Genomic DNA, 57671 nt, shown 5'->3' on the forward strand with positions numbered 1-57671 from the left:
GTTGTCACCGATGACGCGGGTGGCGCCTGCCGTGGGGGGCTGTGCTCCTTTCCCTGGCAAAGGAGCTGCGCCCGTTGGCAGCCCCTCCGTCGGTAGTGCTGGCTCAGGAGCGTCTGCAACTTGCGGTTCCGGAGGGGCCTGCGGTTCGATGGCACCGACATCGACAGGTGCGGACGTGTCGTCCGGATCAGGATCGTTTGGATCAACCGTAAGGGGCGGAGCGGGCTGTTCCAGCGGCGGAGGCGGCGCAACGACTTCCGGTTCCTCTGGTTCAGGTTGGATGCCGGGCGGCACCAGCGGATCTGGTGCAGGAGCTGCCGCCGGTGGCGTTTCGCCTGTAGCAACGATGTTGGAACGCAAATACCAGTTCTGCTCCGTTCCAGAACTGGTGCCGCCCCGAAACAGAAAATACTCGTAAGCGCCGGCTGCCACTCGATTGTTCAAAACAAATGCGCCGCTTTGCGTTGAGCCGCCGTCAAGCGCCTGCACAACCAAGATGCCGTTCTGAGTTGTTTCCGCGCCAGTGCCGCCTGCATTGAAGACGCTGAGACCGGTGAGCCCCGAAGCTGTGCCGCCACTGATGACGAGCTTATCGGATGGTGATGCGTCATTACCCAAAGTCGTGTCGAGCAGCAGACGACCTTCGTTGCCGACATAGTTGCCTCCAACGTTAAACGTATCGCTGGTGCTGTTGCCGTTGGTGAGATCGATGCGGCCGGCATTCACGACATCAACAAGTCCTCCGGCTGCAAAGGCGCGCACTGCACCATTGGCGGATCCCGAAAAGATCGTGCTGGCGGCATCGATGCTCAACGAGCCTGAGCCACTGCCGCTGTCGCCCAACACCATCGTTTGATTGAAGACCAGCTCTGTGTCGTCGGCGAGATCAACGTTTTCCCAGCGGTCAAAGCGCGCAACGCCATTTGCCTTCACGTTGTTCAGCGTCAACGTATCAGCACCGAGGCCGCCTGAGATCTGCGTCGTTGCTCCGACATTGGCATTTGTAAGATTGGCGAGCTCGGCAACATCATCATCCGGCCCAAGATCGATGGCGCCGTAGATGATCCCGCCATTGTCCCATGTGAAGCGATCCGAACCGAAGCTCAGAAGAATGTTGCCTCCCACCGAGCCGCCTGTGATCGCGATCGTATCCGTTCCACCGCTGACGCTGATGTTGCCACCGATGAAACCGTCGGAAAGAAGGATCGTGTCATTGCCGAAGCCAGCAACAAGGTTTCGGTCGATGGTGCCCCCAGACATATCGAACAGGTTGTTGTCGAGCTTTAGATTAACGCGTCCGACCCGTCCGCCTGTCATGATCGCGACGTCACCGTCATCGAACGCATCGATGATGCGGCCACCCGACATGAAGAAGGTGTCGCGATTGTCACCTTGGTTAAGGGATTGGACCAGACCTCCCGTCATTCGAAAGTCGTCGATGCCGTTCCCCTGATTGATGTTGCCAAGCACGCTGCCAGCCGTGATCTGGAAAGCATCCACGCCGTCACCTTGGACGACATTTCCTGTGATCGAGCCAGACTCCATAGTGATGCGGTCAGCGCCACCACCGAAGGTCACATCACCGTCGAGAACGCCCGTCCCATCATTCGGAAAGATCAGCGTGTTGTTCCCGGAAACATCCGTCAAACCGCCAGGAGCGGTGCCGCTGCTGCAGATGAAAATGTCATCTCCAAGCGTCGGTGAGAAAGCGCACTCGGCATAAGCAGGAAGAACATGGAATGCAGAAAGGCCGCTCAGAGCAGCACTACAATATAGAAGTCGTCTTGTGCGGAGTGATCCTGAAGCCCGACATCTGCTCATGATCATCCGCGGATCTACCCGTTAACAGAAGTCCTCACCTTCACCATCGAAACATATAGCGATCGTTTGTCTAGTCTCGGCAGCTCAACACTACTGACAAGTAGAGCGACAAGGCCCACAGCTCGGTGACCAATTCAAAGGCAGGCTCAAAACTTCCGGTTGAAAGCTGCAACCCCCATTCGTCCTTCGGTACGAACGAGCCCTCAGGTCAGAGTGCTCGATAACAGACCAGCAGCAACTAAAAAGCACAACGAGCATTACAGGCCGGATCGTCTGCGTGACGATGATGATGATGCTTGCATCGACCCGTTGAGGATCCAGCTTTTGAGCGCAATTGGCAGGGCAGAGATAGTCGAGGCAGCCGTTCCGCAATCGCGCTCGGTGAAGGCGCTGGGAGCGGTGAACTTCTTTCTTGCAGATGTTCGCGATGGGCTTGGACCCTTTCTGGGCATCTTCCTGATTGGTCAGGGATGGAGCACGGCGACAATCGGGATTGTCATGACGATCGGCGGCATCTCAGGCATGCTTGCGACAACCCCGCTCGGCGCGTTGGCTGACGCCACCAGGGCGAAGCGCTTCATGGTCGCTTTGTGTGCTTCTTTGGTAATCGTGGCCTCGCTTGCCATTCTCTTCATACCGAGTGTCGCCTTTGTTACTGCCTCTCAGATTGCCACCGGCATCGCGGGGGCGGCGATTGGACCAGCTTTGGCAGGTTTGACCCTCGGGCTGGTTGGTCAGAACGGGCTTACTCCTCAGCTTGGACGCAATGAAGCTTGGAACCATGGCGGCAATGTCTTCGCGGCAGCCGGTGCGGGCTTCTTTGGCTATGAGTTTGGCCTGACTGCCGTCTTCATTCTGATGACAATCATGGCGGCAGGCTCGATAGCCGCAGTTTTGCTGATCAAACCAGGGGATATCGATCATCGTGTCGCACGCGGTCTCGAAAACAAGAACAATCATGGCAATGAAGTGCCGTCCGGCTTCAGTGTCCTTTGGAAATCAACACCGCTGCTAATCCTTGCTGCGACTTTGATGCTGTTTCACTTTGGAAACGGCGCGATGCTTCCGCTGCTGGGGCAGCAAGTTGCAACTCAAGCAGAAAGAGGTAGCGCTGATCGGCGGCCAGATGCGTCAGTCACTCAAGCTTCTGGAGCAGCGGATGACGCAGCCACTACACTGCCGCCAGGCCAAGCGACACCAGGCGCACCTGCAGCCCAGCCGGTTCGCCAGCATCTCTCGCTCGAAACGCTACTTAACGATCCAGTGTCCTACACCGCAGCAACCGTGATCATCGCCCAGTTGACCATGATTCCGATTGCGTTGCTGGCCGCGAGCTTTGCAGGTCGACGCGGCTACTTTCTTCTGCTCGTCGCAGCGCTTGTTGCACTACCGATCCGTGGCCTCATTGCCGGACTGTGGCCAAGCCCTTTCGCGCTCATACCGGTGCAAATGCTTGATGGTGTTGGCGCAGGCCTTCTAGGCGTTGCTGTCCCCGGCCTTGTTGCAAGGATGCTGAAAGGAACAGGTCACATCAACGCCGGACTGGGTGCGGTAATGACCGTGCAAGGCGTGGGTGCCTCTCTCAGTCCGGCGATCGCTGGAGTGATCGTGGCCAGCTATGGGTTCACGACAGCTTATCTCGCGCTGGCCTGCTTTGCAGTGCTTGGTCTCATTCTCTGGCTGGCTTGCGCTTCAACAGTGGCAGCAGCTTGCAAGGGAAACTAAACGCGCCGTTTATCAACGGCTCGGATAGAAGTCTCTTCGCGCTGGTCGCCCTCCAATAAGTTTTCGAACCACTTACGTATGAAACCACGCAAGTATCAGTGCCTAAGAGCATAATTCCTGCTCGAAACCGCCGCGGTCAAGCTTGAACAGGGTGCTGCCACGCTTACCAAAACTACCTTTCACATACGCTTGCTTTGGCTTCCAGGTTGCTCTTAATCTTCGACCAGAATGGAGGCGGGCAGTCGCGTCAGGACCATCAGCTTACCAATGAGTTCTTCAAAGCGCCGCTTTGCCGAAACTGCATGGCGTCGCTGACAGGTCCTTATTGCAGTGCCTGCGGACAAAAGCAGGCAGAGCGGTTCGGCTCATCGCATCTGGGCAAGGAAGCCTGGGAGAAGATCCGCTGGTTCGAAGGCGACATGCTCAAGGCCGCGTTCAAGGTCGCGCTTCGGCCTGGAACCGTGGCACGCGAATATGTGCTGGGCAAACGCCAAAGCCATACGCACCCCTTGAAGCTGCTGCTGGCCGCGATCGTGCTGCTGCTGGTCGTCATTGCGCAGACCGACTATCTCAGTTCGAGCGACCAGACGCTGAGCAAGGCCATCGAACTCGTCCGAACTTATTCCAAGTGGTCGTTCTCGCTCGGCATCGTGGCGATCCTGGTTGCTTCGAACCTGACCTTCTGGCGCCGAGGCGGCTTCAACTTCGTCGAACACCTGGTTCTGGCGACCTACACGCATTTCGTGATCATTGCCGCCAATATCATCAACCTGTCGCCTTTGTTGATCCGCAGCACTCCTGAGCTGGTGCAAAAGCATCGCCTTTACACCGGCATCTATATGGATTGGGTGGAGGCGGGCATTGTTTTCCTTTCTTTCGGCCAATTCTTCGCCATTGATTGGCGGCGGCAGTGGTGGTGGCCCGCAATCGGGGCTGCCGTCTTCTATCTGACAAAGGAAGGGCTTCTCTATCTTTATGCGCGTGCCGTGATCCGCATCGTTCTTGCGCAACTGACCTGAAACCCATCGGCCCTGGCAGTTCTGAGGAAGGAAGACTCCCATGAAAACTGTGCTCGCCGGCGCGGCTCTTGCCGCAGCCACCGCGTTTGTTTCCGTTGCCCATGCCGCAGGCGGTCCGATCCTTTGGCCGACAAAGCAGGACAAGGCCGTTTGCGACCCAATCTTTGCCAGTTTGGAGAAAAAAGAGCGCGGCCTGATGGTTGCGCAGGCCGACACCGCAGAGAAAAAAACACCGGCGCAAAGCCCGGCGCAGGACCAGAAGCCTGATGAGGCCGCGCTTGCGACTGAGCTCAGCGCCATGCTGCAGGCCTGTTCCTACGATGGGAAGGCAATCCAGGTCGATCCGCGCAGTCTAACGGAAGGTGGGGAACTGGCTGGTGCCGAGGCAGTGCAGACGATCATGCGCTTTACCGGCCTGCCGCAGAACTTCCGCATCATGGAAAGCGATGTGCCGAATGCAGCGGCAATGATCGTGCTTGGCCCCGACGGCGTTCCGCAGCGTGTGATTGCCTACAACAAGCGCTTCATGGAACAGGTCCGCGACGCGACGCAGAACAACGACTGGTCGCCGCTTTCCATCATGGCGCATGAAATCGGACATCATCTGTCCGGCCATACGCTTATTCCAGGCGGAAGCCAGCCGCCCATCGAGCTAGAAGCGGACAAGTTCTCCGGCTTCGTGCTCTACAAGATGGGGGCGGCCTTGACCGATGCGCAAAAGGCCATTGAAACGCTCATCCCCGAAGAGGACGGACCAACCCATCCGGGCCGTGCCAAGCGCTTGAGCGCCGTTGAAGAAGGCTGGCAAGATTCCTGCGAGCAGCAGGAAGGCGATTGCAAGGCCGGAGCGGCGGTCGCAAATGCCGACACGCAGTCGGGCCAAGCAGAAGCCGAAATGGCGCAGGCTGAACCGGCACCTGCGCAATCAGCACCAACATCACCGCCGCAACAGCCGCAGACTGCCATGAACGGCAGTGCGACGGCTCCCATGCCGAAGATCCCGGGCGCCGGCGACATCATCATGCCGGATGAAAGCAGGCGCATCCAGCAGGCCGACGCCAAGCGCACGGTGCAGATCGACCATCTGCCCAAGCTTGATGCAGGCGCGACGCCGGGCAAGTTCGACCGCTTCATCTATGACGAAGTCGGCATCTTCAGCCCGACGATCCGCGACAGACTTTCGAAGCTCGCTTATGACTTCGCGGCCGCGGCAAATGTGGAGGTCGTGACGATCGTCGCGAAAGATCTGCAAGGCCGCACGGCCGATCAATATGCGCTGGAAGCCATGCGGCAGCTGCGCGTCGGCAAGCTGCAGGTCGGCAATGGCGCAGTGCTGGTTGTGGCGCCGGAAGCCAGGCAGACCGGTGTTGCGTTAGGCGGCGGCTTGTTGCTGCTCTACGATGACGTCGAACCGATCCGCAGTTATCTCCAGGCCTATCTCGATCTCGTTGCCGGCGGGGCGAAGCCGCAGGTGGCGAGCTATACGCTGGCGGAAGCCAACTACCGCATCATGCGCGACACCAAGGACCTGGAATGGGCGATCCGCTACCACAGCCTCGGCGAGATCCAGGCAGCAAGTGAGCGGATGATCCGCGAAAACAGTGCGCCAAATGCGCCCTACAAGCCCGAAAATACAACGTCGCTTAAGCTGTTGCGCCTGGAAGGAACGCTGGTGTCCAAGACACCCGCAATGGACGACCCTGAGCTTGGCATCAATGAGCCGAAGACGCGCCATGTGGGACCAGCCATGCATGTGCGCACGCCCGACGGCCGCAACGCCGTTCTTTACGTCAACAAAAACGTGCCCGCCCTGATGCCGGTCGCGCTGGAGGAAAACAAGCGCTACAGCTTTGTCGCGCGCGACAGCATCCTCAAAAGTGACGTGCCGCAGCTTGATCTGGTCAGCTATGACCTTTTAGAAAATTGAGCTTTAGCGGCCACCAGCGATCTTGGCAGGCTAGAGGATCGACGGCCTTCACGCTTCAACAACGAGCGCAAGCGCGCCTCCTGACGCAAGCACCAATCCTGAACCGGAAGATGCCTAGGCACCGACAGCAGGATTAATTTCAACCTGGTCGATGAGCATCACCGATCCCAATTGCGCCGTCACAAGCAGAACAGTCGGCCGGTCCAAGTGCCCTTCAACAGTGCCCAGCGTTACGATATCTCGCAGATCGCAAGATAAAAGCGTGATCGCCGGTTCGCGCTCGATCATCGAGCGAACGATCGCCTGCAAAGGCATCACATCGCGCTCGCCACTCTCGAAAAGCTCCTTGGCTGCCAGCATCCCTTTGTAGACCGTAGGTGCGACCTTTCTCTCTTCTGGGGTCAGGCGGGCGTTACGGGAGGAGGCTGCCAAGCCATCTGGTTCGCGAACAGTCGGCACGCCGATGATGGCAGTCCTCATCGACAAGTCGAATGCCAAACGTCTGATTACAGTCAGTTGCTGGAAGTCCTTTTCACCAAAGTAGGCTCGATCAGGCTCCGCTAGGTTAAGCAGCTTGGTGACCACTGTCGCAACGCCACGGAAGTGACCTGGACGCTGCTCGCCAATGAGGATGGTCGAAAGCCCGGGGACCTCAACGACAGTTTGCAGTGGCTCAGGATAAATGTCCGACACGGCTGGGTGGAACACGGCATCGACGCCGTGCTCGCGGCAAAGCTGAAGGTCACGCTCAAGAACACGAGGATAAGCATCGAAATCTTCGTTCGGTCCGAACTGCGTCGGATTGACGAAGACGCTGACTATCGTCACGTCGTTGTCGGCTCGGCATCGCTCAACCAACGCCATGTGGCCGTGATGCAGAGCCCCCATGGTCGGCACGAAGCCGATGGACCTACCAGCTTGCCGATTGATTGAGACGAACCTCCGCAGGTCCGAGGGCGTCGAGATTGTCTGCACGATGAAGCAACCTTCTAATCTTCAGTCGCTTTTGTCAGCATCCCAAATCTTTGTCAGCCCTCATAGTTGAACGCCTGATTGCCGCTGCGGACGAATATCCTCTCACAGCGGAAACGTGCGACAAGAAGCGCCATGACCCGAATAATCCAGACATCTCGCTTGATACTGCACACACCGAGTGTGGATGACCTTTCCTCCTATCTAGCCTATCGCAACGATCCTATGTCGCTTCAGGCGCTCGGCATGAGCGTGGTCAACGAGGCACAAGGTTTGGCTTTCCTGCACAAGCAGTCCGAACTCGAGACTGGAGCTTCGGGCTGGCACATGTTTGGAATCGAACGTCTTGAGCAGGCTGGCCTGATCGGCGAAGTCGGGGTGTTCCTGCCGCAGGATAATCCAAAGCTGGGCGACCTCGGGTGGTGGCTGCATCCCGATCATCGCCGAATGGGATATGCCGCAGAAGCGGAGCAAGGCCTAGCAAAACGGTGCTTTTCCGAACTAGAGCTTGAACGCGTCACTGCCGCCTGCCTAGCCGACAATGTAGCATCCCGGTCGGTTATGGAGCGGATCGGCATGGGTCTTGAGCAGCATACAAAGGCTACCCGACAGGTTGGCGATCAGTGGTGCGATGAGGTGAAGTACGCTCTTTCGCGGGATGAGGGGACGGAAGCTTGACTGTCGTCCTATGCTTCGAAGTGGGCGCTACACACGTCTGCTGGGACATCTTAAGTGCTTAAAAGCCGCCGGTTCGCTTTCCACCAAAAGTCGCCTTAGATGTCCCGACGCAACTCCCGTGGGAAACAATTTCCTAAGGCTTGGTTTGGCCGAAAGCAGACGGTCCGCTTTTAGGTTAAAGAAGCGCGAAAGCAGCGATTCTGCTTTCGACCCCAAGCCAGCCGTTTGGTGATGGAACGGCGGCTACCAAAACCAGCCGTTGACGCTCAAGTTAAATACTACTCGTTTCAGGCGCCGTGGGAAGCTTACGCTACGGAGCAGCCTTCAAGCCTCCGCTCCTTCAGATAGGACCACTCGACCAAAGCCTGAAACGACGGAGTGAGCGCTCGCCCGAGTTCGCTCAGAGAGTACTCCACCTTCGGCGGCACCTGCGGATAGAGCGTTCGGATCACGATCCCATCCTTCTCCAACTCTTTGAGCTGTTGGATCAGCATCTTCTGGGTCACGCCCGGAATGCGTCGTTCCAGTTCAGAAAAGCGAAGCGGTTCGTCTGATGCGAGGAGCTGGACGATGATCACGATCTTCCACTTGCCTTCCAGAACGCGAAGCGTTCCAGCGGCGGTTGCCGCCCAAGCGTGCTGCTCTTTCGGATCCCGGCAGGGTCGCGGATCGTCCATGTGCTTACCTTTCGGTGTGTATCCCACTTTTTGGTGAGTTCTTGCATCCAACCTATCCGGACCCTTATTCCAAGCGCAACGCAATTGCCGAGGTTTGGAATGAACGCCCTATTCAAGCTGACCGAGCCGACTGGACGTAACGACACGCTTGCGTTTGAAGACGCTGTCCGCATGCGGCGCTCTTTCCGCGGCTTCCTGGACACGCCCGTGCCGGACGACGTCTTGCGGGAGGTGCTGCACGACGCACAGTGCGCCCCCTCGAACTGCAACACCCAGCCTTGGGATGTTCATATCGTCTCTGGCGCGAAACTCACCGGGCTGTCGGAGCGCATCCACGCCGAGAACGAAGCCGGGGAGTTCACGCCGGACTTCACGTTCGAGATGGCCGACTTCCATGGCGTCTACGGCGAACGCAAGGATGCGCAGGGCAAGGCTTACTACGAGGCAATGAACGTCATGCGGGCGGACAAGGAAGGCCGCGCCCGTGCTGCCGCATTGAACTACTCGTTCTTCGGCGCGCCGCACGTCGCGCTGCTCTTCATGCCTTCGTTCGGCGACAACGTCCGCACCGCAGGCGATCTCGGCATGTACGGCCAGACCTTCCTGCTGTCGCTGGCCGCGCGTAGCCTCGGCGGCATCCCGCAGACGGCACTCGGGTTCTTCGCGGGGACGATCCGGGAGTATCTCGGCATCCCGGACGAGATGAAGATGCTGTTCGGTATCTCCTTCGGCTACCCCGACGAGGTCGCCCCGGGAAACAGAATGCGGATGGACCGGGCGCCCCTGTCCGAGAGCGTTTCTTTCCATCGCTGAAGTTCCGCCGCGCAACGCGGCACAAGGGTTCCTACGGACCCGCTACCCACCAAATGCCGCCAGCGCCTGCATCGCGCGTGCTCGCCGCCGTACCCGACACAATTGCTACGAAGGAACATGACACCATGAGGATCGGCATTCTCGGAACAGGAAACATCGGCAAGACGCTTGTGCGTCGGCTCTCGGCCGCAGGCCATGATGTGAAGGTCGCCAACTCGCGCGGTCCCGACACGATCGACCGCGACCTCCTGACGAACGGCGCCCGGGCGGTGACGGCGCAGGAGGCGATCGTTGATGTCGAAGCCGTCATTCTATCTATACCCCTGGATCGCCTGCCCGACGCAGCCGCTATGGTGTCCACGATCCCGGAGGGGACGGTGGTGATCGACACGTCGAACTACTACCCCTCGCGGGACGGCCAGATAGAGGTTCTCGACCAGGGTGAGGTGGAGAGCCTCTGGGTCGCCAAGCTGCTTGGGCGTCCGATCGCCAAAGCCTGGAATGCGGTCGGCTCGCCCTCGTTTGCCGACAAGAACAAGCCCGTCGGCGATCCGGACCGGATCGCAATCCCGATCGCGGCCGATCGCGACGAAGATCGGCGCGTGACCATGGCGCTCGTGAACGACACCGGCTTTGATGCGGTTGACGCAGGCAGCCTGTCCGAGTCGTGGCGCCAGCGGCCCGGCAGTCCAGTCTACTGCACGGACTTAACCCGAAACGAGGTACAAGAAGCACTTGCAGCGGCAGAGAAAGATCGCCTGCCCAAGCGCCGGGACCTAATCGTTTCGGTCATCACCGAGAGGTTCGGCAAGACCTACCCGGACGGCGATACGCTGGTCCGCTTGAACCGTGCCCTCTTCATGTAGCCCCACGGAAACACGAGCGCGGCGATTCCTGCCGCACTCCTTCCAATCCCCTCCCGAGACGAGCCGATAGCCGCTTCCGGCGCGTCGGTGTTGGAAATGCAACCCGTGCGAAACAACCCGAGAGGACAGACATAATGCGGATCGGCATCGTCGGGCAGGCAACATAGGCGCGACGCTAGCTAAGCGGCTCAGCGCTGCCGGGCACGAGGTGAAGATCGGGAACTCCCGCGGTCCACACACCATAGATGCCGACATCATTTCGAACGGCGCGCGGGCCGTTACCGCAGCGGAAGCCGTTTCGAAGGTCGACGTCGTGATCCTCTCGATGCCGTTCGTTGCCATCACGGCTGTGGCGCCGCTGTTCTCGCACGTGCCAGCCGATACCGTCGTTATCGATACAGCCAACTACTTTCCACGGCGCGACGGCCCGATCCCGGAACTCGATGCAGGCTAAACCGAAAGCGAATGGGTCGCCGAGCGGCTCGGCCGCCCGATTGCCAAGGAGTGGAACGCCATCACCTCCGCCTCCTTCAAGAACAAGGGGGCGCCTGCCGGGACCGCGGACCGGATCGCCATCCCGGTCGCCGCAGATACGGACCGGGATGGCGAGGTGGCGATGGCACTCGTTGAGGATACCGGGCTCGATGCCGTTCTCTCGGGACCGCTGAGCGAGTCCTGGCGACAGCAGCCGGGCGCGCCTTGCTACTGTACCGACCTGACCCGCGAGGAGATGCCCGCCGCGCTAGCGTCGGCAGAACGAACGCGCCTGTCCAAGCGCCGGGAGATCGTGATGGACGCGATCCTGGAACGCTTCGGCGAACGCAAAGCTGGCCCGGACTCGGACTACGAGGTGCGCCTTACGCGCGCAGTATTCATGTGACGGAGCGGCTATCGCACGGGGTTCTCATGTTGGTGCCCAACGGGCTTCGTAGAACCCGATGGTACCGCGCACCGAACTTCACAGACTTTCCCAAGCCCAAAGGACCAGCCCTCATGAAGATTGGACTTCTTGGAACAGGCAACATCGGCAGGACGCTGGCGCGCAAGCTTCCGGCCGCCGGTCACGACTTGAAGATAGCGAATTCGCGCGGACCCGATACCATCGACGCTGACATGCTGGGACAGGGTGCGCGTGCGGTAACCGCCGAGGAAGCACTTGCGGACGTCGATGTCGCGATCCTCTCGATCCCATTCAACGCGCTGCCCAAGATCAAGCATCTGATCGACACTCTTCCCGAGGACGTGGTGGTGATCGACACGTCGAACTACTATCCCGGGCGTGACGGGAAGATCGCCGAGATTGACGCGGGGCAGATCGAAAGCGAGTGGGTCGGCGAGCAGATCGGTCGTTCGGTCGTGAAGGCTTGGAACGCGATCGGCTGCGACAGCTTCGCCACGAAGGCCAAGCCGAAGGGAGCGCCCAGACGGATCGCAATCCCCGTGGCCGGCGACCGAAAGGACCACCGGGAGGTCGCGATCGCCCTCGTCGAGGATACGGGTTTCGACGGCTACGATGCCGGAACGCTTGCGGGCTCCTGGCGACAACAACCCGCGGCTCCCGCCTACACGACGGATCTCACCTCGGGGGAAATGGGGCCGGCACTGGCGGCGGCCGAACGGGACCGGTTGCCCATGCGCCGCGACCTGACCTTCGCGCTAGTAATGGAGCGCCTCGGCGAAGGCGTCCCACCGGACGCGGAATGGGGCCTGAAGCTCAGTCGAGCCATCAACATGTGAACGCGCAGGCCCCGTATATGCGACGGGATCCTGTCGTCCCTCGAAGGCAAGCAGGAAAGCTTAGCGAACCATGTCAGACAAGTCAGCGAACTTAAGCTCTGGTCAGACCGCAGGCGCGTTGCGGGGCCGGACCGCAATGGTCGTCGGCGGGTCCCGCGGCATCGGCGCGGCGATTGTCAGGCGCCTCTCTGCCGCCGGCGCGACTGTCGCCTTCACCTATCACGGCAGTGCTGAAGCAGCGGATGCGCTCGCGGCTTCGAGCGAAGGCGTGAGCGCCGTCAAATGCGACAGCGCGGACGCGGCAGCACTCGCTGAGACGGTCGAGCATGTCGCCGACCGCTTCGGAAGCATTGACATCCTCGTCTACAACGCGGGTGTCGGGCTGTCTGGGTCCGTCGACCAGATGAATTTGGCCGATTTCGACCGCACGTTCGCCATCAACGTTCGCGGTGCGTTCGTAGCGACGAAGGCTGCCAGCCCGCGGATGGGTGAAGGTGGTCGCATCATCTTCATCGGCAGCAACGTCACCCAGCGTGCGGCCTTTAGCGGCGCAGCGGCTTACGTCATGAGCAAGAGCGCGATCGCTGGTCTCGCGCGGGGGCTGTCGCAGGATTTCGCTTTGCGCAAGATCACAGTCAACACCGTTCAACCGGGTCCTGTCGACACCGACCTAAACCCGGCGGACGGTCCGAAATCCGGTCCGACGCTGAGCTTGATACCGCTCGGTCGTTTCGGCGAAACCTCCGAGATCGCATCGCTCGTCGCGTATCTCGCCGGACCTGAGTCATCGTTCATCACGGGCGCAGCCTTGACGATCAACGGCGGTTATTCGGTTTGAGCACCTCGCTCGCCGGATGATGACTGTCTGCTTCTCTACCTGATCGAAACAAAGCGGACAGACCGCTTGCCACCACTTAAGGACATGCCGAGGCGATTGGCTTCACCAAGCAGGAAATGATTTCCTAAGGCAGTCTCTGGCCGAAAGGAGACGGTCAGCTTTCAGGCAAAGCAAGCGTGAAAGCAGCCATTCCGCTACCGATCCCAAGTCAGCCACTGGCGATTTGCAAGCAGCATCCGAAAAGCCGCCATTCGCCTGCAACTAGCGATCGCATTAGGGTGTCGATCAATATACAACGATAGTCGAGCAGCCAAGCTATCGCTCGGTCTGACTAAATTATAGTTCGGCAACAACATCCCCGAACGGCACTGTTGCGACGATCTTGCCTGCCTCGTTGGTGACCTCGAGTGTACAATCGAACCAGTCGCGTACAATGTCGGTGCGGTGGAAGCGGATCAAGTCCTTGGCCGTGCTGAGAGCATGAGCACGCACTGCACCTTCACTTGAAAGCTCATCACCTTCATGGTCGGCGTAATATTTATGCCTATACCGCAGGTTCATGAAGTAGCGCCCAGGAATGTCACTGACCTCTTCTGATCGGCAACTGGAGCACATTCGTATATTCCCGTTCGGCAAAGCCATAGGCATCGCCTGCGAGTTCCTCGAGGGCAGCCCGGTTGCGGATCAAGATGCGTCCGCGGGTCGCCCGGATCAGCTGGCTTCCTTCTAGGTTCTGCAGCGCCAATGTCACGCCTGGCCTCCGTGTGCCGAGCATGATGGCCATGAACTCATGAGTAATCGCCAGTTCGTCACTTTCGACCCGATCGTGGTTCATCAGAATCCAACGCGCCAAACGCGCTTCCACAGAGTAACCGGCATTCGCATAGGCCGTTTGGCTGACCTGAACCAAAAAGGTGTGAACATAGCGCAACAGCAGGGAACGCAACGAGGCGCTTTTCTCCAGCAAAAGGTGCATCTGTTCGGCTGGTGCGCGATATCCGTCTCCGGGTGACTGGATCAAGGCCGTATGGGGCGTCACATCAACCCCAAGCACCAGCGGTACGCCGATCAGGCCTTCCCAACCTGCCATGCCGACCTCGAAGCGTCCCTCCTCAATATCCGCAACGATGGATACCAAGCCGGATTCCGGGAACAGGAGATGGCTGATCGTTTCACCCGCCCTGAAGACGTGTTGACGAAGCTCAAGCTGGACCGGCTCAAGTGCGGGTTGAAGAAGGGCGAAATCGTCCGGCGACATGGCTGCCAAAAGACGGTTACGAACAGACGCTTGTTTCAGCCGAGCCATGCTCTGCCTCCCGGGTGGGGGGGCAAGAGCGCGAGCGATTGTCAGCTATCTCTCAGCCGCCTGCGCCCGAACTCGTCTGCAAACGGTAATATTATTTACGCAGCCCAGAAACAGACCGCAAGCCACGAACGCGGACAGACCTACGCCTAACAGGTTTGGTATGGTTCCGTACATTTGTGCCCCAAGCCTGCTGGGTACTAAAGCCGCAGTTTGTTCGGTTCTGTACCTTCCCCCGTCCGCTCTTTTCAATGCGCTCTTTCAAGCGCAGATATGCGACATCACTAATGCAATCTCACTGGAGGAATGTTGTCGATGCCGGCACCAGTCTGCCTGGTTTGTGAAGACGAAGCGTTGATTGCGCTCGATCTGGAAGCCACTCTTTCAACGTCCGGTTTTGCCATAGCCGGTCCGTTTGCGACGTCTGCCGAGGCATTTCTCTTCATCCAGACGAACAAGCCGCCAGACATTGCGCTGCTTAATTTTAGCCTAGGTGACGGGGGTTGCACACCACTTATTCATGCTCTCCGACAGCGCGGCGTGCCGATTGTAGTTCAGTCCGGTTTGCTGCCTGACACGTCCGATATGCCATCAGAAGTCGTGAACCTGCCGTGGCTTACGAAGCCTGTAAGTGAGGATATGTTGCTGGATGCGATGGAGCAGGCTCTGCCCTCATTCCCGCGCTCGAACAGAAAGCGACGATCGGCTGGCCTCTCCGAAGGCGAAACTTGTTCAGCACTTCCGACCCAAGGCAAAGGAAAAAACCTGTCGCACGTTCTAACCAACAGGCTCGCTGCACTTTCTGCGCTCGGCGAAGCAGATCGACACGCTCTCGATGGCATCGTTGTACGAACATTCAAAGTAGACGGCGGCAACGACATTACGCGCGCCGAACAACAGAACGCCCACTGCCACGTCCTACTCAATGGCATGGCAGCCTCATATAAGCTTTTGGCAGACGGCAGGAGACAAATCACGCGCTTCTGCTTACCTGGCGACATCCTTGATCTTGATGGACTGGTCGGCGGCAAATTGGATCATAATGTCCTCGCTATCGGGACGTGCAATGTTGGCGCGGTTCCACATGGAAGCTTGCGCAATCTCAGCCACAAGCCAGATATCGCCCTGGCACTTTGGCGGCACACCCTTGCGGATACGGCTGCGTCTCGCGAATGGGTCGTCAATGTCGGGCGGCGTTCTTCCGCGGAGAGAATTGCTCATCTGATCTGCGAGTTGGTCACGCGTCTTAGCCAGGCCGGTCTGGTCATCGATATCAGCGGCAAGCGCACGTGTTACGTGCCCTTTACCCAAGTGCACATTGCTGATGCTACGGGTCTGTCAACCGTACATGTCAATCGATCGCTACAAGAACTTCGCAGCCGTGGCCTTATTGAGTTGTCACGTGACAAGCTGACGGTTCTAAATTGGGAAAACCTCAATGCCTTTGCCAGCTTCGAACCAGGATATCTCTTTCCTGTGCTTCACGAAAGTTACGATGATACTGACGTCTTCAATTAGGTGTCGCAAACGATTACGGGTACCCTGCGCTGCGACGGCTCTTTCGGAGGCGACCGTGACAGCCACAGCGGCACGGCAACTGTTTCGGTTCGGTAACCGGATTGCGGATTGCCTGACCGACAGAAAGGGCCTGCACAGCGTTTGCAGGACCTTTTTTCTCTTGAACACTTAAGCTGAGGATCCAGCATTCATCAATGGATGCCAGTCTTTGCAATTGGTTCCGGGTCGGTTCAAGCCGTTCAGCTTCCGACCCCTTATAGGCCCCCCACACATTCGCGCATCACACCCGAAAGCTGCCGTCTCTAGCTTTTAGGGCCGCGACGGATAAGCTTGCGGCATGGAAGCACGAGCGATCATAGACGTAGGTGGCGAAGTCAACTCCTTTGGCATCGCGACCGCGGTCCCATGGTGGAGCTTCACCAAGACAGTCCTTGCCATTGCGCTTCTACGCTTGTCGGAAGACCGCGGGATCGATCTGGACGTGACAGTTCCGGGCAAACGGTTCTCGCCGGCTCAACTCCTTCGTCACGAGGCTGGGTTGCCCGACTACGGCGCGCTGGCTGCCTATCATGCTGACGTCGCGGCGGGCCGATCGCCATGGCCGATCGACAAACTCATGGCGGCAGTCGAAGCGGACCGGCTGCGTTATGAGCCAGGACACGGCTGGGCCTACTCCAATATAGGCTACTGGTGGGTTGGCCGTTTGATAGAACAAGCTTCTGACCGACCGTTGGCGGAGGCACTTTCGGATCTCGTCTTTGCCCCAGCGGAACTGACAACGGCCCGGCTCGCTACAGTTCCTGCCGACCTCGCGAACGTGAGCATGGGCGATGAACCTAACTACCATCCGGGGTGGGTCTACCATGGTCTCGCGGTTGGAACCGCGATGGATGCCGCACGGCTGCTCCAGCTTTTGCTCCAAGGTCGGTTGGTGAACGAACGGACGCTGTCACGAATGCGGCAGTCGAGGGCCCTCCCGCAGTTTCGAAACGACCTTTATCCCGATCCGGCATACGGAATCGGGTTAATGCTCCGAGCCTCGGACCCGGTTGACCATCCGATCGGCCATACCGGCGGCGGTCCGGGCAGCGAAATAGCCGTCTACGGTCGGGGCGGGATCACCTGCGCGGTTTGGGTTTCCAGCGGAACCGGCATCAATCCCGTAGGCGAAGCGTTTCGAGCGTTGGAGGACGGCAGCAATCGTAAGATCACGACCTGAAAGCCGACCATCTCCTTTCCACCCAAAGGCTGCCGTAGATAACCGCTCTCGGCTCCCTAACGGGAATATTTTCCAAGGCAGTCTCTGGCCGGTAGCGGAATGTCCGTTCTTGGCGAAGGGCTGAAAATAGCGGACATTGGAGGTACTCAACGGCTCCACCGTCACCGGACAGACCTTACGGTGCTTCTATCGACTTCTTGCATTCAGATTTAGGCAGGGACTGAGATTGACCGGCGGCGTTAGGGCGTCTCCGGTCATTACTGCATCACTAAGCTGAGAAGCCGTTCTTGGCGGCCTCGTCGAGTTCCTTCGAGATTCCCGACCGGATTTCCAGTTCCAGGCGGTCCTGAAGCCCGGCGTCGGCATCATCGAAATAGATCCGGTGTATGCTGAAGCTCGCGGCGCTTGCGACGATCGGGGAGATCGAGGCTATGTCCACGATCGACCCACCAACCTCAACGTTGATCTGCTGGGGATGGCCTCCGACGGCCCCGAGCGGCTTGTAAATCGGGCGCGGATATCTGTCGTAGTAACAGGCTTCGGTCCATAACCGAGTTTTCTTGCTGAGGCTTTCAGACACGGCTTCACAGACCGAATGCAGAACAGCCACCCGTCGTGACGCACCCAAGTCCTTCATGCCGACATGACGGTTGGCGACATCCTCCGCCAATTTCCACACATCGAGCATTGGGTAGAAACGGCGGGCAGCAATGCGGTCGGCAACGTTGCGGATTTGCTCGTCGGGTGCCTCTTGGAATAGGTGGAGGGTCCCCCAAAACAGGGCGTCGTCGAGCAACTGGGCATTGTCCAGATTTTCGGGCTCCCGGAAGAAACGAACCAACGGGTGCGCCGCCGAGAGACCTGCTGCTGCCGCCTTGTCGTCGGCGATGCGTTCGAACACGCGGCTCATCAACAATGAGAACATGTATTCCAGACCGCGCGTTCGCTTATGCAGGTAAAGCGTCGGGTACAGCTGAAACAGGGTAACGGTAAACTGCTCGAGGGAGATGTAGGCCTTACTGTTCACATAGAGAAAGCGGCCATTCTCACTCGTGCCGACCTGGAAGTTTCTGATTAGCCAGTCGAGGTCGATGCTACCTGACGATACTCCGGCGAAATACGGGTCGCGCTTGGCATAGTCTAGGCGGTCTGCATCAAGCTGGCTGGACACAAGCGACGTGTAGACGCATTTCTTGTCCTTCTTTTCGACCATGTTGGCCACCAAAGCCGGAAAATCACTGCCGCCCATCTTGGTCAGGGACTGCCCGATGTTTGTCTCGGTGATGATCCGCCGGCTTACCTTCTCGTGGTTTACTGCAGCCTGGAGTGGCCCATCTTTATGGACCGGGTTACGCTCGCTAAACAGCTCCATGGCCTTCTCGAAGGCGTGACTAAACATGCCGTGGCCGACGTCGTGAAGCAAAGCTGCCGCCAGGCAAGCTTGCCCTTTGGGCTCCCAATCACCGCCGTTGGAAGCCGGCTCGACGACAGAGAGCATTCGCTTTGCAACCGAATAGACCCCTAAGGAGTGAGCAAAGCGCGAATGGGTGGCGGAGGGGAAAACATAGTCGGAAAATCCGAGTTGCTTCACTCGGCGAAGGCGCTGGAAAAACGGGTCTGCCAGCATCGACTTGAGCTGTAGCTCCGCGTCGCCCTCGAACTCGATCGAACCGTGGATGGGGTCCTTAATCATCTTGGTCATAGAATCCTCCCTGCTTGAAAACGGTTAGGCCGGTGTGTGGTTGGCCCGGAAGTTGTTGTCCGTCTTGGGTGTGCTGAAACGGAATGGTAGCGACGCCCGGTCGGAGGCGTCGACGTCGCGGTCGAAGTCCGTTCGGGAATAGTCGCGGGGATAGTATGAAAAGCTCTTCAGCGCGAAGTAGGTGCTCTCGTCCATGTATCTCCGAGACAGACGCAAGCTTTCTGCCTCCGCCGCCTCGGCCGGAAAGTCGTCGCTTAGGTGCATTGTCGTTATGCCGCTGGCTGCCGCAGCGTTTGGATCGACCGGCCTCGCGCCTAAGGCGGCCCAGTCGCTCAACAGCACGTCGGCGGACTTGGGCGGACCGTACGCGATGACCGGACCTACCGAAACACCGGTGATAGAGCCGGAGTTATTGTCCAACCAAGCAGTGGTTTCTGCCAGGGTTTCGTGCGTTTCGCCAGCGTAGAGCAAGACATTCACCTTCGCCATCACGCCATACTTCCGACATGCGTCCAGTAGTTCGGACGCGCGCCGTAGGTAACGATCTACGTCCAACGACTTTTGCATGGCGAGGATCTGGCGCGGAGAAGCTGTTTCGAGCCCTAGGTCGATTACCTTTAGACCGGCATGTGCCAGCGTCGCGAGCGTCTTCGGTGTCATGGCGTCTACCCTGGTCTCGGTGCGCCAGTTTATGCTGACCCCGACTTGGTCCACACTCTCGGCGAGCGCCGTCGCCCATCGCACGTTAGGCATGAACATTGAAGATTGCAGGTAGGGCCTGATTTCCCCGCCGGCATACTGCTCAGCGACAAGGGCCATGGAGGCCGCGATGGAAGCAGCGCTACCTAGCTTTTCTACTGGAATATCGCGTTCTTCGCAGAACACGCAGCCCATGCCGCAACCTCGGGAAGCCTCGATGCTGGGTTGATAGCGCTGATGCCCGCTGACGAGCAGATGATTCAAAGTGAAGCCAGGCGTTGGCTCAGCCACTCGTCCGAGAATCGGCGTTCCAGTCAAAAGGCATTCTATGACGCTCTCGCTGAGACCAGGCGCCAGGACATCTGCTTGGGGCAGGCGAAGTTTCAGCCAATGAGGATCTGGCCCTACTACCCAACGACCACCTACCACGATGCGGCAATCTGGGTCAGCGGCCTTCGCGAGTCTGCAAAATTCCTGTGCCCATGGCAGTGCATAGAAACTGGGGATCGATACCATAAGCGGGTAGATTGACGGAAACCGACCGTTGTCCTTCAACTGGCGCAACACTTCGACGGGCGGGCGGTGCTCCCCGTGGACGAGCATGACGTCGTGTCCCGCCAACTGGAGCTTGGTGGCCAGCGACAGGGCTCCGTAGTTCAGATAAAGCTGCCGGCGAGCCAGAGCATGGTCCCGCTTTTTCGGCGCGAGCATTCCGGCCGAAACAAAAGTGACGGCTCGAGATCGGGTCATCTAGGCAACTTTTAAGAACGTCGGCAGCAACACATAGGGGTAGGTCGTGCCTTTTGTAAGTATCGAGGGTATAGACGGAAGCGGAAAATCGTTGCAAGTCCAGTATTTGGTCGATGTACTTCGAAGCATGGACTTGAAGGTTGTGCAGACCAAAGAGCCGGACGGAGGCTGGATCGGCGCCGGTGTCCGAACGATCCTCGTCGCGCCTCGTCCCGCGAAGTTGTCGCCGTTGGAAGAAATGCTTCTCATTTCCGCCGCGAGGGTCGACCATGTCAGGAGTGTGCTGCGACCTGCGCTTCAAGCAGGTTCTTGGGTCGTAAGCGACCGATTCTTGGACTCGACCTACGCGTTCCAGGTTTACGGCTCAGACATTGCCGTCGACTTGTTCGAAAAGATCGCTCAAGCCGTTGTGGGCGAGACCCTGCCGGACTTCACGTTCATCCTGGATATCGATCCTGAAACCGCTCTGGAGCGACGCTCTGCCCGCGGTTCGACGGGAGAGGCGGATCCGGCAGAGGCCACAAGGGATTTTGTGCGGATCAGGGAAGGGTTGCTGAATGCAGCCCGGAAGGATAGCGCGCGGTACCATGTTATCGACGCAACACGTGCAGCCACCGAGGTTTCAGAGGAGATCCTCTCGATAGTCACTCGTGCCGGCCTGATCGGGAGCAGTGAACTGCAAAACTAGGTCCTGTGGCTTTTGCGGGTGCGCCACTCGATTCAGGGCACCTGAGCCGTTTACGACGGACGCAGAGGCTCGGTTGCAATATTCCCGACACGGTACGGGCCTCGATTTGAGGAACATCAAAGAGCGCCTAAAACGGTGTCAAGCTTTGCCAAACGGCAGCACATGTTCTCAAAGGGCAACTGTGCGACTTGACGTCTCTTATCCAGTAGCCATACGTGTCATCATATCTCTTTTTCATGCGCGGGGCTACTCTTGAACGGCGTCGAAATGAAGGCCCTTCGCCAGAGGGTCGGTTTGTCTCAAGCCGCCCTCGCGCGAGCGATTGGGATGTCGAGGGAAAGCATAGGGCGAATGGAACGCAGCACCGACGTTCTGGAGCGTCGCACCGAGCTGGCAGTACGCTATGTCGCCGAGAGAGGGCTACCCGGCGAGCCATCACTTGAAAGGTTGCATCAAGACGTGGCGGATCTTCTGGACGACGCATCTGTTCGAGCCGACCCGTCGTCAGAGCGGAGCTTGTTATTAAAAAAGTCCATGCAGGACTGGATATCAGCGGGTGGCAGCGACATTGGTCGGCAAATGCTATATCGGGCGCAGGGTGTCATAGGTCTCATCAACGTGACCAGCCCGGACGATCCAATGTGGCCCCGCACACTAGAAGATCTGGTCCAGCTTAAGCGCGATTGGGCTGGCATTCGGTCATGACGATAGAAGAGCATATCCCGGCTGCTGCGGACGCCATGAGTTCGGGAAAACGCCTAGGAACATTTGACGCTTTCGTCGAGCTTGCCATAACCACTGCTCGGTCTGGACGCAACGATGGGCTGGCAATCACGTCTTCGCATCCGTTGTTGAACGGAGCGGCGTACTTGGCCTTCCGCAAGACTGTCGACATCAAGACGCGTCGAGAGATCGGCGCATTCTTCTCCAGCGAGAACGTCGCGGCCCTTCTCGCCTCCAAGCTGTTGGGAGTGATTGACGAGGACGCGTTGGTCCTAGATCCGACGTGCGGCATCGGCGATCTTTTGATCGCCAGGGCTGCTCATCTGCCATTGCACGAAACGCTGGAGAAGACTCTTGATGCGTGGGGAGCTCGGCTAGCGGGCTTCGACACGCGAGAGGACCTGATCCGCCTGTGCAAGGGACGTCTTTGCATCATGGCACGGGCCAGAGGAGGCTTCGACGAGGAGATCGACCCGCTCGCCTACTTCCCCAACATACTGGTGCAGGACATATTCGCTGAGGAGAGCCATGGCCTGTTGAGCTCTGCGGATGCGGTGGTCTTCAACCCTCCGTTCGGCAAAATAGTTTGGCACGAAAAGCTTGATTGGGCGGCGGGGAAGATCAACGCGGCCGCCATTTTTCTTGACCACCTGACACTGAAAATCGGCCCGAATGTCCCAGTTGCCGCCGTCCTGCCTGAAGTCCTTAGGTGCGGCGCGCGCTATGGGCGATTCAAGTCCGCATTGGCCGAGCGGGGTTACTCGGGATCGTTTGAGGCTCGGGGCCAATTCGACTCGTGGACGGACGTAGACGTCTTCACGACGCTGCTCACTCGATCGGACGGCCCACTTTGGCAATCCCCGATTGAGCCTGCAAATCTTTCGCTGGGAGATCGCTTCGAAGTGCGCGTGGGCACAGTCGTTCCCCACCGGGATCCTTTGGCAGGGCCTGAGAGAGCTTACATCTGCGCAAAGACGACGCCTGCCTGGAGCACTTTCACGCCAACCGCAAGCCGACACCATACTGGTAGAGCATTCCTACCTCCATTCGTCGCGATCCGGCGCACCTCAAGCCCGAGCGACAAAATGCGAGCCGTTGGCACAATCGTAGAGGGTGACGAGCCCGTTGCAGTAGAGAACCATTTGCTTGTGGCTATTCCTAACGACGGGTCGGTGCAGTCCTGCGAAGCGCTACTGGCCTTGCTGCAATCGCAGGCCATCAATGACCGATTGAACGATCTGATGCGCTGCCGGCACCTGACAACCGGCGCGATCAGGTCTCTGCCTTGGAAGCTGTTGGATGAGTGAACGGCTCAGATTTTCTCCGTCGATACTTGCAAGACTAGGCGAGGAGCTTGTTCCGCAAGCGGACCAAGGCATCATGGAGCTGGTCAAGAACGCCTATGACGCCGACGCGCTGCGGTGCACTGTTAAACTCGAAAGGACCTCTGTCGAAGGGGGCGCCATTCGTGTGGTAGACGATGGTTCCGGAATGACGGAAGCCGACCTCGTTGAGGGCTTCCTCGTGGTTGGGAGGTCTCGAAAAGCGGCCACTGCCCCGACCCGAAGGCTTGGCAGAATTCAAGTGGGCGATAAGGGCCTCGGGCGCCTGTCAGCGATGAGGCTCGGGCGCAAGGTGGTCGTCCTCACCCGGCCTTTCGAGGAGCCAGGCATTGAGCTGCGCCTGGAGCTGAATTGGGACAAGTTCGACGAGGCGATTGCAGTCGAGGAAGTCGAGCTCTCGCTGGTGCGTAGTCCAACAACAAAAGGGCACGGCACCGAGATACATATCGAGAATCTTCGAGCACCGTTCCCACGTGGGACGGCAGACAAGTTGGCCCGCAACCTCCTGCTGCTTTCCGATCCATTCCGAGAGATCCATGCCGATTCAGGCGGGTCGAGCGACCCGGGGTTCACAGCTGAACTGGAAGCCAACGAGTTCGAGGATCTCCAGTCCAAGGTAGAGACTTCATACTTCCGAGATGCAGACTTCAGGATTCGAGGTACACTGAATGACCATGGCGAGGGTCAGTTCTCCCTATTGGATTGGAAGGGCGAGGTTCTGTATTCATCCAACGCCACCAGGACCTATGAAGCGCCAAAACTAGAATTCGACCTCTGGCATTTTGTCCTCGATGCCGGGAGATTTTCCAACAAGAGTTCCACACTTCCTGAGGTGCGCGCATGGCTGAAGCACATCGGCGGTGTGCACGTGTATCAGGATGGCATCCGGGTTCCTGCCTATGGTGGACCTGGAAACGACTGGCTCGATCTCAACTTGCTGCGTGTGCGCAGCCCTGAGCTGCGCCCCGGCACTAACACCTCCATTGGGCGCGTGGGCGTCTCCAACACCGCTGGCGCACTGGTGCAGAAGACCGACCGCGTCGGTTATCTGGAGAGTGAGGCCTTCCACGAATTGCGACGCTTCTGCATAGACACACTGGATTGGGCCGCCAAAGTGCGTGTCAGTGAGCGAGAGTCCGGGAGGCGGGCTGAGCGCGACGACAAGAGCAAACGAACCGCCAAAGCATCGGCCTCGTTGGACAAGGTCCTCGCGAAAACCGTCCCGGACACGCAGCGTAAGGTGGTCGACAACGCCATTGAGCGTGTTCTTAGGGCAAACGAGCAAGAAACCAAGGTCCTACGCGAAGAGCTGCAGCTCTATCGCTCGTTGGCTACTGCCGGAATGACCTCCGCAGTCTTTGCGCACGAGATAGGGCGTCCGCTCGAACTGCTCGATACCAATCTCGGCATGATCCTCAAAATGATACCCGAAGACCGTCGAAAGGACGCGGATCGGCGTGTTGGGAGAATTACCCGGCAGAAGGAACGTCTTAACTCGTTCATCTCGATCCCGCTCAAACTTCTCGCCAAGAGCAAGCGGCGGAGAGGAAGGGTTGACATCGACCCCTGTGTTCGAGGCCTAGTCGACCTGATTGCCCCTGTTCTGGGACATTTCAATGTCGAGATGGAGGTCAGCCTCAACGCCTCAACTTCGGCAGTCAGTGGTAGCGAGGCTCTTATAGAAGGCGTGCTGCTGAACCTGGTCACCAACTCGATCAACGCCTTCCAGCGACGCTCCACGGACGTCGAGACGCGACGGATTCGGATTTCGACTGCCTATGATGGCGACGTGCTGATCATGGTCGAGGATAATGCTGGAGGCATCAAGGATTTCGACGTATCTGAAATCTTTCTCCCCGGCGTTACGAGCCAGCCCGATGGAACGGGCTTCGGCTTGACCATCGTCAGAGATTCGGTCTCTGATTTGAGTGGCAAGATCGACGTGGATCCATTGACTGAATTCGGTGGGGCCAAATTCACTATCAAACTTTTTCCAATGCGGGCCCTGTTCGAGTAGACCAATGATGAATTTGGCAAGACGCGTAGCAGTCATCGACGACGAACCGGACGGCCGTGACACTATCGTAGACCAGCTTCAGGACTGCGATTATGATGCTATACCAATCCTCGGGCCCTTCGGTAACAGGATCGACAAGCTGATAGATGAAGTGGAGGGATTGGATCCGAGCTTCGTCATTTGCGATCAGAGACTGACTGCGAAGCAGTACGCTTCGTTCAACGGCGTTGAGGTAGTGAAGCGTCTGATTGAGCTGAAGCGACCCGCGATGCTGCTGACCACCTATCAAGATCCGGATCGCGTGGCCCTGCGACTTGCTCGCTCCCAGATACCTGTAATTAGGGGCCGAGACACCTTCCGGATCGAAGACATAGACGCCCTGCGCGAGGTGGTCCAGCATGAGATCGAGGATACGCCCGTCGCAAGCAGGAAGCCTCATCGTGTTCTCATGAGAGTGGAGGCGGTCCGGGAGGGTTATATAGACATCGTCATTCCCTCCTGGAATCCCAATCACGCCTTTGCGTTGCCAGTGCAACTACTCGGACCTGCGGTACGTCGTTCGGTAAAAGCCGGCGACTACCTGCTGGGGGAGGTTAACATCGGCGCTACTCATGAGGATGAACTGTTCTTCGACAACGTTGACGAGGTAGTCGAGGCAGCCGGGAATCCGTTTTGAGCGACGTGATCATTCTCGATGTAGGGCACGGAAACTGCACGATCGTCCGTGGCGCCGGTTGCACGGCAGTCATAGATTCTCCAGCCGGATCAGCCCTGCTGGACACCTTGGATCAGCTCGGCATCACCCACGTCGAGCACGCCTTCATCTCACACGCGGACGCCGATCACATCCATGGTATTCTGGCTCTGCTGACCAGCACTCGGATTACGGTTGGGTGTCTGTATCTCAATCCAGATCGAGACCGAAAGTCCACGGTGTGGAAAGACCTCGTCGCTGCGGTGGCAGTTGCGTCTAGGACTGGGAAATTTCGTACGGTCCCCAGCCTGACCGTAGCGACCCCCGACCTCGTGGTGGGCGACCTCCGCCTCAAGATCGTCTCGCCGTCGAGTGCTCTTGCCCTGTCGGCAAACGGTGGCGTTGCACCGGCAGGCGGCACGAACACGGCGAATTCACTCTCAGCAGTGATCAAGGTAGAACGCTACCCAGATGTGGGCGTGCTGCTGGCTGGCGATCTGGACGTTGTCGCCCTCAAGGACATTCAAACAACTAAAATTAACCTAGAAGCATCTGCGTTGGTATTCCCACATCATGGTGGGCTGCCGGGAACAAATCAGGCAGCGAATTTCGCAGCAGCCTTATTGTCGCTTGTTCAACCCGATAGGGTCTTCGTCTCCAACGGGAGAAATAAGCACGGCAACCCGAGAGCAGATGTCGTCGGTGCCATTCTCGACTACGGGTGCGGCCTTGCCTGCACGCAACTGGCAACAGCGTGTGGTGAAGCCAGGGGCACGGCTCATCTCGAAGACTGGCCAGCGTCAGGCAAAAGCACCCACCATAGTTGCGCGGGAACAATCTCCTTGACGCTTACCGAACATGGCGCCCTTCGGGATAAGAAAGCCGAGGCTTCCTTCCGGGAATTCGTTTCATCGCAAGTCGCATCGCCTATGTGTGCTAGGACGAAGCACTGAACTGCGGTCTGGCGCATTTGATCGGCGCCCTCGTCGCGTCATACGGGAGTTTACGCCGACCCGCGCGTCGCATGGGCTACTCAGTCGGCGTGGGCGAGCAGTGTTCAGTCGGAACTGATACCCTCGCAGATCGTGCGATCCCATTGGGAAGAGCTGGTGGCTAGGCGGCGCGCTCGACCTCGCGGCGCCATCCGGCATTGAGAAGCACGAGTTCAGTGATCTTGGCCACCTGGTTTTCTCCCAAAACCTGTCGCTAAGCGACCCCTCCTGCCATGTCCGCTTCTAGGAAGCGCTTAAGCGGATCGAACGGCCGAAATGGGGCGCAAAGCTGATCTCAATCTCGTTCGGGCGCTACGTCAACTTTTGGGCGCGAGCAAAGTCTGCTTGAATGTCCGCGACGGGCTGCAAGGCAGAGCGAGGCTCCTCCTTCGCTCGCCTCCATCGCTAGCCCTTTACCCTCCGACCTCGCGTCCGTTTGCCTTGTGCGAGCTTCTCGAAATCAAGCCCACGAAACATTGAGTAGTCCACCCGCTGGTCGAGCTTCGCATGGGCGATTTCGAATGCCCGGTCCTCAGTTATGGCCTTGAAGCCGTATAGATCATGCTCGTTGTCGATCTTGTGCCCAGCTTGCAAACGTCTATCGCGCGCATCGACCTTGGCCTTGCGGAGAAAATCGATGTGGCCACCACGAAGGGAATGGAAGACTTCACGGCCCTGTCCCTGAACCCCAGCCTTCTTGAAAAGACGTTGCATGTACGAACTGGCACTTTTGCTGGGCTCCGCCAAACGCGTCAGTTCCGGGAAGAGAGAGGTTTGCCCCTTTGCTCTTGCCCAGTCTACGAAGCCGATCTCCCGCAGAAAATCGTGCAGGATGAAGAAGGTGGTGCTCTGGTCGGTCTTGATCGGTACGCGCCGCCACACGCCATCCGCGGTGAGAACGATACCGCCCGTCTGCGCTACAAACACGCCGGGGTACTTTTCACGAAGGTCGCTCCCCTGAAGGTGAACCAGGAGGCCAAGCCGGCGCCCAGTCAGATCGCCCAAGAGAGGCAATACCGCTTCGTCAAGCAGGCCGCCTTCCACGCCGGTCCGGAAGATCCGGGTCTTTTGATCCGAACTCAGAGGCTCCGTGGACTGCTTTGGCGCTGCGGTTTCCGGGTATCTCAGCTTCGCATTCAAAAACGGATCGGGATACTCGTAGTCCGTCATTTTGTACCGGATGATCGATCTGGCGGTGGTGACGTAACCGTCTTCCAGTGCCGAACGCTTCAGTGGCTTGAAGCTGAGGTCGGCGTTTGCTGCCAGTATCTCACGCGGCGACTTGTCCGACGGCCTGTGACGCTCTTGAGCGGGCCAGTGTGTCATGAGGGCGATGAAGGCCTGAAGGTCTGCTGGCGTATAGGTATCCACCGGATGATCTCCGATGAGGTCGAGGAAGACGCCGAGGCGCATCCGGGCAGTCTTTATATCCTTGTGACCGCCGCCGAGCTTGACCTCCCGTGCAGCGAAGTACTCCTCTGCCACTTCACTGAGACGCGGCAGGTCGGACGATTTACGTGTCACGCTCCGCCTGTCGAGGCGAAAACCAGGGATGATCTTGCCGCTGTCGTCGCGATGGATCCGTCCTGGAGAAGCCTGCTCGGGCTGGGCAGCCGCGGCGGCCGGAACGAAGGCGCTGGTTCCCTTCAGGTGCAATGCGGATGCGGAAGTCTTGGCCCCGTCAAGAGCGCCGACATGTCTTGCAACAGGATCCGCTTCAGGCGCAGGCGGATTGGCCTGGCGCAGCGGCGGTGTCATCTTCTTCGTCCCGTCAACGATTTCGACCGTCTCCATGACGCGGGCAATGGACTGCGCTTTCAGCAACTCGGCATTATCAACGATGAGCGAGTTGCCCTCAGGGCCTTTTGCAAGCTCGCGGTTGAGCGATACGAGCCCGCGAATACCCGCAAATGCAGGCTCCTGATGCGGGGGCGTAGGCGGTGAGGGCCGCTCTATCTGATCACGGACGGCCATGAGGTAGCCCTTGACCTCGCCAATCGCCACAAGGAGGTCGCCGTCATCACCTTCTGATTGATCGTCCTGCATGCGTGCTGTCCTGATCTGCTCGAAACGGATGCGAGCATGCGCCGCCAGCAGCTCCGCCTCCACCCGTGCCTGTCTTGCCGTCAGCGGACCCAGGCCGATGCGCCAAGTGTGCGCGGGCGATCCGCCAATGTCTTCCGGCATTCTGATCTGGAAAAGATAAACGGACCCTGACCGAATGAGATATCGACCCGGCGAGCCGTTCCTCCGGTTGTCTTGATCAGCCAAACGCGACCTGCTGCGCGACGGACCTGACGATACGTCCAGCGATACTTCCGACGATATGTCTGCCGATACATTGCGCGATACGTACACCTTCCATCTCCCTCCAATCGGGAGCCGCAGGAAATGATTTCCCAGTCGGAACAGACGGTTAGCGCAGATTGGGGAAGAGGTCCACAGAAGTGGCGGAGAGGGGGGGATTCGAACCCCCGATGAGCTTGCACCCATGCCGCATTTCGAGTGCGGTGCATTCGACCACTCTGCCACCTCTCCGCGGCTGGTCCGCCTGATTAAAGGCGCGGCGCACTCCATATAAGGAGATGCGGTCGGACACAAGGGGCAAACGTAGCAAATCCAAGAAGCTTGTGCATCGATCTTGACGCAACGAGACCGCTCCTTTATGGACGCGCGATCATGCATGGATCCTCGATCCCTGCGTGCCGTGCCTGGTTTTGGCCAGACACGCGTTCCGATCTGCCGATTGGAGCCAATTCGAGCAACAAGACTGACAAGAAGACGGCCGGGCGGTTTTTGCTCAGAGCCGGATGAACACCGAAAGGAAGAAAGATGTTCGCAGTCATCAAGACCGGCGGTAAGCAGTATCGCGTTGCTGCCGACGACGTCGTCACCATCAGCAATCTCACCGGCAATCCCGGCGACACGATCGAGTTCGGCGAAGTTCTCGCTTATGGCGATGAGAACAACACCACGCTCGGCGCGCCCTTCGTTTCCGGCGCCAAGGTCACCGCGGAAATCGTCGAGCACGGCCGCTCCAAGACCGTTATCGCGTTCAAGAAGCGCCGCCGTCAGAATTCGCGCCGCAAGCGCGGCCAGCGCCAGATGCACACGGTGGTTCGCATCACCGGCATTTCGGCTGCTTGAGGAACTGATCCGGGCCTGAAGGCTTGGATTGACGCAACGACAATTTTTGGGCGCCGCTTGATCCCTGTGAGGTCATCAGGCACAAAGAGCGCCATTCAAGGAGTAGATCCATGGCACACAAGAAAGCTGGCGGTTCGTCGCGCAACGGTCGCGATTCGGAATCCAAGCGCCTTGGCGTGAAGAAGTTCGGTGGCGAGCAGGTCATTCCGGGCAACATCATCATTCGTCAGCGCGGCACCAAGTGGCATCCGGGCACCAATGTGGGCATGGGCAAGGACCATACCCTTTTTGCGCTCGTTCCAGGTGCCGTGTCGTTCCGCGCGAAAGCCAACGGCCGTACCTACGTGTCGGTCGACGCACTGGCCGAAGCCGCGGAATAAGCCGGTTCCGCACCACAACACCGGCGCCCATCTCGGGGTCCGGTGTCTGGTGAAATCCAGATCAGATGAAGGGGAGATGGGGCGCCATCTCCCCTTTTTCGTGTCCTGGAGGGACTGCACGATGGTTGTCGAGAAGGAAGACCTGGAAGACAGAAGCGCGTTCGCGATCAACTGCCCTGTGCTGGTGACCGAGCGACTGGTGCTGCGCCCGCCCCATGACGACGACGTGCTGGATCTCGTTCAATACGCCAACAACCGTCAGCTGGCGTCGATGCTTTCAAGCATGCCGCATCCCTATGGCGAGCGGGAAGCGCGCGCCTTCATCACGCGCTGCAATAACAATGCAACGGCGGGCATCGGCTATGCGCTGACCCTCGCCGACAACGGTGCCTTCATTGGCTGCGCCAGTTTGATCGAAGGCAGCGAAGGCTTGGCGCTCGGTTACTGGATCGGTCTTCCCCATCAGGGCGAGGGTTTTGCCACCGAAGCCGCGCATGCGCTGGTTGATCTCGCGTTCCGCGCGACCGAGATCAACCGGCTTTATGCCAGCTGCCGCGTGGTGAACACCGCCTCGCGCCGAGTGATCCAGAAATGCGGCTTTCATTATGCGGGCCCGGGCATGGCGCAGTCGCGGACCGTGGGACAGGTACCGGTGGAGCGCTATCAGCTCGACCGCAAGACCTGGATCAGCCTGCGCTCATGGCCGCGCAACAACTGACGCGTCGGTCTTGTCAGCGGGGTAAGGCGTGCGCAAGAGGATGGCCAAGCCAGCCACAAGGAAAAGGATGATGGTCGCCATCCCTGCCGCCGGCGAGCCGGACAGGGCGGTGACCGTCGCCACCACGAAGGGCGCAACGAAGCTGGTGGCGCGGCCCGACAGCGCATAAAGGCCGAAATACCGCCCTGCATCTTCGGGCGGAATGCTGCGCGCGAGATACGCGCGCGACGACGCCTGCACCGGCCCGAACGCCACGCCGATCAGCAGACCATAGAAGATATAGGCTTTTTCGGCCGCCGATCCGAACAGGCCCGGCACATCGCTGGCCCCCAGCCGCAGCCACCCGAACAGCGTCGCGTCAGCCGTGGTCGAGGCGATGCCGAGCGTGGCCACGATCAGGATCACCAGCGACAACACCACCACGGCCTTCGAGCCGAAACGATTGTCGAGGCGGCTGGCAAGAAGGCAGCCGAGGATTGCGGCCACGTTCAGGATGATGCCGAACAGGCCGATTTCGGTAACCGACCAGGAAAACAGCAGCGCGGCAAAGGTGCCGCCCAGCGCGATCAGCGCGTTGACGCCGTCCTGATAGATCATGCGCCCGACGAGAAAGCGCAGAATGCCCGGGCGTCCCTGCACTTCGCTGATCGTGTCCCGCAGCTCGCCTAGGCCTTGCCGCACGGCGGTGCCGACCGGCGTGCCCGTTCGCGTGTCCGGCGTGAACAGAAACATCGGCAAGATGAAAACGAGATACCAGAGCGCAGCGATCGGTCCGGTTGCGCGTGCATCTTCGCCCGCGGCCGGATCGAGCCCGAACAAGGGCTGGAAGCCGAGCAGGGTGCGCCCGCCATCCGGGGTTCCCGCCACGAAGCCCACCACGAAGATCAGCACGATCATGCCGCCGGCATAGCCCAGGCCCCAAGCCAGGTTGGAAATGCGGCCGATGTCGCGCCCGGCGCCCAGCCGCGGCAGCATGGAATCGTTGAAGACGATCGAAAACTCGGCGGCAACGCTCGCCACCGCAAAGGCCAGCAGCGGCCAGAAGAGGTTGGAGCCTGGTGCCGCCCACCAAAGAAGGATCAGGCTGGTGATCTTGATGAAGGCAAAGATGCCGATCCACACCTTGCGCCGCCCGGTCTGATCGGCGATCGAGCCCAGAACCGGCGACAGAACAGCGATCACCAGACCGGCGGCCGCGATGCCGTAGCCCCACGCCGCCTGCCCCACTGCGGGATCTTCCACCATCCGCGACACGAAATACGGACCGAAGATGAAGGTGGTCACCACCGTGAAAAAGGGCTGCGCAGCCCAGTCAAACAGCATCCACCCCCAGATGCCCTTGGTTCTTGGCACTTGCCCGTCGAGAGGGGCGGGCGGCAAGGGGGTGGAATGCGTCATCCTTGCGCGAGGTCGGACAGGATGCCGGACGCGACCGTGAGCTTGGAAACGGTCAGCTCGCCGGATTCCGTCAATGCTTCCAGCCGTGTGCGGGCGCGCGCAACGAGCTCGCCTGAGCGTTCAACCCAGTCATCCGCAGCACGATCGCCGGTTGGCTCTGCCTGCAATGCTGCGGCCGCGATCCTGCGGCGTGCCGCGCCCACCATGTCTTCTGCCCGGGTCAGGGCCAGACCCTCGTAGTAATCGGTCGGGTTGAGCGTGCGAATGGCATCCTCAAGGCGGCCGATGCGGAAGATCGTCGTGACGGCAAAGAAAGCCTTTGCGGCTGCCGGCAAGGTCGACCCCGAACGCGCCGCCACTTGCATGATTTCGGGAACGACATGCAGCACGTCGAGCAGCGCGATCTTGTCCGCCAGCTCCGGCGTCAAACCCTGTTCGATCAGGGCGCGCGCGCGCTCCTGCAGCTTGTCGCGCGAGCCATTCGGCAACAGACCCGGCAAGGTGCTCTCGAGCGCGGTACGGGTCGCCCGCAGATTGACCACCTGCTCCGCTAGGGGTTTGGTGTGATCGCCGTTGCGCAGCTGCCAGGTCGTGGCATGACGTGCCAGCCGGGCGATCGAGGCATAAAGATCGAGCTGCGCATGGCCGTCGATCCGATTGTCGAGCGCATCCACGGCCGCATAAAGCGCGGCGAGTTCGAACCCGTCGCGCACCAGAACGGTAGCATGCACGACTTCGGCGGTGCTCGCTCCCGTCATGTCCTGCAGCCGCGACACGAAAGCCGGGCCGCCGCGATCGACGATGTCGTTGGCCACTTCGGTTGCAATGATTTCGCGGCGCAAACGATGGCCGAGGATCTCGTCGCGATAAGGTTCTGCCATTTCAGGCGGGAAGTAGCTGATCAGGTCGCGCTCGAACACCGGCTCGTCCGGCAGGCCTGAGCCTACCAGATCGGCAAACAGGGTCAGCTTGGCATAGGCCAGAAGCACGCCGAGTTCCGCGCGCGTCAGCGGCACGCCACGCGTTTCCCGATCCGCAAGGGCGGCATCGGATGGCAGCACTTCCACCGTGCGATCCAGCAGGCCTCGTTCTTCCAGTCCGGTGATGAACCGGCGCTGGTAAGGCAGTTCCACCAGTCCGCGCCGTTCGGCCAAAGAAAGCGCCAGCGTCTGCCGGTAGTTGTTTTCCAGCACCAGCGATGCCACCGAGCCGGTCATTTCGGCCAGGAACACATTGCGGTCCTGGCGCGTCAGCCTGTTCGAACGCATGGCGGACGCAAGCGCGATCTTGATGTTGACCTCCAGATCCGACGAATTCACACCGCCCGAATTGTCGATCGCGTCCGAGTTGCAGCGACCGCCGCGCAGACCGTATTCGATGCGCCCGCGCTGGGTGACACCGAGATTGGCGCCCTCGCCGATCACCTTTGCGCCGACATCCGCTCCGGTGATGCGGATTGCGTCATTGGCGCGGTCGCCGACATCCGCATTGTTTTCGCTGGAGCCGCGAATATAGGTGCCGATGCCGCCGAACCACAGAAGGTCAACCTTGAGCCGCAGGATCGCGGTCATGATCTGGACCGGCGACGCCGCTCCTTCCGGCAGGCCGAGCAGCTGCGCCGCCTGAGGCGTCAGGATCACCGACTTCAGGGCACGCGGCACGATCATGCCGCCGGCCGACAGGACATCCTTGTCGTAATCCTGCCAGGACGAACGCGGCAGATCGAACAGCCGTTTGCGCTCGGCAAAGGAAAGCGCCAGATCCGGGTTCGGATCGATGAAGATGTCGCGATGGTCGAAGGCCGCAACCAGCTTGGTCTGTTCCGACAGGAGCATGCCGTTGCCGAACACGTCGCCCGACATGTCGCCCACGCCGGCGGCCGTGAAGGGCTCGGACTGGATGTCGCGGTTCATCTCGCGGAAGTGGCGCTTCACCGCTTCCCACGCGCCGCGCGCCGTGATGCCCATCTTCTTGTGGTCGTAGCCTGCCGAGCCGCCGCTGGCAAAGGCATCGTCCAGCCAGAAGTCATGCGCCTGGCTGATCGCATTGGCCGTGTCGGAGAAGGTGGCCGTGCCCTTGTCGGCTGCAACCACGAAATACGGATCGTCTTCGTCACGGCGCAGAACATTGGCTGGCGGCACGACATGATCGCCGACGATATTGTCGGTGATCGAAAGAAGCGCCGAGACGAAGGTGATGTAGGCCTGCGTGCCCGCTTCGAACACTGCATTGCGCGAGCCGCCCGCCGGCAGCTTCTTGGGAAAGAAACCGCCCTTCGCGCCCACCGGCACGATCACGGCGTTCTTCACCTGCTGCGCCTTCACCAGGCCCAGCACTTCGGTGCGATAATCTTGCGCCCGGTCCGACCAGCGCAGACCGCCGCGCGCCACCGGCCCGAAGCGCAGATGCACGCCCTCGACATCCGGCCCATACACAAAGATTTCGCGCCACGGACGCGGCTCCGGCAAACCGGTCACCGCACGCGCATCGAGCTTGAGGGCCAAAGTCGCGCCAACGGCCATGTCGCCGGCAAAATGGTTGGTGCGCAGCGTGGCCTGAACGAGGTTCAGGAAACGGCGCAGAACCGTGTCGTCGTCCAGGCTCGCCACATCGTCCAGCGCCTGCAGGATCGTGTCGGCGCAAGCCGTCTCAGCCGCCGCATCTCCTGCCTGCAACCGTGCCCGGAACAGGTCGAGTAAGGCGCGTGCAATGACCGGCGAGCGGTTGAGAACGCCGGCAATGAAATCCTGGCTTTGCGGAATGCCGGCCTGCTGCAGATAATGGCCGTAAGCACGCAAAACCACGATGTCGGGGGCCGAAACCTCCGCCGTTAGCGCCAGTCCATTATAGCCGTCGTTGTCGGCCTGATTGTTCCAGACGGCCAGAAACACGCTTTCAAACAAAGCGCCGGAATCGGCCAGATCGAGTGCACGCCCGTCTGCCGGCTCCAGCTCCATGTCATGAATGAAATCGGCGCCCTCGCCTCCCGTATGCGGGATCTCGAACGTGCGTTCGCTGATCACCCGGAAGCCCATGTTTTCCAACAGCGGCACGCGCTGCGACAAGGGAACGGGCGCCGCATAATGGTGGATCTTCAGGGACAAGGCCGTGTCGGGCTGGTCCTCACGACGGTAAAAATCGATCGCGATGGCGTTGTCGGCGGCCAGACCGGAAAGCCGCTCGGCATCAAGCAGCGCATCAACGGGCGAAAAGCTTTCGCGGTAGAACTCCGGCAGTCGCGCGGCAACGGTCAGCACCTGCAGCGACGGCCCGGCCTGGATCACCGCCTCGCGCAGCGCGTCTTCCCAGGTGCGCACGATACCGCGCACGGCAGCTTCCAGCTCGCCTTGCGTCGGCGTCGGCGTTTCCCCTTCCGAGCGGCCGATGATGAAGTGGACACGCGCCAGCGCCCCTTCCGGGAAGGACGGATAATAGGCCGATACGCGGCCGCGATAGATCGTTTTGAGGAAGGTCGCGATCTTTTCGCGCACGACCGAATCGTAGCGGTCGCGCGGCACGAAAACGAGAACCGACACGAAGCGATCGAACTGGTCCGCACGCGTCAGAACCCGCACGCGCGGGCGCTCGCCCAGCGCCAGGATCGCTTCCGCATGGTCGCGCAGAACCGGCACCTCGATCTGGAACAGCTCGTCGCGCGGATAGCTTTCCAGGACGTTGATCAGCGCCTTGCCGCTGTGGTCGCTCGGATTGAAGCCGAGCGTTTCGATCACCGTCTTCGCTTTGGAGCGCAGATAAGGGATCGTCATCACCGACCGGGTGTAGGCCGTCGACGTGAACAGGCCGACGATGCGCAACTCGCCCTGCAGACTGCCATCGGCGGCAAAGGTCTTCACGCCGATGTAATCGAGATAGCCACGGCGATGCACCGCCGTCTTGGCGTTGGCCTTGGTCACGAGAAGTGGTTCGGGGCCATGCAGGAAGGCGCGGATTTCCGGCGTGGTCACCACCGGTTCGTTGCCACGGCGCAGCACCCGCACATCCGGATCAGCCAGAATGCCAAGACCCGGCGTTTCCACCCGCTCCAGCGCGCCGTCGGTCGCATCGCCCTGGTAATGGAAGTCGCGCATGCCGAGGAAGGTGAAGTTCTCGTTGCGCAACCATTCCAGAAAGGCGACGGCCTCATCCACGGCGGGCTTCGCCAGTTGCGCCGGCGCATTGCGAAAGCCGTCGATCGCCTGATCGAGGCGCGCCAGCATCGGCTTCCAGCCCCTGACGGCTGCCTGCACCTGCTTGAGGATCGCCAGGATGCGCTGCGTGAGACCGTCGGCATCGGCACCGCTTAGCTGTGCCGCATGGATCTGGATCACGCTGACGCGGTCGGTCTCGGCACCCGTTTCGCCGGACACGATTTCCGCAAAAGCGCCGTCCGCATCATGGCGCACGTCGAAGATCGGATGCACGACCAAAGCCGCTTCACCGGCTTCCGCCGCCACTTCGCCCACAACCGAATCGAACAGGAACGGCATGTTGTCGTTGACCACGGTGATCGCGGTCAGCGGCGTCTTGCCGTCCGGCATGGCGAGCGTATCGATCGCAACGACGCTTTGGCCACGGCGATGCTGTTTCAGCGCCTGCCTGGCAAAGGAAGCGGCCGCATCGAGGGTCGCGGCATCGTAGCGCGCCAGGTCTTCAGCCGGCGCGCGTTCAAACAAACGCTTGGAAAAGTTCGAACCGGATGATCCCTGCGGCGATGTCGGGCTTGCGCTGTCCACGATTTTCTCCAGCCATCTGCTTTCGGGGTTATCTAGTCGCTTCTGGTTATTTATCGACTACCCCAAACAGGAAAGTGCCGGCGAAGCATGATGCAATGATGACGGCCGCTTGGCCTCAGCGCGACGCGATAACCCCTGCCGCCCCTGCCATGGCCGTGGCGCTTGCACGGTTGGCGATCCGCATGGCGAAGGGCGAGCGCAGGAAGCACCGCGCCTGTGAGGCCGCAAAGGCCCAGCCGATGTCGATCGCCATGAGCACGAGCACCATGGTCGCGGTCAGCTCTGCCCAGCCCATGAGCGTCACCTTGCCGAGATCGATGATCGTGGGCAGCAGCGCCAGATAGAACATCATGATCTTGGGATTGCCGAGCGTTACGGCCAAACCGGCAGCAAACATCCGCCAGGGTGCGTCACCTCTCGGCAGGTCCTCGCTTTCGGCTTTCACCGGCGCGCTCCACATCTTCCACGCCAGCCAAACGAGATAACCGACGCCGGCCCACTTGATGATCGTGAAAGCGAGCTGAAATGTCTGCGCGATGAAGGCGAGGCCGAACACGGCCAGGGACAGCCAGATCGCCTCGCCAACCCACATCGCAAGGAGAAACGGCAACACGCTTCTCAAGCCGCCGGTCAAAACCCGCGCCACAAGCGCGGCGATGCTTGGACCCGGCGAGCCGGCCGCCACGAACAGCGCGCCGGCAAAAAGGAGGAGCGACGCTGCGTCCACCCTCATGTCACCTTCTTGTTCTGGCGATTGGAAACGAGATCGTCCACCACCGCCGGATCGGCCAGCGTCGAGGTGTCGCCCAGCGCGCCATAATCATCCTCGGCGATCTTGCGCAGGATGCGGCGCATGATCTTGCCCGAGCGTGTTTTCGGCAGGCCCGGCGAGAACTGGATCTTGTCGGGCGAAGCAATCGCGCCGATCTCGCGCCTGACATGGGCGACAAGCTCCTTGCGCAACGCGTCCGTCGGCTCCACGCCGTTCATCAGCGTGACATAGCAGTAGATGCCCTGCCCCTTCACGTCATGCGGATAGCCGACAACGGCGGCTTCGGAGACCTTGTCGTGGGAAACCAGCGCGGATTCCACTTCCGCCGTTCCCATCCGGTGGCCGGACACGTTCAACACGTCATCGACGCGGCCGGTGATCCAGTAATAGCCATCGGCGTCGCGGCGGCAGCCGTCGCCGGTGAAATACTTGCCGGGATAGGTCGAGAAGTAGGTCTGCACGAAGCGCTCATGGTCGCCGTAAACCGTACGCATCTGGCCCGGCCACGAATCCACGATGCACAGATTGCCGTCGGCCGCACCTTCCAAAACGCCGCCTTCCGCATCCACCAGCTGCGGCTGCACGCCGAAGAACGGCCGCGTTGCCGAACCCGCCTTGAGATCGGTCGCGCCGGGCAGCGGGGTGATCAGGATGCCACCGGTTTCGGTTTGCCACCAGGTGTCGACGATCGGCACGCGGCTGTCGCCAACCACCTTGTAATACCATTCCCAGGCTTCCGGATTGATCGGCTCGCCAACCGAACCCAGCACCTTCAGGGACTTGCGCGAAGAGGACGTGACATACCTGTCGCCGGCCCCCATCAGGGCGCGCAGCGCGGTCGGCGCGGTATAGAAGATGTTGACCTGATGCTTGTCGATGATCTTCCAGAACCGCGACTGGTCCGGATAATTCGGCACGCCCTCGAACATCAGCGTCGTCGCGCCGTTGGCGAGCGGTCCATACACGATATAGCTGTGCCCGGTGACCCAGCCCACATCGGCCGTGCACCAGTAGATGTCGCCGTCATGATAATCGAACACATATTCATGCGTCATCGCGGCATAAACAAGATAGCCGCCGGTGGTGTGCAGCACCCCCTTCGGCTTGCCGGTCGAGCCTGACGTGTAAAGAATGAACAGCGGATCTTCCGCATTCATGGCCTCAGCCGGACAGTCCGGCGACGCTTTCTCCACGGCGTCGTGATACCACAGATCGCGCCCCTCGACCCAGCCGACGCTGTTGCCGGTCCGCTTCACCACGACCACGCTGCGCACCGTCACGCCTTGCCGCGTGGCGATGTCGAGCGCCTTGTCGGCATTGTCCTTGAGCGGGATCGTCTTGCCGCCGCGCAGGCCTTCATCGGCGGTGATCAGGAAGGTGGACTGGCAATCCACGATACGGCCGGCCAGCGCATCGGGTGAAAAGCCGCCGAACACCACGGAATGTACCGCACCGATGCGCGCGCAGGCCAGCATCGCATAAGCGGCTTCCGGTATCATCGGCATATAGATCGTGACGCGGTCGCCTTTTTCGACGCCATTCTCTTTCAGCACATTGGAAAGGCGGCAGACCTGGTCGTGCATTTCGCGATAGGTGATCTTGCGATCATCCTTTGGGTCGTCGCCCTCCCAGATGATCGCAACCTGATCGCCGCGCTCGGCAAGGTGGCGGTCGATGCAGTTGGCGGCAACGTTGGTTTCGCCATCCTCGAACCAGCGGATCGACACATCGCCATCGAAGGAGGTGTTCTTCACCTTGGTGAAGGGCTTCGACCAGTCGATGCGCTGGCCATGCTTGTTCCAGAACGCTTCCGGATCGCGCACGCTGGTCTCGTACCAGGCGCGATAGGTCGCGTCGTCGATCAGCGCGCGTTCTTTCCATTCCGGCTGAACCGGATGAAGCTGTGCTTCGGTCATATGATGGTGCCTCCCTCAACAAGCGCCGTGTTCGGCGCTCCTCCCTGGAACGTTCCTAGCAACAACGCCGCTTCGCCGACATTAGACCTTTGCAGCGGTGTCAGCCAAGCAAGCAAACGAAAACGCGGCCACCACCGGCAGCCGCGCGCTCATCGTTTGCACCGATCAGCTTTCGGGCTTGAACGGCTCGGGACGGCGTCCCGCGCCCTGACGCTCCAGCATCCAGCCCGGATATTCCGGCGAAAGCTTGCTGATCTCGTCGAGCTTGCCGAGATCGTCGGCATCGAGCTTTAGATCAACCGCCGCCAGGTTCTGCTCGAGCTGATCCATGCGGCTTGCACCGATGATCACGCTCATCACGAATGGCTTGGCAAGGATGTAGGCCAGCGCCACGGTGGCGACATCCGAACCGTGCTTGGATGCGATCTCGCGCATGGCGGCAACGATCGGCCAGGCCTTGTCCGTGTTCACCGGCGGGAAGTCGAAGGTCTTGCGACGACCTTCCCCTTCGTTCGGCGCACCCGGTCCATACTTGCCGGACAACAAACCACCGGCCAGTGGCGACCACACCATCAGGCCGAGCTTTTCTTCGTCCATCAGCGGCACGATCTCGCGTTCGAGATCACGACCGGCAATGGAGTAATAGGCCTGCACCGTTTCGAAACGCGCGATGTCCTTGCGCTCCGAAATGCCGAGCGCCTTGGCGATGCGCCAAGCCTGCCAGTTCGACACGCCGACATACCGCACGAGACCGCTCGACACGAGATCGTCGAGCGCCCGCAGCGTTTCGTCGATCGGCGTCACCGGGTCGGTGCCGTGCAGCTGATACAGGTCGACATAATCGAGCTGCAGGTTTTCCAGGCTTTCTTCCACGGCGTCCATGATATGGCCGCGCGAAGATCCGCGCTGGTTGGGCTTGTCGCCCATCGGCCCATGCACCTTGGTGGCGATCACCACTTCGTTGCGCGGCACGTCGAGGTCCAGCAGCGCTTGTCCGAGCAGCCGCTCGGATTCGCCGAAGGAATACACATTGGCGGTGTCGATGAAATTGACGCCGGCAGCCAGCGCCCGCTCGACCAGCGCGTTCGCGCCCTCCTGGTCGACGCCAGCGATTTTGCCCCACTGGCCTTCGCCCGCTTCGCCGAAGGTCATCGTGCCGAGGCAGATTTCGGAAACAAACAGGCCCGTGCGGCCAAGTTGATTGTATTTCATGAGGAGATCTCCTTGGTCATCCCATCCGTTGATCGGGCCATCCGTTGATCGGGCTCGCCTCGTGAAAGGAGGATGACAAGGCGTTAGATGGAACGCGCTTTTGCGGTCGCAACCATCCCGGTTCAATCTTTCCTTCTGGCAGAGCCGCGATCACGGCCTGGTCGATTGCATCAAGCCTTTCCTTGTCTTAGCCATAGCCTTTCCTGTCGAAAATTATCCGTTTTCGATGGCAAAAAGCAGAATAGGAGCAGGAAATGCGCAAGATACTTCTCGCAAGCGCGGCTTTCGCCGCATCGCTCGCCTTTAACTCCGCCGCTCATGCCGACATCGCCGTTGGCCTGATCGCGCCGCTGACCGGCCCTGTGGCCGCTTATGGCGCCCAGGTGAAGAACGGTGCGGAAGCCGCTGTCGAGGTGATCAATGCCGCCGGTGGCATCAAGGGCGAAAAGCTCGTTCTGACGCTCGCCGACGATGCCGGCGACCCGACGCAGGGCGTATCGGCTGCCAACAAGCTCGTAGCCGACGGCATCAAGTTCGTGGTCGGCCCGGTTACGTCCGGTGTCGCCATGGCCGCGTCTGACGTGTTCGCCGAAAACGGCGTGCTGATGGTAACGCCCACGGCAACCGCGCCGGAACTCACCAACCGTGGGCTCGACAATGTGCTGCGCACCTGCGGCCGGGATGATCAGCAGGCCGAAGTGGCCGCCGATTACGTGCTTGCCAATATGAAGGACAAGCGCATCGGCATCGTTCATGACAACGGCACCTATGGCAAAGGCCTCGCCGACGCCTTCAAGGCCGGCATCAACGAAGGCGGCGTGACGGAAGTCTTCTATAATTCGCTGACACCGGGCGAAAAGGACTTCTCCGCGCTGACATCGCGCCTCAAGGCCGACAATGTCGAAGTCATCTATTTCGGCGGCTACCATCCCGAAGGCGGTCTGCTTGCCCGTCAGCTGAAGGATGCCGGCGTCCAGGCCACCATCATCGGCGGCGAAGGCCTGTCCAACACCGAGTTCTGGTCGATCGGCAACGAAGCAGCTGCCGGCACGCTTTTCACCAATGCCAGCGACGCTTCGAAGAACCCGTCCTCGGCTGAAGCCATCAAGGCTCTGGAAGCCAAGAACATCCCGGCCGAAGCCTTCACGCTCAACGCCTATGCCGCCGTGCAGGTCCTGCAGGCCGGCATCGAAAAGGCCGGCGCTGAAGACAGCACCGCCGTTGCCGCAGCGCTCAAGGATGGCCAGCCGATCAAGACCGCCATCGGCGATCTGACCTATGGCGAAACCGGTGACCTGTCGTCGCCGAGCTTCTCCTTGTTCAAGTGGGAAGACGGCAAGATCGTTTCCGCCGGCGAATAAGCGCGCGCCAAATCGTTAAAAGGGGCCGGCTTGCCGGCCCTTTTCACGTGAATCATCGGCTTAAAATCGTTGTTTCGGCGACCCTTGCGCGGTTCAATCGTTCGATCGAGGCCGCGTTCCGAAGATCGCCGAGCCCACCCGCACCGACGTTGCCCCGAACGCGATCGCCGTCTCGTAATCGCCCGACATGCCCATCGAAAGCTTGTCCAGACCCGCCTTTTTCGCAAGCTTTTCAAGAAGCGCGAAGTGCGGACCCGGGTTCTCGTCTGCCGGCGGAATGCACATCAGGCCCTCGATCGCCAGCCCATGCACGTCGCGGCAGCGCTGAACGAAAGCAACGGCTTCCCCCGGCTCGATGCCGGCCTTTTGCGGCTCCGAGCCGGTATTGACCTGCACATAAAGCCGCAGCGCGCGTTCCTGCCGGGCGATCTCCTTGGCAAGCTCCGCCGCGATCTTTTCGCGATCCACCGTTTCGATCACGTCGAACAGCGCAACGGCATCCCTGGCCTTGTTGGACTGCAACGGCCCGATCAGATGCAGGCAGACATCGGCAAACTCGCTCTTCAGCGCCGGCCACTTGCCTTGCGCTTCCTGCACCTTGTTTTCACCGAAGATGCGCTGTCCGGCTTCGAGAACCGGGCGGATCGCGTCCCCGTCAAAGGTCTTCGATACGGCCACGAGCTGCGTCGAACGTGCCACGCGCTGCGCCTGCCGCTCGGCGTCCTCGATACGCGATTGAACCTGATTGAGGTTATCGACTGCGTCCGACATGGTTGCATTCTCCTGCGATCCAAGCTGTGCCGTTTGGATCGGCATAGGGCGTTTCGTCAAGCAAAAGCCCGTTTCCCGACTTGCCGGCGGCGCTTGCCGCTCCACTTGCTCATCCAAGTGCCACGCTTGCGCCCAAAATAAGCCCGCAGGAGACCATTTTCCGTTGTCCGATCTACAAGCCCCGCCAGCTGCAAAGCCCGTTGGATTGACTGAAGGCGTCAATCGCTCCGTTTTCATTGGCGCCATCACCGTCACGCTTGCTTTCGTGCTGGCCGGCGTGATCGCGCCCGAAGGCTCGGCAACCGTGTTCAATGCGGTGCAGGGCTGGATCATCTCGGAGCTCGGCTGGTTCTATCTCCTGTCGGTCACGATCTTCGTGATCTTCGTGTTCTTCCTCGGCTTCTCGTCTTACGGCAACATCAAGCTCGGTCCGAACCATTCTGAGCCGCAATTCAGCTATGTTGCTTGGTTCTCCATGCTATTTGCCGCCGGCATGGGCATCGGTCTGGTGTTCTTCGGCGTTGCCGAACCGGTCAACCACTTTGCCAAGCCCCCCGTCGGCGATCCCGAAACGGTGGCGGCTGCGCGGACCGCGATGGAAATCAGCTATTTCCATTGGGGCCTGCATGCCTGGGCCGTTTATGCCGTTATCGGTCTGAGCCTGGCCTATTTCAGCTTCCGCCATGGCCTGCCGCTGACCATGCGCTCGGCGCTTTATCCCATTATCGGCGATCGCATCTACGGACCGATCGGCAATGCCGTCGACATCTTTGCCGTGATCGGCACGATCTTCGGCGTCGCGACGTCGCTCGGCCTCGGCGTGTTGCAGATCAATTCGGGTCTGGGCCATCTGCTCGGTATACCCGTCAGCTTCTGGATCCAGTTGCCCTTGATCGCGGTGATCACGGGTCTTGCAACCATTTCCGTTGCCACAGGCCTGGAAAAGGGCATCAAGTTCCTGTCGAACCTCAACATGGTCATGGCCGGCGCGCTGATGGCCTTCGTGTTTGTGGTTGGTCCGACGACCTTCCTGCTTCGCGCCTATGTGCAGAACCTCGGAACCTACCTCGACAATCTTCTGTCGCGCACATTCTATATGTACGCCTATGCGCCAAACGAGACGCCCAGCGAGTGGCTGGGTAGCTGGACCCTGTTCTACTGGGGCTGGTGGATCGCCTGGTCGCCGTTTGTCGGCATGTTCATCGCCCGCATTTCGCGCGGTCGCACCATCCGCCAGTTCGTGTTCGGCGTGCTTCTCGTTCCTTCGGGCTTCGGCTTTGCCTGGATGACCGTGTTCGGCGATACCGCCCTGGCCATGCACCTGACGGGCACGACGCGTGCGGTCACCGATGCCGTGTCGCAGGACGTGACCATCGCCTTGTTCGTGTTCCTGGAGCAGCTGCCGCTCAGCACCATCTCGTCCTGGGTCGCCATCGCACTCGTGATCTGTTTCTTCGTCACCAGCGCGGACTCGTCCGCACTTGTGATCGACACGATCATCTCCGAAGGCCGCGAAGATGGTCCCGCAACGCGTCGTGTGTTCTGGGCCGTGATGACGGGTGCCATTGCTGCAGCCCTGCTGTGGGCCGGCGGTCTGACCGCTCTGCAAACGGCCTCCATCGCAGGTGCCCTGCCGTTCACCGTGGTCATGCTCTTCATGTGCTACGGTTTGTGGAAGGGTCTGGCCCGTGAAGGCATTCGCCAGAACGCGCTGATGCAGACTCTGCGTCCACGCGGCACCCGCAACTGGCAGCGCCAGCTTCAGGGCATTCTCCATCATCCAAGCGAGAAGGAAGTTTCCCGCTTCATGGAGGAAACCGCGAAGCCTGCTCTGGAAGAGGTCGCGGAGGAACTGCGCAAGCGCGATCTGGTCGCATCCGTCGCTCAGCGGGACGACCGCCTGCGGCTGAACGTTGCACCGGAAACGCCGGAAGCCTTCGCCTATGGCATCCGCATGCGCTGCTATGACCTGCCGAGCTACACCTTCATCGAGAGTGCCGCACGTCGCAGCAACAAGGCGCAAAACTACTATCGCGCCGAGGTCTTCCTGGCCGAAGGCAGCCAGGATTACGACGTGATGGGCTTCTCGAAAGAGGAGATGATCCAGGACGTGCTGTCGCAATATGACCGGCACTTCCAGTTCCTGCACGCTGCTGGCGCTTAACGCGCCAACAGCCCCTTGCAATCGCGCCGCACCAAGAATGGCTTGCAAACCTTGGCTGGCACCTTATTGATGCCGCGCGATTGTGAGAGTGACCCGTCCCATGCCCGTCGAACGCTATAATCCCCGTGCTGCCGAGCCCAAATGGCGCGAAGCCTGGGACGCAGCCAAGCTGTTCGAAACCAAGAACGACGATCCACGTCCAAAATACTACGTGCTCGAGATGTTCCCCTATCCGTCGGGGCGCATCCATATGGGCCACGTCCGCAATTACACGCTGGGCGACGTTTTGGCGCGCTACCGCAAGGCCAAGGGCTTCAACGTCCTTCATCCGATGGGCTGGGACGCCTTCGGCATGCCGGCCGAAAACGCGGCCATGCAGAACAAGGTTCATCCCAAGGACTGGACCTACAAGAACATCGACACGATGCGCACGCAGCTCAAGTCGATGGGCCTGTCGCTCGACTGGTCGCGCGAATTCGCGACCTGCGATGTCGATTACTACCATCGCCAGCAGATGCTGTTCATCGATTTCCAGGCCAAGGGTCTGGTTGGCCGCAAAGTGTCCAAGGTCAACTGGGATCCCGTCGACCAGACGGTGCTCGCCAACGAACAAGTGATCGACGGCCGCGGCTGGCGCTCCGGCGCCGAAGTCGAGCAGCGTGAACTGGCGCAGTGGGTGTTCAAGATCACCGACTACGCACAGGACCTGCTTCAATCGCTGGACGGTCTCGACCAGTGGCCTGAAAAGGTCCGCACCATGCAGGCCAACTGGATCGGCAAGTCGGAAGGCCTGTCGTTTTCCTTCGGGCTTGTCGGTGCGCCGGAAGGCTTCGACACGCTGCCGGTTTTCACCACCCGTCCAGACACGATGTATGGCCCGACCTTCGCGGCTATCGCGGCCGACCATCCGCTGGCCAAGAAGCTTGCCGAGACCAATCCGGAAATCGCCGCCTTCAACGATCAGTGCCGCCGCATAGGCACGTCGGCTGCCGAGATCGAAACGGCCGAAAAGCTGGGCTTCGACACCGGCATCAAGGTCACGCATCCCGCCGATCCCAACTGGACGCTGCCGCTCTTCATCGCCAACTTCGTTTTGATGGACTACGGCACGGGCGCCGTGATCGGCTGCCCCGCCCATGACCAGCGTGATCTCGACTTCGCCCGCAAATACGATCTGCCGGTGATCGACGTGTTCCTGCCTGTTGATAGCGACGAGCGCGTCGGCGACACCGCCTTCGTGCCGCTGAAGACGCAGCCCGTGCGATATGTGCAGTGGGTTGGCGAGCCCTGCACGCAGACAGCTTATGAAGCCATGGCGCGCTCGCTCGAGATCTTCGAGAAGGATGGCTGGGGCACGCGCGAAACGCAGTTCCGTTTGCGCGACTGGGGCATCTCGCGCCAGCGTTACTGGGGCTGCCCGATCCCCATGATCCATTGCGAGAGCTGCGGCATCGTTCCCGTGCCGAAGGCCGATCTACCGGTGAAGCTGCCGGACGACGTGGATTTCGAAACGCCCGGCAATCCGCTCGACCGTCACCCGACCTGGAAGCACGTGAAGTGCCCGTCCTGCGGCGGTGATGCGCGGCGCGAAACCGACACGATGGACACGTTCGTCGATTCGTCCTGGTATTTCACGCGCTTCACCGCGCCGTGGGAAAACGAGCCGACCGATCCGAAGGCCGCCAATGAATGGATGCCGGTGGATCAATATATCGGCGGCATCGAGCACGCGATCCTGCATCTCCTGTATTCGCGCTTCTTCACCCGCGCCATGCGTGACACCGGCCACATCGATCTGGCCGAACCCTTCAAGGGCCTGTTCACGCAAGGCATGGTGGTGCACGAGACCTACAAGGGCCCGAACGGCTGGGTAACGCCCGCCGAGATCAAGATCGCGGATGTCGACGGCAAGCGCACCGCAACGCTTCTGTCGGACGGCTCGCCGGTCGAGATCGGCTCTATCGAGAAGATGTCGAAGTCGAAGAAGAACGTGGTGGATCCCGACGACATCATCGACAGCTACGGCGCCGATACCGCCCGCTTGTTCATGATCAGCGATTCGCCGCCCGAGCGCGACGTGATCTGGACGGAAGCCGGTGCTGACGCCGCTTTCCGCTTCGTGCAGCGCATCTGGCGCCTGATTGCCGAAGCAGCCGACGCGCTGAAGGCACCGCAGGGCACGGCAGCAAGCGACCAGGCTCTGGCCAAGATCGCCCATCGCACGCTGAAGCATGTCGGCGAGGACATCGAAAAGCTCGCCTTCAACAAGGCGGTCGCGCGTATCTACGAACTCGTCAACGCGCTGCAGGCGCCGCTCACGGAAGCTGCGTCGAGTGGCACGGCGAGCCCGACCCTGCGCCAGGCCGTGGACTTCCTGATCGCCATGATCGCGCCGATGATGCCGCATCTGGCGGAAGAATGCTGGGCCGAGATCGGCGGCACGGAGATGGTTGCTGCGCGTCCATGGCCGGACTTCGATCCCGCCTTCCTCGTGGATAACGAAGTCACCTTGCCCATCCAGATCAACGGCAAGAAGCGTGGTGATTTGACAATTGCCCGCGACGCTGACCAATCTGCCGTGGAAGCAGCCGTGCTGGCGTTGGACTTCGTCCAGGCCGCTCTTGAAGGCCGCCAGCCCAAGAAGATCATCGTGGTGCCGCAAAGGATCGTGAATGTCGTCGGTTGACGGTCGTAACACTGGCGCGGTTCGGTTTCTGCGCCCCGCCCTTCTCATCACGTCGGTCGGCCTGCTCGCGCTTGCCGCCGGCTGTCAGGCGCGCCCGCTCTACGGCACGGGCGGAACGCTGGTCAGCGGCGCAACCGGCGAAGCAACGCCGTTGTCCTCGATCAGCGTCAAGGCCGTTGGCAGCCGCCCCGCGCAGATCGTGCGCAATCAGCTGATCTTCCTGTTGAACGGCGGTGCACGCCCGCAGGCGACCACCCGCTATTCCGTTGATCTCAACGTGACCGCCGAAACCTCGTCGGCCGCTTACGTCCAGCGCACCAGCGAAGACGAACCCACGGCAGGCGCAGTCACCATGCGCGGCGCTTATACCATCACCGACACCACAACCAGCCAGGTGATTCACACCGGCAGCCGCCAGGTCGTGTCTTCCTTCGACGTACCGCGCCAGCAGTTCTCCGCGCTGCGGGCCGAGCGCGACGCCCAGGAACGCGCCGGGCGTGAACTCGCCGAGCTGCTGCGTCTGGCCATTGCACAGGATCTGTCGCAACCGGCAGGCTTTGGCGCCAAGTCCAGCGTCGCCGCCCCGATTGCCGAAGTGACGCCACGGCCGGGCAATCAGACACGAGGGTCGATTGCAAACTAAGACTGGCCGTATGCCAACCATCGCAAAAGTTATGGCGCTGGCGTCATTCGCGCGTCATGCTCGCTGTTCAAACAACGGGTCATGGGACAAGGTATCATGACGATGAGACCTTCGGTCACGACCGAGGTCGGCAGTTTTCCGGCGGAACGCATTCCGGCGGACGACCGGCATATCATCGATCGTTTGATTGATGAGCGCACGACCAACCTGTCGCGTCATCCTCTTTGGCCGTTCGCCAAGCCGCTGCTGTTTCGGTTGATGCATTATCATCAGGCCGTGCGCATGGCCGACCGCATCGCGCCTATGCCCGGCTGGGACGCGCTCGATTTCATTAGCAATGTGCTGCAGCTCGATCTCACGATCACCGGCCTGGAAAACATTCCAAAAACCGGCGGCGTGATCTTGGCGCCGAGCCATCCGACCGGCATTGCGGACGGCATCGCCGCCTTCGATCTCGTGAACAAGGTGCGCAAGGACATCGCCATCTTCGCCAATCGCGATGCGCAGCGCGTGGCGCCGCATTTTCGCGACGTGATCATTCCCGTGGAATGGCGCGCCGGCGAGAAAAGCCATGCCAAGAGCCGCGAAACGCTGGAGCTGACGGCGCGTGCCTTCCAGGAAAAGCGTGCCATCGTTTTGTTTCCAGCCGGCCGCATCGCTTATTGGCACGAGGGAAAGCTGACCGAGCGTCCGTGGCAGACCTCGTTTGTCGCCCTTGCTCGACGCTACAAGTTCCCAGTCGTGCCAGTGAACATTTCGGCACGAAATTCGGGCCTGTTCTACTTCCTGTCCAAGCACTCCACCGAACTGCGCGACATGACGCTGTTCCGAGAGCTTCTGAACAAGAAGGGCATGAAGTTCACCTTCCATGTCGGCAAGGCCATCGAACCGGATGCGCTGGACGGAGATCCAGCCGAGCTTACCGCAAAGCTGCAGACCTTCACTGTGGAAACCCTGAAAGCCGATCCGACGGCCTCCTTCCGCTAAGCGGCAAGCCCACAAAGAAAAAGGCCCGGAGCGTCACCGCCCGGGCCTTTTCTATTTCGATGAGTTCGGCGATCAGCCGATCTTCTGGCCGGTCTTGGCCCAATCGGCGAGGAAGGTCTCGAGTCCCTTGTCGGTAAGCGGATGCTTCACCAGCGCCTTCAGCGTGGCGGGCGGTGCGGTGATGACATCGGCGCCGATCAGTGCGGCTTCCTTGACGTGGTTCACGGTGCGGATCGAGGCCGCCAGGATTTCCGTGTTGAAGTCGTAGTTGTCGTAGATCTGGCGGATTTCCTGGATCAGTTCCATGCCGTCCAGGCCCATGTCGTCGACGCGGCCGATGAAGGGCGAAATGAAGGTCGCGCCTGCCTTGGCGGCCAGAAGAGCCTGATTTGCCGAGAAGCAGAGCGTCACATTGACCTTGCGGCCGTCACCGGTGATCGAGCGGCAGGCCTTGAGGCCATCCAGCGTCAGCGGCAGCTTGATGCAGACATTGTCGGCGATCTTCGACAGGAAGTCGGCTTCGCGCATCATCTCGTCATATTCGACCGCCACGACCTCGGCCGAAACCGGGCCTTCGACGATGGAGCAGATTTCCTTGGTGACTTCGGCGATCGAGCCGCCGGACTTCAGGATCAGCGACGGATTGGTGGTAACGCCGTCGAGCAGACCCAGATCGTTCAGTTCGCGGATGTCCTTGACGTCAGCGGTATCGACGAAAAACTTCATGACCGTCTCCTTGGCATGTTTGCCCACCTTGGAAGCAGGCGTGATGCGGGCGAAAAGACCCGCTTTTGTATGGGGCTTGCTCTAGCGCAAGAAAGCGGCAAGGTCACGCGCAATGACGCAAGATTCGCTTGGAGCACGCGTGGTACCGGTTCTCGTGCCGATGCCTGCCGAAGCTCCGTATTCCTATCAGGTTCCACCGGGCATGGATGTCGTGCCCGGTTCGATCGTACGCGTGCCCTTGGGTCCGCGCGAAGTCGCCGGCATCGTATGGGACGGCGAAGGCGGCGGAGTGGATGCACGCAAGCTGCGGCCGATCGCTGAAGTGTTCGATTGTCCGCCGGTCACCGACCGCATGCGCCGCTTCGTGGAATGGGTCGCAGGCTACACCTTGGCGGCGCCTGGAATGGTCGCGCGCATGATCCTGCGCGTTCCGACAGCCTTCGATCCCGAACCCGATATCGACGGTCTGATCCTCACGAACAAACATCCCGATCGCATCACGCCGGCACGCGCCAAGGTTCTGTCCACCGTGGAAGAGCATGGGGAAGGCCTGGCCTGGACGCGCTCGGGCCTGGCGCACGCCGCCGGCGTGTCGCTGACCGTGGTGGATGGACTGGCCGCGCAAGGCGTGTTCGAAAAGGTGCAGATCCCCGCCCGCCCCGTGGTTGCCGAGCCCGACCCGGAATACGCCGCCCCCACGCTGAGCGAGAACCAGGAAGATGCCGCGCAAGCCCTGCGCCTTCGTGTAAACGACGACACGTTTTCTGTGTCGCTGATCGACGGCGTCACCGGTTCGGGCAAGACGGAAGTGTATTTCGAAGCCATCGCCGCAGCCTTGAAGGCGGGCAAGCAGGTTCTGGTTCTGGTGCCGGAAATCGCCCTGACCCAGGCTTTCCTCGACCGCTTTCACGATCGTTTCGGTGCCAAGCCCGCCGAATGGCATTCCGATCTTGCACCGCGCATGCGCGAGCGCGTGTGGCGTCAGGTTGCCGAAGGCCGCGTACGCGTCGTCGCCGGCGCCCGCTCGGCCCTGTTCCTGCCCTTCAAGGATCTCGGCTTGATCGTGGTCGATGAGGAACACGACCCCGCCTACAAGCAGGAAGACCGTGTTTTCTACAATGCGCGCGACATGGCCGTGGTTCAGGGCCAGCTCGGCAACTTCCCCGTGGTGCTGGCATCTGCGACGCCGTCCGTGGAAAGCCGCGTCAACGCAACGAGCGGGCGCTATGGCCTGGTGTCGCTGCCTGCCCGTTTCGCCGAAGCCGCCCTGCCCTCGATCCGCGCGGTTGATATGCGCAAGGCACCGCCGGCCCGCGGCAACTTCTTGTCGCCGGTTCTGATCGATGCGATGCGTGAAAGCGTTGAGCGCGGCGAACAAGCACTGCTATTTCTCAACCGGCGAGGCTATGCCCCGCTGACCCTTTGCCGCGTCTGCGGTCACCGCTTTCAATGCCCGCAATGCTCGTCATGGCTGGTGGAACACCGCTTTCGCGGTCAGCTGATCTGCCATCATTGCGGTTACCACGAGCCGAAACCGGAGGCCTGCCCTGAATGCGGCACGCTGGATCATCTCGTGGCCTGCGGTCCGGGCGTGGAGCGGATCGCCGAAGAAGTGGATGCCGCCTTCCCCGATGCACGCACCATCGTTCTGTCATCCGACATGCTGGGCGGCACCAAGCGTCTCAGGCTCGAACTCGAAGCCATTGCCAAAGGCGAGGCCGACATCGTGATCGGCACGCAGCTCGTCGCCAAGGGACATAACTTCCCTTCCATGACGATGGTCGGCGTGGTGGATGGCGATCTCGGCCTTGCCAATGGCGATCCGCGCGCGGCCGAGCGCACCTTCCAGCTTCTCAGCCAGGTCACGGGCCGTGCAGGGCGAACCGGCAAGGCGTCACGCGGCCTCATCCAGACCTACCAGCCCGATCATCCCGTGATGCGCGCGCTGGTTTCCGGCAATTCCGAGGCCTTTTACGCACAGGAAATCGCCGAACGACGCCGCGGCCACCTTCCACCCTTCGGACGACTGGCCGCCATCATCGTCAGCGGTGAAACGAAGGCCGAAGCCGAAGGTCATGCCCGCGCCCTCCGGCGTGTCGCGCCGGACTCCGATCTGATCGACATCCTCGGCCCCGCCGAAGCGCCGCTCGCGATGATCGCCGGCCGTCATCGCTTCCGCCTGCTCATTCAGGGAGAACGCAAGGCCGACATCCAGACCTATATCCGCACCCTGCTCGCCGCCGGCCCAAAACCGCGCGGCTCGCTGCGCGTCCAGGTCGATATCGATCCGCAGAGCTTCCTGTAAGCACGGCGCTTAGCTGCGATGATGCAAAGCCTGCCCAACTCGCGCTAGAACAGCCAAGAACCCGAATCGCGGAACAAGCATGAACCTCGCATTTCCCTGGCCGATCACGAATGGCGAGTGGCTGGCCTTCACATCGGCCTCGATCACGGTTTTGTTTGGTCTGGCTTTGTTGATCGCACCGGCGCTGTCGTTGCGCAAACTGCGCCTCACGACCTTGCCCGGACACCCCGAAGCCATCAGCGAAGGCCGTGCCACGATGGCCGGCTTTTATCTCGGTCTCGGCCTGTGCTGCCTGCTCACCGGACAGTTCTGGATCTACCTGGCGCTGGGCTTTTGCTGGGCTTTCGCCGCTTTTGGCCGGCTGGTGTCGATCTTGTCCGACAAAGCGAGCACGCCCTTCAACTGGATGCGGCTTTTCCTGGAATGCGCCTTGGCGGGTTTGGCGCTCGTGTTTGCCTTGGGATTCATCGCCTGATCGGCGACGCCACCGGTTGCACTGCGACAAATCTGTTCAAATCATGGCCGCCACCTATGTTGCGGCACCGTTTTGCCTGTGCTAGACGGCAATCGACTTTTGGCCGGGGGAGGTGGCAAAGCCGCTTGCCTCCGCCTGATTTGCACACAAGGTCAAAGATTTAAGCCAGAGTCCAAGTGCTCGCGCCACGATCTGCGGCCCACAACCCTGCGGCCCCCAAAGGCAGAGAGAAAAACGTAACGTGGCTCAATCCACTTCGCTGATCGCTGGTGTTGCCGACCGCTACGCGGGCTCACTGTTCGACCTTGCACGCGACACAAACAGCATCCCCGCTGTTGAAACCGATCTCGGTCGCTTCGAAGCTTTGCTCGCCGAGAGCGAGGATCTGACCCGTCTCGTGAAGAGCCCGGTTTTTTCCGCTGAAGAACAGGAAAAGGCGATCGCCGCTGTTCTCGCGAAAGCTGGCATCACCGGTCTGGTCGCCAACTTCCTTCAGGTCGTCGCGCAGAACCGCCGTTTGTTCGCCGTTCCGGGCATGATCAAGGCGTTCCGCCGTATCGCTGCCGAGCATCGCGGCGAGACCACGGCCGACGTGACCACGGCGCATGCGCTGACGGACACCCAGGAATCCGAATTGAAGGCAGCGCTGAAGAGCATTGCCAACAAGGACGTATCAATCAACGTGACTGTTGATCCGACCCTTCTCGGCGGCCTCGTCGTCAAGATGGGCTCACGCCAGATCGACACGTCGCTCAAAACGAAACTCGCTTCGCTTAAGCTCGCACTGAAAGAGGTCGGCTGATGGATATCCGCGCCGCGGAAATTTCCGCAATTCTGAAGGACCAGATCAAGAACTTCGGCCGCGAAGCCGAGGTTTCGGAAGTCGGTTCGGTTCTGTCCGTTGGTGACGGCATTGCCCGCGTCTACGGGCTCGACAACGTCCAGGCGGGCGAAATGGTCGAGTTCCCCGGCGGCATCCGTGGCATGGCGCTGAACCTCGAAAGCGACAATGTCGGCGTGGTTATCTTCGGCGCCGACCGCGACATCAAGGAAGGCGACACCGTCAAGCGCACCGGCGCGATCGTGGACGTGCCGGTTGGCCGTGGCCTGCTCGGCCGCGTGGTCGACGCTCTCGGCAACCCGATCGACGGCAAGGGCCCGATCGTGTCCGATGAGCGCCGCCGCGTCGACGTCAAGGCTCCGGGCATCATCCCGCGCAAGTCGGTGCATGAGCCGATGTCGACCGGCCTCAAGGCCATCGACGCGCTGATCCCGATCGGCCGTGGCCAGCGCGAGCTCGTGATCGGCGATCGCCAGACCGGCAAGACCGCCATCATTCTCGACACCTTCCTCAACCAGAAGCCGCTGAACGACGGCGACGACGAGAGCCAGAAGCTTTACTGCGTGTATGTCGCGGTTGGTCAGAAGCGCTCCACCGTTGCCCAGTTCGTGAAGACGCTCGAAGAGCGCGGCGCACTGGAATATTCGATTATCGTTGCCGCAACGGCGTCCGATCCGGCTCCGATGCAGTTCCTGGCACCGTTTGCCGGTTGCGCGATGGGCGAATTCTTCCGCGACAACGCCATGCATGCCGTTATCGCATATGACGATCTGTCGAAGCAGGCCGTGGCTTATCGCCAGATGTCGCTGCTTCTGCGCCGTCCGCCAGGCCGCGAAGCCTATCCGGGCGACGTGTTCTTCCTGCATTCGCGTCTCCTCGAGCGCGCTGCAAAGCTGAACGACGAGAACGGCAAGGGTTCGCTGACGGCACTGCCGGTTATCGAAACCCAGGCCAACGACGTGTCGGCCTACATCCCGACCAACGTGATCTCGATCACCGACGGCCAGATCTTCCTTGAAACCAACCTGTTCTTCCAGGGTATCCGCCCTGCCGTGAACGTCGGCCTTTCGGTGTCGCGCGTTGGTTCCTCGGCCCAGATCAAGGCGATGAAGCAGGTTGCAGGTTCCATCAAGGGCGAGCTCGCCCAGTATCGCGAAATGGCTGCCTTCGCGCAGTTCGGTTCCGATCTGGACGCCTCCACCCAGCGCCTGCTCAACCGTGGTGCACGCCTGACCGAACTTCTGAAGCAGCCGCAGTTCTCGCCGCTGAAGACGGAAGAACAGGTTGCGGTGATCTTCGCCGGCGTCAACGGCTATCTCGACAAGCTGCCTGTGAACCAGGTCGGCAAGTTCGAGCAGGGCCTGCTGTCCTACATGCGCTCGGAAGGCAAGGCCGTGCTCGACACGATCCGCCAGGAAAAGCAGCTGTCGGACGCGACCCGCGAGAAGCTGAAGGCGGCTCTCGACGCCTACGCCAAGACCTACGCATAAACGCCGGACCTGAGGACAGAGCCGCAGCATGGCTTCCCTGAAAGAACTTCGCAATCGCCGTGACTCGGTGAAAGCGACGCAGAAAATCACCAAGGCGATGCAGATGGTCGCCGCGGCGAAGCTGCGTCGTGCCCAGGAAGCAGCGGAAGCCGCGCGGCCTTATTCGCAGCGCATGGCAACGGTGCTGGCCAATATCACCCAGGCCGTCAGCGATGGTTCCGAAGCACCGGCCCTGATGACAGGCACCGGCAAGGACGACGTGCATCTGCTCGTCGTCGCCACCGCCGATCGTGGTCTGGCCGGCGCTTTCAACAGCCAGATCGCGCGCTTTGCCCGCGAGCACATCCGCAAGCTGCTCGCTCAAGGCAAGACGGTGAAGATCTTCACCGTCGGCAAGAAAGGCAACGACATCCTGCGTCGCGAATTCTCGTCGCTCATCGTCGAGCGCCTGGAACTGCGCGAGGTCAAGCAGATCGGCTTCTCCAATGCCGAACAGATTTCGCGCCGCGTCATCGAGATGTTCAATGCCGGCGAGTTCGACGTCTGCACGCTGTTTTATTCCGAGTTCAAGTCGGTGATCAGCCAGGTCCCGACCGCGCAGCAGCTCATTCCGGCGAGCGCGCCGGTGGTGGATGCGTCTGCAACGTCGGAGAACGGTGCTCTCTACGAATATGAACCGGGCCCGGAAGAGATCCTCAACGATCTCATCCCGCGCAACCTCACCGTTCAGATCTTCCGTGCGCTTCTTGAGAATGTCGCCGGTGAGATGGGCGCGAAGATGAGCGCCATGGATAATGCGACCCGCAATGCGGGTGACATGATCAACCGTCTGAACATCAGCTACAATCGTCAGCGTCAGGCGCAGATCACCAAGGAACTCATCGAAATCATTTCGGGCGCGGAAGCGCTCTAGAAACCAGTCGCTCGGAGGCGAAAGCCACCGCAGCCCCAGAGAAAAGGGTTAGATACGATGGCAGAAGCCAAGACCGGCCGCATCTCGCAGGTCATCGGCGCCGTGGTGGACGTGTCCTTCGACGGCGAACTCCCGGCTATCTTGAACGCACTCGAGACCATGAACGGCGACATCCGCCTGGTTCTCGAAGTGGCGCAGCATCTCGGCGAGAACGCCGTGCGCTGCATCGCGATGGACTCCACCGAAGGTCTCGTTCGCGGCCAGGCCGTGACCGACATCGGCACGCCGATCATGGTTCCGGTCGGTGAAGCGACCCTCGGCCGCATCCTGAACGTCATTGGCGAGCCGGTCGATCAGGCTGGCCCGGTTCCGTCTGAAACGCGCCGTGCGATCCACCAGGAAGCCCCGGCCTATGTCGATCAGTCGACCGAAGCCCAGATCCTCGTCACCGGCATCAAGGTCATCGACCTTCTGGCGCCTTATGCCCGCGGCGGTAAGATCGGCCTGTTCGGCGGCGCCGGCGTCGGCAAGACGGTTCTGATCCAGGAGCTGATCAACAACGTCGCCAAGGCGCATGGTGGTTACTCCGTATTCGCCGGCGTTGGCGAGCGCACCCGCGAAGGCAACGATCTCTATCACGAGATGATCGAGTCCGGCGTGAACAAGGACCCGCACGAGAACAACGGCTCGACCGAAGGCTCCAAGTGCGCCCTCGTATTCGGCCAGATGAACGAGCCGCCAGGTGCGCGTGCACGCGTCGCCCTCACCGGCCTGACGATCGCCGAGCATTTCCGCGATCAGGGCCAGGACGTTCTGTTCTTCGTGGACAACATCTTCCGCTTCACGCAGGCAGGTTCGGAAGTGTCCGCGCTTCTCGGCCGTATTCCTTCGGCGGTGGGTTACCAGCCGACCCTGTCCACGGACATGGGCCAGATGCAGGAACGCATCACCACCACCAACAAGGGTTCGATCACCTCGGTTCAGGCCATTTACGTGCCCGCCGACGATTTGACCGATCCGGCCCCGGCTACGTCCTTCGCCCACTTGGACGCGACCACGACCTTGAACCGCGCGATCTCGGAAAAGGGTATTTATCCCGCCGTTGATCCGCTCGATTCCACCTCGCGCATGCTGGACCCGATGATCGTCGGTGAAGAGCATTACGCCGTTGCCCGTCGCGTTCAGGAAATCCTGCAGCGCTACAAGTCGCTGCAGGACATCATCGCCATCCTGGGCATGGACGAGCTGTCGGAAGAAGACAAGCTGACGGTCGCCCGCGCCCGCAAGATCGAGCGCTTCCTGTCGCAGCCGT

47 protein-coding genes and 1 tRNA gene (2 of these 48 cut by a window edge) are annotated in these 57671 nt (G+C 60.5%); 32 read left to right on the plus strand and 16 right to left on the minus strand.

Annotation, left to right across the window (positions count from 1 at the left end; all coding sequences use genetic code 11):
* Positions 1-1821 carry the 5' portion of an autotransporter family protein gene (locus JYU29_RS12380; protein WP_213985559.1) on the minus strand. It extends 957 nt beyond the left edge of the window, so 1821 of the gene's 2778 nt are visible here — the first part of the coding sequence; the start codon lies at positions 1819-1821; its stop codon lies beyond the left edge, outside the window.
* Between the two features lie 213 nt (positions 1822-2034).
* Between JYU29_RS12380 and JYU29_RS12385 the strand changes: the two genes are divergently transcribed.
* The 3 genes from JYU29_RS12385 to JYU29_RS12395 all read left to right on the plus strand — a co-directional run bounded on the left by JYU29_RS12385 (position 2035) and on the right by JYU29_RS12395 (position 6492).
* Positions 2035-3546, plus strand: coding sequence for an MFS transporter (locus tag JYU29_RS12385; RefSeq protein ID WP_347879894.1), 1512 nt, complete (start codon positions 2035-2037; stop codon positions 3544-3546).
* 302 nt (positions 3547-3848) lie between these two features.
* Complete coding sequence (locus JYU29_RS12390) at positions 3849-4565, plus strand: DUF3667 domain-containing protein (RefSeq protein ID WP_213985140.1); 717 nt, start codon at positions 3849-3851, stop codon at positions 4563-4565.
* Between the two features lie 40 nt (positions 4566-4605).
* Positions 4606-6492 carry a TPM domain-containing protein gene (locus tag JYU29_RS12395; protein ID WP_213985141.1) on the plus strand — a complete coding sequence of 629 codons (1887 nt, stop codon included), beginning with the start codon at positions 4606-4608 and terminating at the stop codon, positions 6490-6492.
* A 114-nt stretch (positions 6493-6606) separates the two neighbouring features.
* On the opposite strand, the gene panC is transcribed toward JYU29_RS12395, so the two are convergent.
* Positions 6607-7467 (minus strand): pantoate--beta-alanine ligase, encoded by an 861-nt coding sequence (gene panC, locus JYU29_RS12400; protein ID WP_213985142.1) that lies wholly within the window; start codon positions 7465-7467, stop codon positions 6607-6609.
* 132 nt (positions 7468-7599) lie between these two features.
* Here panC and JYU29_RS12405 point away from each other — a divergent pair, with 132 nt between their 5' ends.
* On the plus strand, positions 7600-8142 hold the full coding sequence (locus tag JYU29_RS12405; RefSeq protein WP_213985143.1) for a GNAT family N-acetyltransferase: 543 nt from the start codon (positions 7600-7602) through the stop codon (positions 8140-8142).
* Positions 8143-8447: 305 nt separating this feature from the next.
* Here the strand turns inward: JYU29_RS12405 and JYU29_RS12410 are convergent, their stop codons facing one another.
* On the minus strand, positions 8448-8819 hold the full coding sequence (locus JYU29_RS12410; RefSeq protein WP_213985144.1) for a winged helix-turn-helix transcriptional regulator: 372 nt from the start codon (positions 8817-8819) through the stop codon (positions 8448-8450).
* A gap of 99 nt (positions 8820-8918) precedes the next feature.
* Between JYU29_RS12410 and JYU29_RS12415 the strand changes: the two genes are divergently transcribed.
* From JYU29_RS12415 to JYU29_RS12435, 6 genes are all read left to right on the plus strand, one after another.
* Positions 8919-9632, plus strand: a complete 714-nt coding sequence (locus tag JYU29_RS12415) for a nitroreductase (RefSeq protein ID WP_213985145.1) — start codon at positions 8919-8921, stop codon at positions 9630-9632.
* A 53-nt stretch (positions 9633-9685) separates the two neighbouring features.
* Positions 9686-10498 (plus strand): NADPH-dependent F420 reductase, encoded by an 813-nt coding sequence (locus JYU29_RS12420; protein WP_213985146.1) that lies wholly within the window; start codon positions 9686-9688, stop codon positions 10496-10498.
* Between the two features lie 208 nt (positions 10499-10706).
* Positions 10707-10952, plus strand: a complete 246-nt coding sequence (locus JYU29_RS18460) for an NAD(P)-binding domain-containing protein (RefSeq protein ID WP_347879895.1) — start codon at positions 10707-10709, stop codon at positions 10950-10952.
* 162 nt (positions 10953-11114) lie between these two features.
* The gene (locus JYU29_RS18465) at positions 11115-11378 is read left to right on the plus strand and encodes an NAD(P)-binding domain-containing protein (RefSeq protein WP_347879896.1); all 264 of its coding nucleotides are present in this window, start codon (positions 11115-11117) and stop codon (positions 11376-11378) included.
* A 26-nt stretch (positions 11379-11404) separates the two neighbouring features.
* A complete protein-coding gene (locus JYU29_RS12430) occupies positions 11405-12235 on the plus strand; it encodes an NADPH-dependent F420 reductase (RefSeq protein WP_213985147.1) in 831 nt (276 codons plus the stop codon).
* A gap of 136 nt (positions 12236-12371) precedes the next feature.
* The gene (locus JYU29_RS12435; protein ID WP_250157424.1) at positions 12372-13073 is read left to right on the plus strand and encodes an SDR family oxidoreductase; all 702 of its coding nucleotides are present in this window, start codon (positions 12372-12374) and stop codon (positions 13071-13073) included.
* A 336-nt stretch (positions 13074-13409) separates the two neighbouring features.
* Here the strand turns inward: JYU29_RS12435 and JYU29_RS12440 are convergent, their stop codons facing one another.
* Together JYU29_RS12440 and JYU29_RS12445 are read right to left on the minus strand one after the other, a co-directional pair.
* Positions 13410-13634: a DUF6894 family protein gene (locus JYU29_RS12440; protein WP_250157425.1), complete on the minus strand. Its 225-nt coding sequence runs from the start codon at positions 13632-13634 to the stop codon at positions 13410-13412.
* A 19-nt stretch (positions 13635-13653) separates the two neighbouring features.
* Positions 13654-14379: a Crp/Fnr family transcriptional regulator gene (locus JYU29_RS12445; protein WP_213985149.1), complete on the minus strand. Its 726-nt coding sequence runs from the start codon at positions 14377-14379 to the stop codon at positions 13654-13656.
* Positions 14380-14691: 312 nt separating this feature from the next.
* On the opposite strand from JYU29_RS12445, the gene JYU29_RS12450 reads away from it, so the two are divergent.
* Positions 14692-15894 carry a helix-turn-helix domain-containing protein gene (locus JYU29_RS12450; RefSeq protein WP_213985150.1) on the plus strand — a complete coding sequence of 401 codons (1203 nt, stop codon included), beginning with the start codon at positions 14692-14694 and terminating at the stop codon, positions 15892-15894.
* A 337-nt stretch (positions 15895-16231) separates the two neighbouring features.
* Positions 16232-17113 (plus strand): serine hydrolase domain-containing protein, encoded by an 882-nt coding sequence (locus tag JYU29_RS12455; protein WP_213985152.1) that lies wholly within the window; start codon positions 16232-16234, stop codon positions 17111-17113.
* 268 nt (positions 17114-17381) lie between these two features.
* Here JYU29_RS12455 and JYU29_RS12460 read toward each other — a convergent pair whose 3' ends face one another.
* Entirely contained in the window at positions 17382-18815 is a 1434-nt protein-coding gene (locus JYU29_RS12460) for an HD domain-containing protein (protein ID WP_213985153.1), read from the minus strand.
* A gap of 24 nt (positions 18816-18839) precedes the next feature.
* Positions 18840-20264: a B12-binding domain-containing radical SAM protein gene (locus tag JYU29_RS12465; RefSeq protein WP_213985154.1), complete on the minus strand. Its 1425-nt coding sequence runs from the start codon at positions 20262-20264 to the stop codon at positions 18840-18842.
* Between the two features lie 46 nt (positions 20265-20310).
* Between JYU29_RS12465 and tmk the strand changes: the two genes are divergently transcribed.
* The 6 genes from tmk (at position 20311) to JYU29_RS12495 (ending at position 26682) form a co-directional block, all read left to right on the plus strand.
* Entirely contained in the window at positions 20311-20952 is a 642-nt protein-coding gene (tmk, locus tag JYU29_RS12470; protein WP_347879897.1) for a dTMP kinase, read from the plus strand.
* A gap of 267 nt (positions 20953-21219) precedes the next feature.
* Positions 21220-21657 (plus strand): helix-turn-helix transcriptional regulator, encoded by a 438-nt coding sequence (locus JYU29_RS12475; RefSeq protein ID WP_284144930.1) that lies wholly within the window; start codon positions 21220-21222, stop codon positions 21655-21657.
* Positions 21654-22982: an N-6 DNA methylase gene (locus tag JYU29_RS12480; protein WP_213985157.1), complete on the plus strand. Its 1329-nt coding sequence runs from the start codon at positions 21654-21656 to the stop codon at positions 22980-22982. The genes JYU29_RS12475 and JYU29_RS12480 overlap by 4 nt, the downstream gene beginning before the upstream one ends.
* Positions 22975-25035 (plus strand): sensor histidine kinase, encoded by a 2061-nt coding sequence (locus JYU29_RS12485; protein ID WP_213985158.1) that lies wholly within the window; start codon positions 22975-22977, stop codon positions 25033-25035. Before JYU29_RS12480 ends, JYU29_RS12485 begins: the two co-directional genes overlap by 8 nt.
* Before the next feature lie 4 nt (positions 25036-25039).
* Positions 25040-25711: an ANTAR domain-containing protein gene (locus tag JYU29_RS12490; RefSeq protein WP_213985159.1), complete on the plus strand. Its 672-nt coding sequence runs from the start codon at positions 25040-25042 to the stop codon at positions 25709-25711.
* A gap of 5 nt (positions 25712-25716) precedes the next feature.
* Positions 25717-26682, plus strand: a complete 966-nt coding sequence (locus tag JYU29_RS12495) for a ComEC/Rec2 family competence protein (protein WP_347879907.1) — start codon at positions 25717-25719, stop codon at positions 26680-26682.
* A gap of 444 nt (positions 26683-27126) precedes the next feature.
* Here JYU29_RS12495 and JYU29_RS12500 read toward each other — a convergent pair whose 3' ends face one another.
* Positions 27127-28908 (minus strand): site-specific integrase, encoded by a 1782-nt coding sequence (locus JYU29_RS12500; RefSeq protein WP_213985161.1) that lies wholly within the window; start codon positions 28906-28908, stop codon positions 27127-27129.
* 261 nt (positions 28909-29169) lie between these two features.
* Positions 29170-29259: transfer RNA gene (locus JYU29_RS12505), tRNA-Ser, on the minus strand.
* Between the two features lie 294 nt (positions 29260-29553).
* Here JYU29_RS12505 and rplU point away from each other — a divergent pair.
* The 3 genes from rplU to JYU29_RS12520 all read left to right on the plus strand — a co-directional run bounded on the left by rplU (position 29554) and on the right by JYU29_RS12520 (position 30966).
* Positions 29554-29868 carry a 50S ribosomal protein L21 gene (gene rplU, locus JYU29_RS12510; RefSeq protein ID WP_213985162.1) on the plus strand — a complete coding sequence of 105 codons (315 nt, stop codon included), beginning with the start codon at positions 29554-29556 and terminating at the stop codon, positions 29866-29868.
* Between the two features lie 110 nt (positions 29869-29978).
* The gene (rpmA, locus tag JYU29_RS12515; protein WP_189504794.1) at positions 29979-30248 is read left to right on the plus strand and encodes a 50S ribosomal protein L27; all 270 of its coding nucleotides are present in this window, start codon (positions 29979-29981) and stop codon (positions 30246-30248) included.
* Positions 30249-30369: 121 nt separating this feature from the next.
* Positions 30370-30966 (plus strand): GNAT family N-acetyltransferase, encoded by a 597-nt coding sequence (locus JYU29_RS12520; protein WP_213985164.1) that lies wholly within the window; start codon positions 30370-30372, stop codon positions 30964-30966.
* Here the strand turns inward: JYU29_RS12520 and JYU29_RS12525 are convergent.
* From JYU29_RS12525 to JYU29_RS12545, 5 genes are all read right to left on the minus strand, one after another.
* On the minus strand, positions 30946-32364 hold the full coding sequence (locus JYU29_RS12525; protein WP_213985165.1) for an MFS transporter: 1419 nt from the start codon (positions 32362-32364) through the stop codon (positions 30946-30948). The two genes, JYU29_RS12520 and JYU29_RS12525, sit on opposite strands and share 21 nt — an antisense overlap.
* On the minus strand, positions 32361-37097 hold the full coding sequence (locus JYU29_RS12530; protein WP_347879898.1) for an NAD-glutamate dehydrogenase: 4737 nt from the start codon (positions 37095-37097) through the stop codon (positions 32361-32363). Before JYU29_RS12530 ends, JYU29_RS12525 begins: the two co-directional genes overlap by 4 nt.
* Positions 37098-37212: 115 nt before the next feature.
* Positions 37213-37824 carry a LysE family translocator gene (locus JYU29_RS12535; RefSeq protein ID WP_213985563.1) on the minus strand — a complete coding sequence of 204 codons (612 nt, stop codon included), beginning with the start codon at positions 37822-37824 and terminating at the stop codon, positions 37213-37215.
* A gap of 2 nt (positions 37825-37826) precedes the next feature.
* A complete protein-coding gene (gene acs, locus JYU29_RS12540) occupies positions 37827-39785 on the minus strand; it encodes an acetate--CoA ligase (protein ID WP_213985166.1) in 1959 nt (652 codons plus the stop codon).
* Positions 39786-39950: 165 nt separating this feature from the next.
* Positions 39951-40997, minus strand: a complete 1047-nt coding sequence (locus tag JYU29_RS12545) for an aldo/keto reductase (protein WP_213985167.1) — start codon at positions 40995-40997, stop codon at positions 39951-39953.
* A gap of 254 nt (positions 40998-41251) precedes the next feature.
* Between JYU29_RS12545 and JYU29_RS12550 the strand changes: the two genes are divergently transcribed.
* The gene (locus JYU29_RS12550; protein ID WP_213985168.1) at positions 41252-42358 is read left to right on the plus strand and encodes a branched-chain amino acid ABC transporter substrate-binding protein; all 1107 of its coding nucleotides are present in this window, start codon (positions 41252-41254) and stop codon (positions 42356-42358) included.
* A gap of 93 nt (positions 42359-42451) precedes the next feature.
* Here the strand turns inward: JYU29_RS12550 and JYU29_RS12555 are convergent, their stop codons facing one another.
* Positions 42452-43129: a YggS family pyridoxal phosphate-dependent enzyme gene (locus tag JYU29_RS12555; protein WP_213985169.1), complete on the minus strand. Its 678-nt coding sequence runs from the start codon at positions 43127-43129 to the stop codon at positions 42452-42454.
* 163 nt (positions 43130-43292) lie between these two features.
* Between JYU29_RS12555 and JYU29_RS12560 the strand changes: the two genes are divergently transcribed.
* The 4 genes from JYU29_RS12560 to JYU29_RS12575 all read left to right on the plus strand — a co-directional run bounded on the left by JYU29_RS12560 (position 43293) and on the right by JYU29_RS12575 (position 49609).
* Positions 43293-45293, plus strand: a complete 2001-nt coding sequence (locus JYU29_RS12560; RefSeq protein ID WP_250157428.1) for a BCCT family transporter — start codon at positions 43293-43295, stop codon at positions 45291-45293.
* 100 nt (positions 45294-45393) lie between these two features.
* Positions 45394-47979 carry a leucine--tRNA ligase gene (gene leuS / locus JYU29_RS12565; protein WP_213985171.1) on the plus strand — a complete coding sequence of 862 codons (2586 nt, stop codon included), beginning with the start codon at positions 45394-45396 and terminating at the stop codon, positions 47977-47979.
* A complete protein-coding gene (locus tag JYU29_RS12570; protein WP_213985172.1) occupies positions 47966-48622 on the plus strand; it encodes a hypothetical protein in 657 nt (218 codons plus the stop codon). Before leuS ends, JYU29_RS12570 begins: the two co-directional genes overlap by 14 nt.
* A 96-nt stretch (positions 48623-48718) precedes the next feature.
* Positions 48719-49609, plus strand: a complete 891-nt coding sequence (locus tag JYU29_RS12575; protein ID WP_250157429.1) for a 1-acyl-sn-glycerol-3-phosphate acyltransferase — start codon at positions 48719-48721, stop codon at positions 49607-49609.
* Between the two features lie 72 nt (positions 49610-49681).
* On the opposite strand, the gene fsa is transcribed toward JYU29_RS12575, so the two are convergent.
* Positions 49682-50335, minus strand: a complete 654-nt coding sequence (gene fsa / locus JYU29_RS12580) for a fructose-6-phosphate aldolase (protein ID WP_213985175.1) — start codon at positions 50333-50335, stop codon at positions 49682-49684.
* 112 nt (positions 50336-50447) lie between these two features.
* On the opposite strand from fsa, the gene JYU29_RS12585 reads away from it, so the two are divergent.
* The 6 genes from JYU29_RS12585 to atpD form a co-directional block, all read left to right on the plus strand.
* Positions 50448-52640, plus strand: coding sequence for a primosomal protein N' (locus JYU29_RS12585; RefSeq protein ID WP_213985176.1), 2193 nt, complete (start codon positions 50448-50450; stop codon positions 52638-52640).
* A 79-nt stretch (positions 52641-52719) separates the two neighbouring features.
* Positions 52720-53115 carry an AGROH133_08824 family phage infection protein gene (locus tag JYU29_RS12590; protein WP_213985177.1) on the plus strand — a complete coding sequence of 132 codons (396 nt, stop codon included), beginning with the start codon at positions 52720-52722 and terminating at the stop codon, positions 53113-53115.
* A 241-nt stretch (positions 53116-53356) separates the two neighbouring features.
* A complete protein-coding gene (locus JYU29_RS12595) occupies positions 53357-53917 on the plus strand; it encodes a F0F1 ATP synthase subunit delta (RefSeq protein WP_213985178.1) in 561 nt (186 codons plus the stop codon).
* Positions 53917-55446: a F0F1 ATP synthase subunit alpha gene (gene atpA / locus JYU29_RS12600; RefSeq protein WP_213985179.1), complete on the plus strand. Its 1530-nt coding sequence runs from the start codon at positions 53917-53919 to the stop codon at positions 55444-55446. The genes JYU29_RS12595 and atpA overlap by 1 nt, the downstream gene beginning before the upstream one ends.
* A 28-nt stretch (positions 55447-55474) precedes the next feature.
* Complete coding sequence (locus JYU29_RS12605; protein WP_213985180.1) at positions 55475-56359, plus strand: F0F1 ATP synthase subunit gamma; 885 nt, start codon at positions 55475-55477, stop codon at positions 56357-56359.
* Positions 56360-56416: 57 nt separating this feature from the next.
* Positions 56417-57671, plus strand: the 5' portion of a protein-coding gene (atpD, locus tag JYU29_RS12610) for a F0F1 ATP synthase subunit beta (protein ID WP_213985181.1). The gene runs 185 nt beyond the window's last position; the window shows 1255 of its 1440 coding nt (coding positions 1-1255); it begins with the start codon at positions 56417-56419; its stop codon lies off the right edge, out of view.

It is taken from the genome of Tianweitania aestuarii (genome assembly GCF_018457165.1).
Classification (GTDB): Bacteria; Pseudomonadota; Alphaproteobacteria; order Rhizobiales; family Rhizobiaceae; genus Tianweitania; species Tianweitania aestuarii.

Bases quoted from the DNA above. Each gene is read 5' to 3' on its own strand.
- JYU29_RS12390 (WP_213985140.1), top strand. From the start codon at position 3,849: ATGGCGTCGCTGACAGGTCCTTATTGCAGTGCCTGCGGACAAAAGCAG.
- JYU29_RS12395 (WP_213985141.1), top strand. From the start codon at position 4,606: ATGAAAACTGTGCTCGCCGGCGCGGCTCTTGCCGCAGCCACCGCGTTT.
- JYU29_RS12405 (WP_213985143.1), top strand. From the start codon at position 7,600: ATGACCCGAATAATCCAGACATCTCGCTTGATACTGCACACACCGAGT.
- JYU29_RS12410 (WP_213985144.1), bottom strand. From the start codon at position 8,819: ATGGACGATCCGCGACCCTGCCGGGATCCGAAAGAGCAGCACGCTTGG.
- JYU29_RS12415 (WP_213985145.1), top strand. From the start codon at position 8,919: ATGAACGCCCTATTCAAGCTGACCGAGCCGACTGGACGTAACGACACG.
- JYU29_RS12420 (WP_213985146.1), top strand. From the start codon at position 9,686: ATGCCGCCAGCGCCTGCATCGCGCGTGCTCGCCGCCGTACCCGACACA.
- JYU29_RS18465 (WP_347879896.1), top strand. From the start codon at position 11,115: ATGGCACTCGTTGAGGATACCGGGCTCGATGCCGTTCTCTCGGGACCG.
- JYU29_RS12430 (WP_213985147.1), top strand. From the start codon at position 11,405: ATGTTGGTGCCCAACGGGCTTCGTAGAACCCGATGGTACCGCGCACCG.
- JYU29_RS12435 (WP_250157424.1), top strand. From the start codon at position 12,372: ATGGTCGTCGGCGGGTCCCGCGGCATCGGCGCGGCGATTGTCAGGCGC.
- JYU29_RS12440 (WP_250157425.1), bottom strand. From the start codon at position 13,634: ATGAACCTGCGGTATAGGCATAAATATTACGCCGACCATGAAGGTGAT.
- JYU29_RS12445 (WP_213985149.1), bottom strand. From the start codon at position 14,379: ATGGCTCGGCTGAAACAAGCGTCTGTTCGTAACCGTCTTTTGGCAGCC.
- JYU29_RS12450 (WP_213985150.1), top strand. From the start codon at position 14,692: ATGCCGGCACCAGTCTGCCTGGTTTGTGAAGACGAAGCGTTGATTGCG.
- JYU29_RS12455 (WP_213985152.1), top strand. From the start codon at position 16,232: ATGGAAGCACGAGCGATCATAGACGTAGGTGGCGAAGTCAACTCCTTT.
- JYU29_RS12460 (WP_213985153.1), bottom strand. From the start codon at position 18,815: ATGACCAAGATGATTAAGGACCCCATCCACGGTTCGATCGAGTTCGAG.
- JYU29_RS12465 (WP_213985154.1), bottom strand. From the start codon at position 20,264: ATGACCCGATCTCGAGCCGTCACTTTTGTTTCGGCCGGAATGCTCGCG.
- JYU29_RS12475 (WP_284144930.1), top strand. From the start codon at position 21,220: ATGAAGGCCCTTCGCCAGAGGGTCGGTTTGTCTCAAGCCGCCCTCGCG.
- JYU29_RS12480 (WP_213985157.1), top strand. From the start codon at position 21,654: ATGACGATAGAAGAGCATATCCCGGCTGCTGCGGACGCCATGAGTTCG.
- JYU29_RS12485 (WP_213985158.1), top strand. From the start codon at position 22,975: ATGAGTGAACGGCTCAGATTTTCTCCGTCGATACTTGCAAGACTAGGC.
- JYU29_RS12490 (WP_213985159.1), top strand. From the start codon at position 25,040: ATGATGAATTTGGCAAGACGCGTAGCAGTCATCGACGACGAACCGGAC.
- JYU29_RS12500 (WP_213985161.1), bottom strand. From the start codon at position 28,908: ATGCCGGAAGACATTGGCGGATCGCCCGCGCACACTTGGCGCATCGGC.
- rplU (WP_213985162.1), top strand. From the start codon at position 29,554: ATGTTCGCAGTCATCAAGACCGGCGGTAAGCAGTATCGCGTTGCTGCC.
- rpmA (WP_189504794.1), top strand. From the start codon at position 29,979: ATGGCACACAAGAAAGCTGGCGGTTCGTCGCGCAACGGTCGCGATTCG.
- JYU29_RS12520 (WP_213985164.1), top strand. From the start codon at position 30,370: ATGGTTGTCGAGAAGGAAGACCTGGAAGACAGAAGCGCGTTCGCGATC.
- JYU29_RS12525 (WP_213985165.1), bottom strand. From the start codon at position 32,364: ATGACGCATTCCACCCCCTTGCCGCCCGCCCCTCTCGACGGGCAAGTG.
- acs (WP_213985166.1), bottom strand. From the start codon at position 39,785: ATGACCGAAGCACAGCTTCATCCGGTTCAGCCGGAATGGAAAGAACGC.
- JYU29_RS12545 (WP_213985167.1), bottom strand. From the start codon at position 40,997: ATGAAATACAATCAACTTGGCCGCACGGGCCTGTTTGTTTCCGAAATC.
- JYU29_RS12550 (WP_213985168.1), top strand. From the start codon at position 41,252: ATGCGCAAGATACTTCTCGCAAGCGCGGCTTTCGCCGCATCGCTCGCC.
- JYU29_RS12555 (WP_213985169.1), bottom strand. From the start codon at position 43,129: ATGTCGGACGCAGTCGATAACCTCAATCAGGTTCAATCGCGTATCGAG.
- leuS (WP_213985171.1), top strand. From the start codon at position 45,394: ATGCCCGTCGAACGCTATAATCCCCGTGCTGCCGAGCCCAAATGGCGC.
- JYU29_RS12570 (WP_213985172.1), top strand. From the start codon at position 47,966: ATGTCGTCGGTTGACGGTCGTAACACTGGCGCGGTTCGGTTTCTGCGC.
- JYU29_RS12575 (WP_250157429.1), top strand. From the start codon at position 48,719: ATGACGATGAGACCTTCGGTCACGACCGAGGTCGGCAGTTTTCCGGCG.
- fsa (WP_213985175.1), bottom strand. From the start codon at position 50,335: ATGAAGTTTTTCGTCGATACCGCTGACGTCAAGGACATCCGCGAACTG.
- JYU29_RS12585 (WP_213985176.1), top strand. From the start codon at position 50,448: ATGACGCAAGATTCGCTTGGAGCACGCGTGGTACCGGTTCTCGTGCCG.
- JYU29_RS12590 (WP_213985177.1), top strand. From the start codon at position 52,720: ATGAACCTCGCATTTCCCTGGCCGATCACGAATGGCGAGTGGCTGGCC.
- atpA (WP_213985179.1), top strand. From the start codon at position 53,917: ATGGATATCCGCGCCGCGGAAATTTCCGCAATTCTGAAGGACCAGATC.
- JYU29_RS12605 (WP_213985180.1), top strand. From the start codon at position 55,475: ATGGCTTCCCTGAAAGAACTTCGCAATCGCCGTGACTCGGTGAAAGCG.